This is a genomic window from Pseudomonas sp. B37(2017) (genome assembly GCF_002112885.1).
Lineage (GTDB): Bacteria > Pseudomonadota > Gammaproteobacteria > Pseudomonadales > Pseudomonadaceae > Aquipseudomonas > Aquipseudomonas paraglycinae.
The window spans coordinates 113538-170645 of record NZ_NEIX01000005.1 but is presented as its reverse complement, the minus strand read 5'-3'; the positions used below and the strand labels follow the sequence as shown (position 1 = coordinate 170645).

The 57108-nt window shown below is 59.3% G+C and carries 54 protein-coding genes (2 of these 54 running past the window's edge); 31 read left to right on the top strand and 23 right to left on the bottom strand.

Translation table 11 applies throughout. The features are described 5' to 3' along the window. The 3 genes from CAF90_RS15035 to CAF90_RS15025 form a co-directional block, all read left to right on the top strand. Window positions 1-1249 carry the 3' portion of an ABC transporter ATP-binding protein gene (locus CAF90_RS15035; protein ID WP_085607216.1) on the top strand. Its footprint begins 59 nt before the window's first position, so only the last 1249 of its 1308 coding nucleotides appear in the window; the start codon falls outside the window, past its left edge; the stop codon is at window positions 1247-1249. Then, window positions 1246-5433 carry a methyltransferase gene (locus tag CAF90_RS15030; RefSeq protein ID WP_085607214.1) on the top strand — a complete coding sequence of 1396 codons (4188 nt, stop codon included), beginning with the start codon at window positions 1246-1248 and terminating at the stop codon, window positions 5431-5433. The genes CAF90_RS15035 and CAF90_RS15030 overlap by 4 nt, the downstream gene beginning before the upstream one ends. 107 nt (window positions 5434-5540) lie before the next feature. Beyond that, a complete protein-coding gene (locus tag CAF90_RS15025) occupies window positions 5541-6566 on the top strand; it encodes a glycosyltransferase family 4 protein (protein WP_085607212.1) in 1026 nt (341 codons plus the stop codon). Between the two features lie 82 nt (window positions 6567-6648). Here CAF90_RS15025 and CAF90_RS15020 read toward each other — a convergent pair whose 3' ends face one another. The 6 genes from CAF90_RS15020 to CAF90_RS14995 all read right to left on the bottom strand — a co-directional run bounded on the left by CAF90_RS15020 (window position 6649) and on the right by CAF90_RS14995 (window position 14299). Then, window positions 6649-7044, bottom strand: coding sequence for a GtrA family protein (locus CAF90_RS15020; RefSeq protein WP_256578480.1), 396 nt, complete (start codon window positions 7042-7044; stop codon window positions 6649-6651). 5 nt (window positions 7045-7049) lie between these two features. Then, window positions 7050-7997: a WxcM-like domain-containing protein gene (locus CAF90_RS15015; protein WP_085607208.1), complete on the bottom strand. Its 948-nt coding sequence runs from the start codon at window positions 7995-7997 to the stop codon at window positions 7050-7052. Then, on the bottom strand, window positions 7994-8929 hold the full coding sequence (locus tag CAF90_RS15010; protein ID WP_085607206.1) for a glycosyltransferase family 2 protein: 936 nt from the start codon (window positions 8927-8929) through the stop codon (window positions 7994-7996). The genes CAF90_RS15015 and CAF90_RS15010 overlap by 4 nt, the downstream gene beginning before the upstream one ends. A 1-nt stretch (window position 8930) precedes the next feature. Then, a complete protein-coding gene (locus tag CAF90_RS15005) occupies window positions 8931-10040 on the bottom strand; it encodes a DegT/DnrJ/EryC1/StrS aminotransferase family protein (RefSeq protein ID WP_085607204.1) in 1110 nt (369 codons plus the stop codon). 75 nt (window positions 10041-10115) lie between these two features. Continuing rightward, window positions 10116-12164 carry a hypothetical protein gene (locus CAF90_RS15000; RefSeq protein ID WP_085607202.1) on the bottom strand — a complete coding sequence of 683 codons (2049 nt, stop codon included), beginning with the start codon at window positions 12162-12164 and terminating at the stop codon, window positions 10116-10118. After that, window positions 12161-14299, bottom strand: coding sequence for a glucosyltransferase domain-containing protein (locus CAF90_RS14995; protein ID WP_139834514.1), 2139 nt, complete (start codon window positions 14297-14299; stop codon window positions 12161-12163). Before CAF90_RS14995 ends, CAF90_RS15000 begins: the two co-directional genes overlap by 4 nt. A 441-nt stretch (window positions 14300-14740) precedes the next feature. Between CAF90_RS14995 and CAF90_RS14990 the strand changes: the two genes are divergently transcribed. The 4 genes from CAF90_RS14990 (at window position 14741) to fabF (ending at window position 19500) form a co-directional block, all read left to right on the top strand. Beyond that, a complete protein-coding gene (locus CAF90_RS14990) occupies window positions 14741-16735 on the top strand; it encodes a nucleoside-diphosphate sugar epimerase/dehydratase (RefSeq protein ID WP_085607198.1) in 1995 nt (664 codons plus the stop codon). Window positions 16736-16845: 110 nt separating this feature from the next. Further along, on the top strand, window positions 16846-17181 hold the full coding sequence (locus CAF90_RS14985; RefSeq protein ID WP_085607196.1) for a ComEA family DNA-binding protein: 336 nt from the start codon (window positions 16846-16848) through the stop codon (window positions 17179-17181). A 217-nt stretch (window positions 17182-17398) separates the two neighbouring features. Beyond that, a complete protein-coding gene (locus CAF90_RS14980) occupies window positions 17399-18193 on the top strand; it encodes an SDR family oxidoreductase (protein WP_085607194.1) in 795 nt (264 codons plus the stop codon). A 32-nt stretch (window positions 18194-18225) separates the two neighbouring features. Continuing rightward, a complete protein-coding gene (gene fabF, locus CAF90_RS14975) occupies window positions 18226-19500 on the top strand; it encodes a beta-ketoacyl-ACP synthase II (protein WP_085607192.1) in 1275 nt (424 codons plus the stop codon). Here fabF and CAF90_RS14970 read toward each other — a convergent pair. Then, window positions 19497-20054 (bottom strand): TetR/AcrR family transcriptional regulator, encoded by a 558-nt coding sequence (locus CAF90_RS14970; protein ID WP_007950936.1) that lies wholly within the window; start codon window positions 20052-20054, stop codon window positions 19497-19499. The two genes, fabF and CAF90_RS14970, sit on opposite strands and share 4 nt — an antisense overlap. Before the next feature lie 175 nt (window positions 20055-20229). On the opposite strand from CAF90_RS14970, the gene CAF90_RS14965 reads away from it, so the two are divergent. After that, window positions 20230-21081: a DUF1989 domain-containing protein gene (locus tag CAF90_RS14965; RefSeq protein ID WP_085607190.1), complete on the top strand. Its 852-nt coding sequence runs from the start codon at window positions 20230-20232 to the stop codon at window positions 21079-21081. Between the two features lie 45 nt (window positions 21082-21126). Here CAF90_RS14965 and CAF90_RS14960 read toward each other — a convergent pair whose 3' ends face one another. Beyond that, window positions 21127-21294, bottom strand: a complete 168-nt coding sequence (locus tag CAF90_RS14960; protein ID WP_007950938.1) for a DUF2897 family protein — start codon at window positions 21292-21294, stop codon at window positions 21127-21129. Between the two features lie 119 nt (window positions 21295-21413). After that, complete coding sequence (gene eat, locus CAF90_RS14955; protein ID WP_085607188.1) at window positions 21414-22778, bottom strand: ethanolamine permease; 1365 nt, start codon at window positions 22776-22778, stop codon at window positions 21414-21416. A 302-nt stretch (window positions 22779-23080) separates the two neighbouring features. On the opposite strand from eat, the gene kdpF reads away from it, so the two are divergent. Genes kdpF through CAF90_RS14925 form a run of 6 tightly spaced genes read left to right on the top strand, consistent with a single transcriptional unit; the run spans window position 23081 to window position 30986 of the window. Then, entirely contained in the window at window positions 23081-23170 is a 90-nt protein-coding gene (gene kdpF, locus CAF90_RS14950) for a K(+)-transporting ATPase subunit F (RefSeq protein ID WP_007950940.1), read from the top strand. An 8-nt stretch (window positions 23171-23178) separates the two neighbouring features. Beyond that, the gene (gene kdpA / locus CAF90_RS14945; protein ID WP_039770510.1) at window positions 23179-24873 is read left to right on the top strand and encodes a potassium-transporting ATPase subunit KdpA; all 1695 of its coding nucleotides are present in this window, start codon (window positions 23179-23181) and stop codon (window positions 24871-24873) included. A gap of 10 nt (window positions 24874-24883) precedes the next feature. Next, window positions 24884-26950, top strand: a complete 2067-nt coding sequence (gene kdpB / locus CAF90_RS14940) for a potassium-transporting ATPase subunit KdpB (RefSeq protein ID WP_007950942.1) — start codon at window positions 24884-24886, stop codon at window positions 26948-26950. Window positions 26951-27007: 57 nt separating this feature from the next. Further along, complete coding sequence (gene kdpC, locus CAF90_RS14935; protein ID WP_085607186.1) at window positions 27008-27553, top strand: potassium-transporting ATPase subunit KdpC; 546 nt, start codon at window positions 27008-27010, stop codon at window positions 27551-27553. A gap of 34 nt (window positions 27554-27587) precedes the next feature. After that, complete coding sequence (locus CAF90_RS14930; protein ID WP_085607184.1) at window positions 27588-30239, top strand: sensor histidine kinase KdpD; 2652 nt, start codon at window positions 27588-27590, stop codon at window positions 30237-30239. A gap of 48 nt (window positions 30240-30287) precedes the next feature. Then, on the top strand, window positions 30288-30986 hold the full coding sequence (locus CAF90_RS14925) for a response regulator (protein WP_039770498.1): 699 nt from the start codon (window positions 30288-30290) through the stop codon (window positions 30984-30986). Here CAF90_RS14925 and CAF90_RS14920 read toward each other — a convergent pair. Next, window positions 30983-32020 (bottom strand): patatin-like phospholipase family protein, encoded by a 1038-nt coding sequence (locus CAF90_RS14920; RefSeq protein WP_085607182.1) that lies wholly within the window; start codon window positions 32018-32020, stop codon window positions 30983-30985. The genes CAF90_RS14925 and CAF90_RS14920 overlap by 4 nt on opposite strands. Window positions 32021-32237: 217 nt before the next feature. Here CAF90_RS14920 and CAF90_RS14915 point away from each other — a divergent pair, with 217 nt between their 5' ends. The 3 genes from CAF90_RS14915 (at window position 32238) to CAF90_RS14905 (ending at window position 34366) form a co-directional block, all read left to right on the top strand. Continuing rightward, entirely contained in the window at window positions 32238-32516 is a 279-nt protein-coding gene (locus CAF90_RS14915) for a hypothetical protein (protein WP_007950948.1), read from the top strand. 77 nt (window positions 32517-32593) lie between these two features. Continuing rightward, window positions 32594-33361 (top strand): CHAD domain-containing protein, encoded by a 768-nt coding sequence (locus tag CAF90_RS14910; protein WP_085607180.1) that lies wholly within the window; start codon window positions 32594-32596, stop codon window positions 33359-33361. Between the two features lie 210 nt (window positions 33362-33571). Continuing rightward, entirely contained in the window at window positions 33572-34366 is a 795-nt protein-coding gene (locus CAF90_RS14905) for an acyl-CoA thioesterase II (RefSeq protein ID WP_085607178.1), read from the top strand. 1 nt (window position 34367) lies between these two features. Here CAF90_RS14905 and CAF90_RS14900 read toward each other — a convergent pair whose 3' ends face one another. The 3 genes from CAF90_RS14900 to CAF90_RS14890 all read right to left on the bottom strand — a co-directional run bounded on the left by CAF90_RS14900 (window position 34368) and on the right by CAF90_RS14890 (window position 37251). After that, entirely contained in the window at window positions 34368-34733 is a 366-nt protein-coding gene (locus CAF90_RS14900; protein ID WP_007950951.1) for an Mpo1-like protein, read from the bottom strand. Between the two features lie 120 nt (window positions 34734-34853). Continuing rightward, entirely contained in the window at window positions 34854-36335 is a 1482-nt protein-coding gene (locus CAF90_RS14895; protein WP_085607176.1) for a methyl-accepting chemotaxis protein, read from the bottom strand. A 109-nt stretch (window positions 36336-36444) separates the two neighbouring features. Further along, complete coding sequence (locus tag CAF90_RS14890; protein WP_085607174.1) at window positions 36445-37251, bottom strand: TatD family hydrolase; 807 nt, start codon at window positions 37249-37251, stop codon at window positions 36445-36447. Between the two features lie 236 nt (window positions 37252-37487). Here CAF90_RS14890 and CAF90_RS14885 point away from each other — a divergent pair, with 236 nt between their 5' ends. The 3 genes from CAF90_RS14885 (at window position 37488) to CAF90_RS14875 (ending at window position 40010) form a co-directional block, all read left to right on the top strand. Next, entirely contained in the window at window positions 37488-38909 is a 1422-nt protein-coding gene (locus CAF90_RS14885) for a transglycosylase SLT domain-containing protein (RefSeq protein WP_085607172.1), read from the top strand. 107 nt (window positions 38910-39016) lie between these two features. After that, entirely contained in the window at window positions 39017-39451 is a 435-nt protein-coding gene (locus CAF90_RS14880; protein WP_007950955.1) for a DoxX family protein, read from the top strand. 250 nt (window positions 39452-39701) lie between these two features. Then, entirely contained in the window at window positions 39702-40010 is a 309-nt protein-coding gene (locus CAF90_RS14875) for a hypothetical protein (protein ID WP_085607170.1), read from the top strand. Window positions 40011-40013: 3 nt separating this feature from the next. Here CAF90_RS14875 and greB read toward each other — a convergent pair whose 3' ends face one another. From greB to CAF90_RS14860, 3 genes are read right to left on the bottom strand one after another with little or no spacing between them, the layout of a single operon-like run. Further along, window positions 40014-40511: a transcription elongation factor GreB gene (gene greB / locus CAF90_RS14870; protein WP_085607168.1), complete on the bottom strand. Its 498-nt coding sequence runs from the start codon at window positions 40509-40511 to the stop codon at window positions 40014-40016. A 34-nt stretch (window positions 40512-40545) separates the two neighbouring features. Next, entirely contained in the window at window positions 40546-43050 is a 2505-nt protein-coding gene (locus CAF90_RS14865) for an ABC transporter permease (protein ID WP_085607166.1), read from the bottom strand. Next, the gene (locus tag CAF90_RS14860) at window positions 43050-43733 is read right to left on the bottom strand and encodes an ABC transporter ATP-binding protein (protein WP_007955651.1); all 684 of its coding nucleotides are present in this window, start codon (window positions 43731-43733) and stop codon (window positions 43050-43052) included. Before CAF90_RS14860 ends, CAF90_RS14865 begins: the two co-directional genes overlap by 1 nt. A 10-nt stretch (window positions 43734-43743) precedes the next feature. On the opposite strand from CAF90_RS14860, the gene CAF90_RS14855 reads away from it, so the two are divergent. From CAF90_RS14855 to CAF90_RS14845, 3 genes are all read left to right on the top strand, one after another. Continuing rightward, complete coding sequence (locus CAF90_RS14855; protein WP_007955652.1) at window positions 43744-44349, top strand: arylesterase; 606 nt, start codon at window positions 43744-43746, stop codon at window positions 44347-44349. Between the two features lie 57 nt (window positions 44350-44406). Continuing rightward, complete coding sequence (locus CAF90_RS14850; RefSeq protein ID WP_007955656.1) at window positions 44407-44700, top strand: hypothetical protein; 294 nt, start codon at window positions 44407-44409, stop codon at window positions 44698-44700. A 150-nt stretch (window positions 44701-44850) separates the two neighbouring features. Further along, window positions 44851-45822, top strand: coding sequence for a L,D-transpeptidase family protein (locus tag CAF90_RS14845; protein ID WP_007955657.1), 972 nt, complete (start codon window positions 44851-44853; stop codon window positions 45820-45822). Between the two features lie 123 nt (window positions 45823-45945). Here the strand turns inward: CAF90_RS14845 and oprI are convergent, their stop codons facing one another. Further along, entirely contained in the window at window positions 45946-46197 is a 252-nt protein-coding gene (gene oprI, locus CAF90_RS14840) for an outer membrane lipoprotei OprI (protein WP_003183784.1), read from the bottom strand. Window positions 46198-46834: 637 nt separating this feature from the next. Between oprI and CAF90_RS14835 the strand changes: the two genes are divergently transcribed. Then, a complete protein-coding gene (locus tag CAF90_RS14835) occupies window positions 46835-47116 on the top strand; it encodes a GNAT family N-acetyltransferase (RefSeq protein WP_007955658.1) in 282 nt (93 codons plus the stop codon). Between the two features lie 70 nt (window positions 47117-47186). Here CAF90_RS14835 and CAF90_RS14830 read toward each other — a convergent pair whose 3' ends face one another. Both CAF90_RS14830 and CAF90_RS14825 read right to left on the bottom strand, forming a co-directional pair. After that, complete coding sequence (locus CAF90_RS14830; RefSeq protein ID WP_011335309.1) at window positions 47187-48263, bottom strand: 3-deoxy-7-phosphoheptulonate synthase; 1077 nt, start codon at window positions 48261-48263, stop codon at window positions 47187-47189. Window positions 48264-48408: 145 nt separating this feature from the next. After that, entirely contained in the window at window positions 48409-48837 is a 429-nt protein-coding gene (locus CAF90_RS14825; protein WP_085607164.1) for a PilZ domain-containing protein, read from the bottom strand. Between CAF90_RS14825 and CAF90_RS14820 the strand changes: the two genes are divergently transcribed. The 5 genes from CAF90_RS14820 (at window position 48836) to cysB (ending at window position 52795) form a co-directional block, all read left to right on the top strand. After that, on the top strand, window positions 48836-49222 hold the full coding sequence (locus CAF90_RS14820) for a co-chaperone YbbN (RefSeq protein WP_011335307.1): 387 nt from the start codon (window positions 48836-48838) through the stop codon (window positions 49220-49222). The two genes, CAF90_RS14825 and CAF90_RS14820, sit on opposite strands and share 2 nt — an antisense overlap. Next, window positions 49219-50175 carry a putative 2-dehydropantoate 2-reductase gene (locus tag CAF90_RS14815; RefSeq protein WP_170929390.1) on the top strand — a complete coding sequence of 319 codons (957 nt, stop codon included), beginning with the start codon at window positions 49219-49221 and terminating at the stop codon, window positions 50173-50175. Before CAF90_RS14820 ends, CAF90_RS14815 begins: the two co-directional genes overlap by 4 nt. 24 nt (window positions 50176-50199) lie before the next feature. After that, window positions 50200-51105: a 5'-nucleotidase gene (locus CAF90_RS14810; RefSeq protein ID WP_007955682.1), complete on the top strand. Its 906-nt coding sequence runs from the start codon at window positions 50200-50202 to the stop codon at window positions 51103-51105. Between the two features lie 98 nt (window positions 51106-51203). Continuing rightward, entirely contained in the window at window positions 51204-51707 is a 504-nt protein-coding gene (locus tag CAF90_RS14805; RefSeq protein ID WP_007955683.1) for a universal stress protein, read from the top strand. 113 nt (window positions 51708-51820) lie between these two features. Continuing rightward, complete coding sequence (cysB, locus tag CAF90_RS14800; protein WP_007955684.1) at window positions 51821-52795, top strand: HTH-type transcriptional regulator CysB; 975 nt, start codon at window positions 51821-51823, stop codon at window positions 52793-52795. 22 nt (window positions 52796-52817) lie between these two features. Here cysB and CAF90_RS14795 read toward each other — a convergent pair whose 3' ends face one another. Together CAF90_RS14795 and CAF90_RS14790 are read right to left on the bottom strand one after the other, a co-directional pair. Next, window positions 52818-53300: a GreA/GreB family elongation factor gene (locus CAF90_RS14795; protein ID WP_074687988.1), complete on the bottom strand. Its 483-nt coding sequence runs from the start codon at window positions 53298-53300 to the stop codon at window positions 52818-52820. A 2-nt stretch (window positions 53301-53302) separates the two neighbouring features. Then, window positions 53303-53710, bottom strand: coding sequence for a hypothetical protein (locus CAF90_RS14790; protein ID WP_085607160.1), 408 nt, complete (start codon window positions 53708-53710; stop codon window positions 53303-53305). Between the two features lie 124 nt (window positions 53711-53834). Here CAF90_RS14790 and earP point away from each other — a divergent pair, with 124 nt between their 5' ends. Next, window positions 53835-54977: an elongation factor P maturation arginine rhamnosyltransferase EarP gene (earP, locus tag CAF90_RS14785; RefSeq protein ID WP_085607158.1), complete on the top strand. Its 1143-nt coding sequence runs from the start codon at window positions 53835-53837 to the stop codon at window positions 54975-54977. Window positions 54978-55025: 48 nt separating this feature from the next. Beyond that, window positions 55026-55595 carry an elongation factor P gene (locus CAF90_RS14780; protein ID WP_007955690.1) on the top strand — a complete coding sequence of 190 codons (570 nt, stop codon included), beginning with the start codon at window positions 55026-55028 and terminating at the stop codon, window positions 55593-55595. Between the two features lie 65 nt (window positions 55596-55660). Here the strand turns inward: CAF90_RS14780 and CAF90_RS14775 are convergent, their stop codons facing one another. Both CAF90_RS14775 and CAF90_RS14770 read right to left on the bottom strand, forming a co-directional pair. Further along, on the bottom strand, window positions 55661-56674 hold the full coding sequence (locus CAF90_RS14775; protein WP_085607156.1) for an alpha/beta hydrolase: 1014 nt from the start codon (window positions 56672-56674) through the stop codon (window positions 55661-55663). A gap of 33 nt (window positions 56675-56707) precedes the next feature. Further along, window positions 56708-57108 carry the 3' portion of an organic hydroperoxide resistance protein gene (locus CAF90_RS14770; protein WP_034155242.1) on the bottom strand. It continues 19 nt past the right edge of the window, so only the last 401 of its 420 coding nucleotides appear in the window; the start codon falls outside the window, past its right edge; the stop codon is at window positions 56708-56710.

The following is a 57108-nucleotide window of genomic DNA, read 5'->3' as shown; positions in this document are numbered from 1 at the left end:
CAAACCGCGCGACAGACTGCTTCAGATGCTTAGTCGCGGGAAGAAAAAATATTGCCGTGAGTTCTGGGCGCTACGCGACGTTTCCTTCGAAATTCGCAAAGGCGAAACGGTCGGTATCGTTGGTCGCAACGGCAGTGGCAAGTCCACCTTGCTGCAAATTCTTTGCGGTACGTTGAATCCAACCAGTGGTACGGTTGAAACCCATGGCCGGATCGCTGCATTGCTCGAACTGGGCTCCGGATTCAATCCCGAGTTCACTGGACGCGAGAACGTCTACCTGAACGCCTCGATTCTGGGTTTGAGCAAAGAAGAAATCGACGCAAGATATGACGCGATCATCGAATTCGCGGACATTGGCGATTTCATCAATCAACCGGTCAAGACATATTCGAGCGGTATGTTGGTGCGACTGGCGTTTTCCGTTCAGGCGCAAGTAGAGCCCGATATTCTTATTGTCGATGAAGCGCTGGCAGTGGGGGATGCAAAATTTCAGGCCCGTTGCTTTGATCGGTTGAAAAAGCTCAAGGAAAACGGCACGAGCATTCTGCTGGTAACGCACTCCAGCGAACAAATCGTTACGCACTGTGACCACGCCTTTCTTTTGAACAACGGTGTGCAGCTCGCTGAAGGCGAGCCGCGCATGGTCGTCAACCGTTACCTTGATTTGTTGTTCGGCAAGACTCAGCAATCGGCCTCTGTCGAAAGTGCAGAAGCGTCTGACGAGTTGGCAGCGTATCAAACGCCTGAAGGCGGCCTCGATGTATTTGAAACGCATCCGAACTACAACCCGAACGAATATCGTTGGGGTGACAGATCGGCCACTATCATCGACTTCCACCTGAGCGCAGGAGGGCTTGAGTACCCCATTGCCCTGGACACTGGCGTGCAGATCAAACTATCGGTATTTGTACGTTTTGATACTGATCTGGTGTGTCCGATTCTCGGGATGACGATCAAGACCAAAGAGGGCGTTACCCTCTATGGCGTAAATAGTGAAACGCTGGATTGCCTGGAATTCAGAACGTGCGGGCGCAAGGGCGAGATCGTCGAAGTTGAGGTACTTATATCTTGTGATCTGGCCCCGGGTGACTACTTCATTTCTGTCGGAGTGTCGACCAAAGATGGAGAAGAGGTTACTCCCCGTGACAGGCGTTATGATTCGATCCACTTCCAGGTTCGTCCGACTGACAAATTTTTTGGGCTTGTAAATCTGGACTCCAGCATTCGTGCCAAGAAGGTTTCAAATTGAATATTTTATTGAAACAAGCGGGCTATCAGCTTAATGACGAGCTCAACATCTGGTCGAGGCCGGATTATTCGAGCATCAACTACAGCGATGGTGATAGCACCGAACTGCGCATAAAATTCTTGATCGATCAGGCCAGTGACGTCAGTGTTTTTTCTGATGAGCTGCGAAGATCGTGCACCGATTGGCCATCGCTTTATTACCTCTCAAGTACCCGTTCGAACTTGTTGCGGGTGTTCGATGCCGATCTGCGTGGCGATGTGCTCGAGATCGGTGCCGGTTGTGGTGCAATTACCCGGTATTTAGGTGAGCAGGGCGGCAGAGTGCTGGCGCTGGAAGGTAGCTCGCGTCGCGCCAGCATCGCCCGTGCACGCACCCGAGACTTGCCAAACGTCTCGGTTCTGGCTGAGTCGTTCGAGAATTTCAGCATTGATACCCAATTCGATGTCATCACCCTGATCGGCGTTTTTGAGTATGCCAACCTGTTCGTATCGGGTGATAACCCGGGTGCGAGAATGCTTGAGAAAGTTCGCTCACTGCTTAAACCTGACGGTTTGCTCATCATCGCGATCGAAAATCAGCTCGGCTTGAAATATTTCGCCGGAGCGCCTGAAGATCACGTGACGACGCCGATGTACGGTGTCGAGGGGCGCTATAACAGCGCTACCGTGCAGACCTACGGGAAAAAAGCTCTCGCGTCGTTGTTGGCGACAGCCGGGTTTACCTCGAGTGAGTTCTTTGCGCCATTTCCCGATTACAAGTTGCCCGTTTCGATCATCACCGAACAGGGGTTCAAAGATCCTGATTTCGATGCCAGTGCATTCGCATCGCAAAGTGTACAGAGAGATCCGCAATTGCCGGATCTGTGCACCTTCTCACTGGAATTAGCCTGGTCGCAGATTTTCAGGAACGGCTTGGGCATGGACATGTCCAACTCCTTTCTTGTAGGTGCTTCGCCGGTCTCGCGCAGCGCAGTCGACCCGCAGACCCTGGCGTATCATTACAGTTGCGATCGACGCTCGATGTACTGCAAACGTTCGGAATTTCGTCGCGATTCCGAAGATGCGATCAATGTGCATTACCAAAAACTCGGAAAGACTATCGATGAGGGTGAAGGGCAATCGCTCGTCGCTTTTAATCTTGCTGCGTCCGAGCCTTACATCAATGGTTATGTGCTTGGCACTAAGCTGATCGATATAGTCAATGCCGAGGGCTGGACTTACGCAGGTATCGGCGCCTTCCTCAAAAATTATCTGAGCATGCTAAACGTGCTCTGTGATAACGCCGAGAGCCAGCCGGGTGAGGTGTCGGGAGCGTTGATCGATGCGGTCCCGCAAAATATTGTGATTGATCTGGACGGTCGTCCGCAGTTGATCGACAAAGAGTGGACACTCAACACGAATGTTCGCTACGAGTACCTGCTGTTCAAAGCGCTAACGCAGTTGCTGGGTTCGATTACCCGTATCAGCAAGGGGGCAGAGGCTGGCCCGGTTACACGCAAAGACTTTGTGTTCCGAGCTTGCGAAGCCGCCGGGTACCCACTTTGCGAAGAAGATGTGGAAGAGTTTCTGGCCATCGAGGCGCAGATTCAGAATGCGATTAACGGCCGAAGCCCGAGTGAATTTACGGCGTGGGGCGAAGATCGATTGATTGTCGAAGACAATCTGTTTTCTGCTTTCAGCAGTTCGCAGATTGCATTGGCTCAAACCCGTGAAGCGCTTGCAAGCGCTGTCACTGACGCCAGGCAGAAAATCGAAACGCTGAGTGCAAAACTGGACCAACGTGAAGCTGACTATAATCAAGTCATTAACTCCAACTCTTGGTTCATCACTAAACCTGTACGCTTCCTTGTGCGCTCGTTGCGGCAGGGGAAAGGCGTGTTGCGCAGCAAAGTGGAGACTTCCAAGCAGGCGCTGACGGCCTATCTGCGCGGCCAGGAAGCCAATCTGCCACAGCCGGTTGACGACGTAATTGAAGCGCCTGTCGCGCGCACTCGCTCGGTCAGCGTCATTCTGCCAATCTATAAAGATGTCGAAATGACTCGTCGCTGCATCCTTGCCGCGATGCCAGGGATTATTGCTTTCGACTCCAAACTGGTCGCGATCAATGATGCGAGCCCAGATGCAGGCATGCAGGCCATGTTGATCGAATTGCAAATGCAATGGCCGCAGGTGATGACCGTTCTCGAAAACGAAGTCAATCTTGGCTTTGTCAAAACCGTCAATCGCGGCATGCGCCATGCCAGCCAGGACGATATCGTTTTCCTTAACAGTGATGTCATCGTGCCTGTTGACTGGCTGGAGCGGCTGACCGCTGAGGCTTACATCGCGCCAAACATCGGTACCGTTACACCGTTTTCCAACAACGCGACTATTTGTAGCTTCCCGGCGTTTCTTTACGAAAACCAGCCAGCCTTTGGTTTAAGCGTCGAGCAGATCGATGCTGTGTTTTCCGGCCCGCGTTTGCCGGTCAGCCAGGCACCGACAGGTGTAGGTTTCTGCATGTACATTCGCCGCGATTGTCTGGATGTCGTGGGGCTGCTGAACGAGGAAAAGTTCGGCAAGGGTTATGGTGAAGAGAACGATCTGTGCCAGCGCGGGCTGAAAGCCGGTTGGCTCAACATCGTGACCCCTAACCTGTATGCATTTCATGAGGGCGGGGTCAGTTTCTCCTCTTCCAAGCAGGCGTTGACCGAGCATGCAACCAAGGTCATCACCGAGCTGCATCCGGATTATCACTTGGATATCCAGAGGTTCATCGCAGCTGATCCGCTGAAAGCAGTACGGGTAAAACGTCTTGCGCAATTGATCGCATCGTTGGACCGGCCAAAGGTCTTGCACATTTCGCATGAGGCTGGAGGCGGTGTGCAGCAGCATCTGGACGAGTTGGCAGACGCTCTTGAGTCCGATGTTTGCTGCCTGTTCCTGGCGCCTCGTCGTGGCCAGTCCGCCGTTACTTTGCGGATGGGGAGTTTTCCGGGGGCCGACGAGCTTCTTTTCCAGTTGCCGGAAGAGCACAACCTTTTGGTCGAGTTCTTGAAGGGCTGTGGTGTCGGCTTCGTGCACTTCCATCACACGCTCGGTCTGAATTCGCAACTGGTTCAATTGCCCGCTGAGTTGGGCGCTGAATATGCATTGACGGTTCATGATTATTACTGGCTATGCGGCAACCCTACACTGACCGATGCGCAGGGCGTTTATCCAGGCAGTTATGCCGACGACATCGTCAATCCTGACTTCCCTCTGCCGGATGGTGTATCGCCGGCACAATGGCGTGAGCAATTGCGCGGCTTTATCGACGGGGCGAAAGCGGTAATTTTCCCTTCGGCGTACACCCTCGCCAATTATCGACTCAACTTCGAGTTGCGTAACGCTGTCGTTGCAGGTCACGTAGAGCACAAACGCAATATTGGGCAGGGTGTCGCGGCGGTCGCGCAAAAGATCCGCTACAACGTGGGCGTTATCGGTGCTCTTGGTAAAGAAAAGGGTGCCGATTATCTGGAGCAAGTGGCGGAGGCGGCAGCGACGGTCAATGCACCAATCAACTTCCGGCTGGTCGGTTTCGGCTACAGAGAGTTGGGCGGTGTCCTGACTACAGGTCGTTACGATGCCAGTGAGCTGTCTTCCCTAATGGCCGCAAATGAGTTTGATGTCGTCCTGTTTCCAAGTCAGTGCCCGGAAACCTACAGCTATACCCTCAGCTATGCGCTGGAAGCCGGGTTGCCAATTATTGCGCCAAACATTGGGGCATTCCCGGAACGATTGTCCGGACGTGAAAACACTCTTGTTTATGATTATGGGCTTGAGCCAGCCGAGTTGATGCGGCGAATCAGCGAGTTTGTGAAAAGGCTCGCAGCCGGTGAGCAGTTGACTGCGCCTGTCGTGGATACCCACCTGCAGCAGCCGGCGTTTTATAGCGTTGATTACCCGGCCTTATGCGGCGTCGGCAGTGATAAGCACAGCAAACCAAAAACCGGTTTCGAACTGCCGAAATTCTCGGCCCCGACAACTGTGTATGAGGCGCCGCTGACGACCAAGGAAATCGCGCTATTGGCCATCTGGACGCTTTACCGCCATCCGCGCATGGAGCGCATCAGCCATGCGGTGCCTTACTCACTACGGCAAAAAATCAAACGCGTGCTGAGCAAGCGTCCGCTGCATGAGATCGTGGATGTGAACAAAAACTGATGCAGTGCGCCCGCCTGGCTTATCGAACCTCATGATCGGCCAGGCGGGCGCAATGGTTTTTGTTTGCCAGTGACGAATGCTGGCTTTTATTTGGAGCTACTGCCGCGATGAATTTCAGCTGGTTTGTGCTGATCGCTTTAATTATTTCGTTCCTTCTGACTGCTGTTTTGCGCCGGTATGCCCTTGCCAGAAGTCTGATGGATATTCCCAATGCCCGTAGTTCGCATACGGTCCCCACGCCAAGGGGAGGGGGTGTTGCGATCGTCGTGACGTTCCTTGTCGCCATGTGCTCGCTGTATGCTGCTGACTTGATCGCATTCAGAGATTTCGCTGCAATCGCCGGTGCTGGCAGCCTGGTGGCGATCATCGGATTCATGGATGATCATGGCCATATTGCTGCGCGCTGGCGTTTACTTGGGCACTTTTGCGCGGCGATCTGGGCGTTGGCCTGGTTGGGTGGCCTACCGCCCGTCAGTGTGTTCGGACAGGTCTTCGATCTGGGCTGGGGCGGGTTTGTATTGGCTAGCCTCTACCTCGTCTGGATGCTCAATCTCTACAATTTTATGGACGGTATTGACGGGATTGCCGGGGTCGAGGCGGTAACTGCGTGTGTCGGGGCGTGCGTGCTGTACGCCCTGGACGGGCATGTCGGGCTGATGGGGCCGGCCCTGCTACTGGCTGGTTGTGCGGGAGGATTCCTGTTGTGGAACTTTCCGCCAGCGAAAATTTTCATGGGCGATGCGGGCAGCGGCTTTCTGGGTATCGTCTTGGGCATTTTGTCGATACAGGCCGCCAATGCCTCATTTGAGTACTTCTGGGGTTGGTTGATCCTGCTCGGGGTGTTCATCGTCGACGCAACTTTCACCTTGTTGCGTCGATTGCTGCGCGGCGAGAAAGTGTATGAAGCGCATCGCAGTCATGCTTACCAATTCGCCTCGCGCCGTTATGGCAAGCACCTGCCGGTGACCCTTGTCGTGGGCTTGATCAATGTGTTTTGGCTCCTGCCGATTGCAGTGGCTGTCACGCACTTCAAGCTGAATGGCTTTGTCGGTGCCGTGGTGGCTTACGTGCCACTGTTCATTCTGGCGTTGCGGTTCCGCGCGGGAAAATCCGAAAAGGATGTTGCGGCATGAACATCGAGGCGGGATCAGCCTGATTGCGCTGATAGCGTTCAGCAATTAAAAAAGGCAGACGGATTATTCCGTCTGCCTTTTTTTAGCGAGTAACCGCTCCGGGTTTGACGAATACCAGCTTCGTCAATACGTATGTAAGTGGTAGCGACAGAATGATCGCCGCCAGTGGAGCCAGGTATTCAGGCAGCGACAGCTGTTTGACCCAGAACCAGACGACAAACATCCCCAATACGTATTGCGCGACGTAGACGAGTGGGAACAGCAGGATCGATTTGATCCCCTGGTGTTCTTTGAAGACAAGGAACCGGCTCATCACGAACGCGAAAACAATCCCGCAAACATAGCTGATCGAATAAGCCCATGTGTAGGGAAGTACACTGAGCAATATGAGATACAGCGCATACGTAATTCCGGTGTTCAGCCCGCCTGTCAGGAGGAACCGGAAAAACCTGATTTCCATCAGTTCGGAAATTTTCACGGCTATTAACCAATCTGCGCTTTTTTCTCGATCAGGAATTGATCGTAATCGCGTATGTAGTCGTCAGCAGCGTAATGCTCGGAAGCAAAAACCAGCAGCACCGCGTCCGCCGAGTACTTGTACTGAATACCCCAGGTCATTGCTGGCAGGAACAGGCCCAGTGTGTGGTGGTCCAGAACAAACTCCTGGCGGTGCTTTCCATTGTCGGCAACTACGTGCACGGTGCCTTTGACCGCTACCAGAAACTGGTGGCATTCGCGGTGAGCATGTTCACCACGTGTTTCAGCAGTCGGAACGTTGGTTACCAGGAAGTAACGCTTCACTTCGAACGGAACGTCCTTACCGCATTCGCCAACGCTCAGGCTGCCGCGCATATCGACGGCTTCCATCATGCGGTGCAGCGTAACGCCACAAGGATGGACATCTGATTGGCCGACTTTTACCGGGTTGTCTACGACTGTGCCTTCGGTAGGCTTGGCATCGACGTAGCCGATGATCTTCGCCGGGTTACCGACCACGATAGCATTCGGTGGAACGGATTTGGTGACGACCGCGCCTGCGCCGACCATTGCCGAGGTGCCAATGGTAATTCCGGGCAGAATCGTCGAATTGGCGCCCAGGGATGCACCTTTGCGGATGATGGTGCGAGAAAACGCTTCCGGATAGATTTTGCTGCGTGGAAACTTGTCATTGGTGAACGTGACGTTCGGTCCCACGAAAACATCGTCTTCTATGGTGATGCCGTCCCAAACCTGAACGCCGCATTTGAGTGTTACCCGGTCACCAATGATGACGTCGTTCTCGACAAACACGTTGTCGCACACGTTGCACTCGGCGCCGATACGGGCGTTCGGTAATACGTGTGCAAACGCCCAGATACGCGAGCCTTTACCGATAGTGGACGATTCACAAATCGCACGGTCGTGAACGAAAAAATCGCGCGAATCAATCATTTATTGGCTCCAAACTCAGAAACTTTCATAGGGATCGCCAAAGGGCGCCCTTTGGTATTTTCATAGGTACGCCAGGCGTACGAACCGATCACGCCGAGCCCCAGCAGATTGAGGCTGCCCAGCAGGGTAATGGTAAACAGTGTCATGGCATAACCAGGGACATCGATCAGGCCGCCTATCTTCGCGAGGATTACACTGACGCCGTATAACGCCGAGAGTGCTGAGCCGGCTGCACCTACACGAATAAGCAGGCGAATGGGCAAGTCCGTGAACGAGAAGACACTGTCCATCAGATAGTTCACTTTCTTTCGCAATGTCCACGCCGACTTGCCGTGTTCCCGGGCAACTCGAGTGTAACTGACTACCTGTCGGCGGAAACCCAGCCAGAAAATCTGCGCGATCAAAGAGCTGTGGCGTTCTTCGAGTTTGAGCAGGTTGTCGCGAAACTCCAGGTTGCAGCCGAACATGTCGACGCCGCCGGCAGGCATTTCCGGGATAACGTAACGTTTGTACAGACCCCAGAAGGTTTTCGACGCCAGTTTAGACAGGAATGGATCGTCACGACCCTCGCGGACACCGACTACTACATCCACCGGCTCGGTATTCAACACCCGGTTCATGGTCAGCACCAGGCTTGGCGGCTCTTGCAGGTCGGCGGCCATTACGGCAAACGTGCGACCCTTGCCATGCTGCAAACCTGTACGTATCGCCATGAAAGAACCGAAGTTCTTCGACAGCAGAATCAGCTGGGAGGCAAAACGTTGCTCGGGCAGGCGATCTCGCAGGATCTCGTAACAGCGATCCGGGCTGCCATCGACCACGAAAACCACCTCAAGCGCGCCTTGAAGCTCGACGTTCAAATCATCGACGGCTTTGAGCAATGACGGCAGCGATTCCTCGTTACGGTAAACCGGAATAACCAGCGAAAGCACCCTAAATCTCCTGCTTGAAGTAGGCGCAAACCACTTCAATGACACGATCGACTTGCTGATCGGTCAGCCCAGGGAAGCAAGGTAACGAGACCAGTCGGGTGCATGCTGACTCGGTCACCGGAAGATTGAATGTTTCGCGCGGTGTGTACGCTGTTTGCCAGTGGTCTGGAACTGGATAGTGAATATCGGTACTGACGCCATGCTCTTTTAGGTAGGCAGTGAACGCTTCACGATGTTCGACACGCATTACGAACAGGTGGGCAACAAAGTCGTCGCCCAGACTTGCAGTCAATTTGACTGGCAGTTGGCTGAAGGCTGCACAGTAGCGGCTGGCAATCGAGCGGCGCTGCTCGTTCCATTGGTCGAGAAGAGGCAGTTTGACCCGCAGGATGGCAGCCTGCATCTCATCGAGTCTGCTGTTACGGCCGTGCGGAACGGTAACGTGATATTTGGTCGACCAGCCGTATTGGCGAAGCGTGAGCAGGCGGGCGGCAATCTCGGAGGATGAAGTTACGATCGCGCCACCGTCGCCCAGTGCGCCGAGGTTTTTGGTGGGGTAAAAGCTGAAGCAGGCCAGGTCGCCGAACGATCCACAAAGCCGATTATCAGAGCGCGCACCGTGGGACTGGGCGCAATCTTCGAGCACGACCGCCCCGGCCGAGCGAGAAATGGCTGCCAGAGTTTCGATGTCTGCCAACTGTCCGTAAAGGTGCGTGACAATCACGACCTTCGCCGGTTGGGCCAGCGCCTTCTCCAGTGATTTCGGGCACATGGTCAAAGTGTTCTCATCGACATCGACATATACCGGCTCGGCGCCGACAGCGTGGATGGCGGTGCTGCTATAAAACCCGGCGTTGGCAACGGTGATAACCCGATCACCCGGGCCCACACCCATGCCCAGCAAGGCGATTTCCAGTGCTTCCGAGCCGTTCGCGACCGAGATGCAATGTTCTGCGCCGACATAGTTGGCGAACTCTCGTTCGAAGTTCTTTACTTCTTCACCCAAAATGTACCAGTGCCGATTAACGACGCGCATAAGCGGTTCGGAAAAATCAATACCGGAATTCGCCGCTACTGCAGAAAACAAAGGAATTTGATGATTTGCGTCCATGATCCATCCAGAATTTTTGACTGCGCACATGATAATGGCCGCAATTTTACTACACATTCAGACAGTGATGTCGGCTCAATCTGGCAGGTCTGAGCCGACGTAATCCGCCGATTTAGGGGTGGTTGGCCGTGTCAGCCACCATGCAGCCGTGAAGATCAGGCACGCAATCGCAGTGATCAGGTACGTCGAATGCGACATCCATGGTCCCTGACGCCCAAAGTACAGCTGCCACAATGGATCACTCATGGGTAAGCCCGCTGCAAAGGCACTGGCTATGGACTTGGCCAGCCAGAATAATGGGGTCGCCATCAGCAGGGAAAAATAAAGAATCAGCTTCGTGGTTTTATCCGAAACTCCGGATTGCGCAACGTACGCTACCAGAAATGGAAGAATGGCGATCCATTGGCGACTTTCGGAACCGACGACCAACAGTGGCAAGAATCCCAATATGGCAATTTGAACGGCGCGCACCGGGCGCGCGCTTCGATTGCTGGTCCACACTAGCTGCAAGGCAATAAGCAAGCATGGGCCAAAATAACTAAAGTGCGAGAGGATGGGTTTGAATGGCGTATTCAAACCTTGATAAAACATGTTCTGCACCAAGTCCGGGCCTCGGAATCCCTGGCTCCAGTCCAGTCCGAAGTAGAGAGTTGCATGGCCGCACGCCGTCGCAATGGCGGCCAGGAAAAACCACTTGATGGACAATACTGGCAACGCACCATCACGCCCCAGAAGTCGACTCCAAAGCCAGGCAACGCCAATCAGGGCCAGAATCAAGTAAGTGGAGCTAAGCCATCTGAGTCCAGGAATGCCCGAGGCAAGTGTAGAACCGACATGTAATAGTTCGCTGTCTTCGATACGTGTGAACCACAGGCACGCATAACCCACCATGGCGGCAGCCAGACCTAGAAAAACCAGCATCCTGACTTTCATGCCGAAAGTCAGACGGTTGATGAAGGAAACTTGCGTTTCTGGCTGTGAGAAGGTGAGAAGCGTCAGCGGCAGGAGAAACAAGCCTGGCATGATCAATGGTGCTATCAGGCAGGTTGCCAGTAGCCATTTGAAGTGTTTGTGCGAAAAGCACCACAAGCTCCAGCACGACAGTACTATTGCCAAATGGTCGCTTAAAAGGGGGTAGTAAGTCGACATGACCAGGATTGGCCACGTCAAAAGTAAGGCAGTTGTGTACTGCACTGCCCGCCTGGTCGGGATGCCGGACTTCATCAAGTAGTCAGTAAATAGCCCGGCGGCTACGCTGATACCGAGCACATTGAAAGACATCTGTACATATAAAAGCTGTTGTCTGGTCAGATCTAGCAGGAACTCTGCTACTACCGTTGGAAAAAAGCCCGTGAGGCGACTGATACGGTAGGGATCCGTGACAGGAATATGCCCGGAATTTTTCCAGTCGAACAGAAGATTCAAATAGGCGTTGCCGTCCCAGCCCGCACCATCGCCCACCGCAATAAGTCCGGTTAATTGATATACGGCTATCAAAAGAAGCGCCGCCAATACCGACATGCGATAGGCGATGCTTTCGTCGAAAATTATTTTCCCGAGGATGAACAGCGTGCAGCTCAGGATCAACCAATAAGCGAAAGTCAGCAGCGCTGCGCTATAAGCTATTTCCTTGAACCTGACCGAGTCGCTGATTTCGAACTTGATTTGCGGGTCGTCATTATCAAACGTCAATGTGACCGAAGACGCTTCGGTCGACAATGACGTTGGTGCATTGCCAGGAGCCAGAACGCTTAGCGGCAGTGCTTGCCGCAGACCCCAAAAGTTTATTTCGCCTTGACTGACACGCATCTCGGACGCAACGTTGTTGGGATCCCAGCGCAGGAAGCGCTGACCTGTCGCGACCGAGAAGCAAACACGCTGAGTACCGGCGTCGATCCTTTGCGAATCCGATTGTGATTCACTGAAAGCGCCAGATTCGCTGGACCAGAACAGTTGCGTCACGCCTTTGGATGACGAATCAATGCTCAAGCAAATGTTGTGTCTGGTGGCGTCGAACGTACCGGTTGCCTTGGCGAGATAAAGGGACGCAAGTGCTGCTAGCAAAGACAGCCCGGCAAGCGCAAGGTAGGCGAAAAAGGGTCGCATGCCTGCCTTGTTAATCATTGCGACTCGACTCGCTTGTACTGTGCGTGCGTCGGGTCGGCAACTTCGCTCAACTTGACAAGATAAACGCCGTTTTCATATCGCACGGAGCCTTCTGCCGGCCATACCGGCATGTTGTCAAAGTGCGGTGTCAACGGAATACGCAGCGCGTTGCCCAAGGCATAAACATTCGAGAAACCGATCAGGCGCATGTACTCCAGCATGCGATAGACGTTGCCTTGGTCCCAATCGAAAAACGAAGAACTCATGGTCGAGGTTTCCGGGCCTGGATAGCGGCTCGCGAATGGCATTCGTCCATAAACATCGACCATGATGCGTTCATTCTTGTCAAATTCGGGGTTGGCCTTGCTGATTCGATCGTAAAGCGCCTCGGCGGTGAATCGGTCGTGGGTCGTGGCCATCATCGTGCTTGCCGAGTATTGACCATTTACCGAAATCATCTGGAATAGCAGTGTGACTGCGAGCACAGCGCCGAAGATCCGCAACAGCCCCTGTTTTTCCAGAACGATGATCGTGGTGAACCACGCAACAAAGGAAATGGCCAGCATGGCGCGCAGAGGCAAATAAATACCTCCGGCGACGAAGTTCAGCAGGAATGGGGAGATCAACAATGCTCCGATGAGGAGAGTCATCCACAAAGCAGCTTTCCAAGTATTCTGTGTGACCAGGAAGAGGGCTGCAAATCCCAATGCGATGGCCGCACTGAAGAATGAAACGCCGTAGCTCAGAGGGGAGCCTGAGTAGAGTTTCCACGCTTCTAACAAAACCAGCTTGGTAATTAGAACAGGGTCCGCGATCAGTTCGTTGATACGCAGAAAGTTATCGATGTAACCACGGTCGGAAGGGTAAGCCAGTTGGGCAAGCTTGTTTATGATGACATAGAAAGCAACGCCGCCAACGAGGGTGCCGAGCAACAAGGCTGCACGCTGGATTGTCGGATAAATTGATAGTACGGCTGTCGGGTTGTCTTTTCGGAAGTTGAAAAGAACGACACCGAGACCGGCAACAATGTAGAACATGACCAGTGATTGGTAGGCGCCGATTGCCACGGACAGCAATACGCTGGAAAGCAACGCCAAGCGGGCAGTTTTGCCTTTCAAGTCGTCGCCGATACGGCATTTTGAAAATACAAAGATGCCGATCGACAGTGCCAGTACGCCTACACCGATCGAAGGAATGTTGGAGTAGAACTCGCCAATGAACCACCAGATCGGGTGCGCAATGAAAATGCAGTAGGCCAGGGCGGCAATCCAGCCGAAGGTGAGGCGGTGTGCCCTGATCAGGAACATGTACGCCAGTGCAACGCAGGCGTAAAAGAAAAGATTAGGAACGAAAGGCATTACTGGCTGAGGGAAGATAAATTTCTCTACCAGATAGGCTGTCCATCGGCCATCGGCGATCCAGATGGATGGGTCGGTACGGAAGGCGCCCCGCTCATCATCAACAGACAAAAAGAAATTGACGACCGGGATAATATTAAGAAAAACCCCGATGCCGAGTAACTTTGTGAATTCGTTAAGGCTGAAGTTTTCTTGTCTGAAGATTGATTTCAATTGTGCGGTATAACCGCGGTCACCCTGCAGGAAGTCTAGGATCCGTGAATGCCATTTGATCCAGGCAAGAATGGCAAATGCGCTGGCCAGTCCGAGCAAGAGCGCGAAAACGTAGCGCACTTTGTCGAGTAACTTGTAGTTAAGGTGAATGTTTATCTGTGGGTCAGTCGCACCCGACGGCGCTGTGAATTTGACAATGTTCGTTTCGCGGGCGGACGCCTCAATCTGTGCCATCGGCGTCAGGTTGTCGAGTTCAATAGAGCGGGTATAAGCCAGCACGCTGATCGTCACAGCCTTGACATAGAAAGAACCGGATTTTTCCAATGGGTCCCAGCGCAGATTCTCATCGTACCTTGGCAACGCAAAGCTAAATGTATGGTTCTCCATATCCAGTTTGCTGATTTTGGAATTTCTTTCCTTATAGTCATCCATGCGTTTGTAAAACAACTGGGACTGCGTCGCAGGGAATTGGCTGGTGCTGATACTGACGACAGGATCCAGCGCAGGGCTTTTCAACAGAATAAAAGCGATGACCAACGTCATGAAAATGCAGGGAAGGACCCATTTGACAATGTTTTTCAAGTTAATGCCGCGCCCTGTTGTTGTCACTTGCTTTCACTTCCTTTTCGTCATTCTGATTGTAATGTCTTCACTTTCGCTGTTGCTGGCCGTACACCAGTGAGCAGTCGCTTCAACAACCAAGCCTGTTCGTGCCCGGGGCATTGGAAAAAACATCCCAGGAGGGGGTTTCTTTTTTGATCCCGAATTCGCGGTGGCGAGGTGCAGGAAATTTGTTGCGCAGTATACTCACTCGACCATGATGTCGCAGCACAGACATCGCATGGTGCAGGTGACGGGTGATAAACAAATGGGGGCGGTGAGATCACCGTAAGACTCAGTGATGGCGGCTCTTGAGGGGGAACGTCCTCATCACATTCTTTTTTCTGTAACGAAGTTCACTACCTCCGTACAATGTACCCGCCGATTAACCAAAGGGAGCAGGCCAGATTGGTACAGGGGAATATGGACAGAATGCGCGAGTTCTTGCTGGGTTTACCGCGCCGCCAGAAGCGATTGATTCAGGTGCTTACAGATGTTTTGCTCGTCTGGGTAGCCTTGTGGTTGGCGTTTATCGTCCGTCTGGGTATCGACGAGATGGTCAATCCGTTGAAAGTGCACTTGTGGTTGTTTGTCTGTGCTCCGCTCGTCGCCATTCCTCTGTTCATCCGGTTCGGCATGTACCGGGCAGTGATGCGTTACTTCGGTAATGACGCGCTGGTGGTGATCATTAAAGCAGTCAGTCTGTCCTCGCTGATCCTGGCTTTGGTGGTCTATTGGTACAGTAATCACGAAGCCATCGTGCCGCGCTCGATCATCTTCAATTACTGGTGGCTCAGCCTGGTGATCATCGGCGGGCTTCGTCTCTGCATGCGCCAGTACTTCATGGGGGACTGGTTCACCGCCGCTCAGCACGTTCCTTTTGCCAATCGCGATGATGGGTTGACCAAAGTCGCTATCTACGGGGCGGGCGTAGCTGGCAATCAGCTTGTCGCTGCATTGCGCATGGGAAGGGCGATGCGTCCCGTAGCCTTTATCGATGATGACTCAGGAATTTCGGACCGCTCAATCTCCGGTCTCCAGGTCTATAAACCCAAACATATTCAACAAATGATTGACGTCACCGGTGCGCAAGAAATTTTGCTGGCACTGCCGTCTTCGACCCGTGCTCGACGCAGGGAAATCCTCAATATGCTGGAGGGTTTTCCTTTGCACGTGCGCAGTGTTCCTAATTTTACCGACCTGGCCAGCGGTCGCGTGAAGGTCGACGACATTCAGGAAGTCGATATCGCGGACTTGCTCGGGCGGGACGCGGTCCCGGCGCAGCATGATTTGCTTGAGCGTTGCATTAAGGGCAAAACGGTGATGGTGACGGGGGCGGGCGGGTCAATAGGCTCCGAGTTATGCCGGCAGATCTTTTCACTGGGGCCAAAATCGCTTTTGCTGTTCGAGCACAGCGAATTTAACCTTTACAGCATTCTTTCCGAATTGGAGCAACGCGCGGATCGCGAGTCGGTATCGACAAAGTTGCTGCCCATTCTCGGTTCGATTCGCCACCCGGAAAAAATACTGGATGTCATGAAGACCTGGAGCGTGGACACGGTCTACCACGCTGCCGCTTACAAGCATGTGCCGATGGTGGAGCACAACATTGCCGAAGGCGTGCTGAACAATGTGATGGGAACACTTAATACGGCTCAAGCCGCATTGCAGGCAGGGGTTTCGAACTTTGTGCTGATTTCGACCGACAAGGCTGTCCGGCCCACCAACGTGATGGGCAGCACCAAGCGTTTGGCCGAATTGATTCTTCAAGCCTTGAGTCGCGAAATCGCCCCCGTCCTGTTTGGCGACAAGGCCAATGTCTCCCGGGTCAACAAAACCCGCTTCACCATGGTCCGTTTCGGCAACGTACTGGGCTCGTCCGGCTCGGTGATCCCGCTGTTTCACAGTCAGATCAAGTCCGGCGGTCCGTTGACGGTTACCCACCCGAAAATCACTCGCTACTTCATGACGATTCCGGAAGCTGCGCAACTGGTGATTCAGGCAGGGTCCATGGGGCAGGGCGGTGATGTGTTCGTTCTCGACATGGGGGAGCCGGTAAGGATCGTCGAACTGGCAGAGAAGATGATCCATCTGTCCGGTTTGAGCATTCGCTCGGAGAGAAATCCGCAAGGGGATATTTCCATCGAATTCACTGGCCTGCGTCCCGGCGAGAAGCTCTACGAGGAATTGTTGATTGGCGACAATGTCGCTGCCACGCCCCATCCAATGATCATGACGGCCAATGAAGATCATCTGGCCTGGGATGTGCTGAAGGGCAGGTTGAGCGAGTTGCTCGGTGCCGTGAACAATGATGATTATTCGCGGGTTCGCCAGATTCTGCGCGAAACGGTCAGCGGTTATACGCCGGACGGGGAAATCGTTGACTGGATCTATCAGCAGCGTCGCCTCGAACCCTGATTGTTTCACATCCTGTAACGGACACGTTTTTGACAGGCTCCCATCATCGCCTAAGTTTGGAGAGCAGCTTCGGAAAAGCTGCTTTCTCAATTGATGATGGAGCGTCACTTATGCGTACCGGATATTTCTACTCCCTGATTTTTGCCTTGCTGACCAGCGCCTCTATTGCCGCCATTGCTGCGCCTCTGGCTACTTCCGAAGCGAACAAGGTGCCCGTGGTGATGGGCGCGTCAGCCACTTCTGAAAATCAGAAGGTCGATCTGAACGGTGCCGACGCGGCCACTCTGCAAAAGGAACTGGCAGGAGTGGGCGAGGCCAAGGCGAAAGCGATTGTTGCTTATCGTGAAACAAACGGGCCTTTTGCGTCCGTGGATGAGCTGCTGGAAGTGAAGGGGATTGGCAAGGCGATCCTGGATCGCAATCGCGACAAGCTGGAAGTGAACTAAGCTGATTGTTTAACGCCAAGGGGCCGGTCATTGACCGGCCCTTTTTGCTTCCCGCTTCCTTCAAGCGTTGCAGAAGGGCTACAGCCTTTCCGTCGGAAAATAGAAAATTACGGCTATCATATTGGTTTCAGATTATGCCTATAATAATTTCAGTCGCCACTGAAGCCCTCTGCTTTTCAGCGGTCGCTCATTTCTCATGCATTCCAGGAGTACCGTCATGAATTCCCCGAAATCCCAAGGCACGGCGCTGGTCACTGGCGCTTCTTCCGGCATCGGTGCGGTGTATGCCGAGCGGTTGGCGGCACGTGGTTTTGATCTGTTGCTGGTAGCTCGCGATCAGGAGCGTCTGGAGTCCGCGGCCAGCAAGCTACGGGACGCACATGGCGTTCAGGTCGAAGTGCTGAAGGCCGATCTGACCCAGAAGGATGAAGTGCTCAAGCTTGAGCAGCGCCTGCGCAGCGACTCCAGTATCAGCCTGCTGGTCAACAATGCGGGCGTAGCGGTAAACGGCTTGCTGGCCAACGCCGATCCCGAGGTGCTGGAGCAACTGATCCAGTTGAACGTCACAACCCTGACCCGGCTGGCAGCCGCAGCCGCCTCGGCGTTCACCCGCGCCGGGCGCGGCACGATCATCAACATTGCGTCGGTGGTGGCGTTGTTCCCCGAGCGTTTCAACGCCACCTACAGCGCCAGCAAGGCTTACGTGCTGAGCCTGACTCAATCGCTCAATACCGAACTCGAAGGCACCGGGGTCAAGGTGCAAGCGGTATTGCCCGGTGTGACTCGCACCGAAATCTGGGAGCGCTCCGGTTTCGATGCCAGCGGCATTCCGGCGGAAATGGTCATGGAGGCGGGCGAGATGGTCGATGCCGCGCTGTCCGGTCTGGATCAGGGCGAGCTCGTCACGATTCCTTCGCTGCCCGATGCGGGCGAGTGGCAAGCGTTCGTCGCCGCCCGTCACGTGATGGCGCCCAACCTGTCCCACAGTTCGGCGGCCAGCCGTTACAAGTAAAAGTCTTTTGAGTCACGAGAGGTCAACCCGATATGGATCAGCGTCGAGTAGTTGTCACGGGTATGGGCCTGGTATCGCCCTTGGGAAGCGGCGTCGAAGTCGTCTGGCAGCGCTTGTTGGCCGGGCGTTCGGGATTGCGAAATCTGCCGGAAGCGGTAATTGCCGATCTGCCGACCCGGGTCGGCGGCGTGGTGCCGACGATGGAGGAGGACGCCGAAGCGGGTTTCGATCCGGATCGCGCCACGCCGCCCAAAGAACAGAAGAAAATGGATCGGTTCATTCTGTTCGCGATGGAGGCAGCCCGTCAGGCGCTTGAACAGGCCGGCTGGCACCCGACCGAGCCCCACGCTCAGGAGCGCACCGCGACCATCATCGGCTCCGGTGTCGGCGGCTTCGGTGCGATTGCCGATGCGGTGCGCACCACCGACAGCCGAGGCCCGCGACGCTTGTCGCCGTTCACCATTCCCTCCTTTCTGGTCAACCTGGCGGCGGGGCATGTCTCGATCCAGCATGGTCTCAAGGGCCCGCTCGGCGCACCGGTCACCGCGTGTGCCGCCGGTGTGCAGGCGATTGGTGACGCGGCTCGATTGATTCGCGCCGGTGAGGCCGACATTGCGGTGTGCGGCGGTGCCGAGGCGTCTATCGATCGAGTCAGTCTCGCCGGTTTTGCGGCGGCGCGGGCCTTGTCCAGCGGCTACAACGACACGCCTGAGCGCGCTTCGCGTCCGTTCGACAGCGGCAGGGACGGTTTCGTGATGGGCGAGGGGGCCGGGCTGCTGGTGATCGAGTCGCTGGAGCACGCACTGGCGCGCGGCGCACAGCCGTTGGTCGAACTGGTCGGTTATGGCACCAGCGCCGACGCCTATCATCTGACCGCCGGGCCGGAAGACGGCAGCGGTGCCCGACGGGCGATGACTCTGGCGCTAGCTCAGGCCGGTATCACGCCGGATCAGGTGCAGCATCTGAATGCGCATGCGACTTCGACGCCGGTGGGCGACCTCGGTGAACTGGCTGCAATCAAGTCGGTGTTTGGCGCACAAAACGCAATCGCCGTGACCTCGACCAAATCTGCGACGGGGCATCTGCTCGGCGCGGCGGGAGGTCTGGAAGCGATCTTCACGCTGTTGGCGATCCGCGATCAGATCGTTCCGCCTACCCTCAACCTGGAGAATCCCGATCCGGCGAGCGAAGGCGTGGACATCGTCCACGGTCAGGCGCGTTCGATGCCGATCGAGTATGCGCTGTCCAACGGGTTCGGCTTCGGCGGGGTCAATGCCAGCGTGCTGTTCAAGCGCTGGCAGGCTTAGTCTTCCGAGCGTTTGAGATGTTCGCGGGTGACGTCGAGGATCTGCTGCGCAAATTCAGGATCCGCGACACTGCGTGACAGCAGGAGCGCCCCGGCCAGTGTCGCCATGATGACGATGCTGCGTTCGGCGGCGTTCTCACCTTCAAGGGTGCCTTCGATCTGGTCCAGGCGCGCCTTGAGTACTTCATCGCTGGTCGGGCTCGGCTGGCCGCGCAACCCCAGCTCCGATGAAATGGTCAGCAGCGGGCAGCCTTCATGAGGTGAGGTCTGGTGCCATTCGGAGAGGTACGTATCGATGAAGGCTTCCAGTGGTTTTTCCTGGGCGAACAGCTCCTCGCACAAGCCCGCAACCTGATCGCCAGCCGCTTGCAGGGCTTTTTCAACCAACTCGTCTTTCGATTTGAAATGCGAATAAAAGCCGCCATGGGTCAGGCCCAGCGCCTTCATCAATGGTTGCAGACCGGTCGCACCAATGCCGTCCTTGCGAAACCGCTCGGACGCTTCCTTGATGATGCGCTGATGGGTCTGGGCTTTATGATCCTGCGAGTAACGCATTTAAACTCTCCGCAACAAGATCGCCATCTTAACCAATGCAAATTGAATGGTGACTATACTTCTACTTCTAAAAAAACGGCCGGTGACTCCGACATGTTCGTAACAGCCATCAGCGGTTGGCACGGATAGTGGTTGCAGCTTGCAAAGTTGCCATCACTTGAGGAGCAGGAGAATCATGTACAAAGACTACCCGGCCGCCTATCAGGTCAGCAAAGGCTCGGCGTTACAGGTCAATACACCTTTCTACGAACGGATTCGCGACCGCAAGGACGGGCGCACGCTGATCGAACAATTCGAAGTGCCGATCCGCACCGGGCGCGCCTGGCATGTTCCGGCAGGGCATGTGTTTCGTGTCACCACACCGGTCGGGCCCCAGGTGGGCGATTTCAATGTGTGGAACGCACACGATCCGCGTGAACGGATGTGGGCGGCGCGCACCCGGCAACTGCAGGGCGCTCATGTCAGCACCCATGACCGGTTGTGGTCGAACCTGCCTTTTCTGCGTCCGCTGGTGACGATCACCGATGACAGCCTGGCCGACTATGGCATCGACGAGCACGGCGGGCGTCTGCACGATTTGCTCGGCACGCGCTGCGATCCCTATGTGAACAAAATGCTCACCGGCGAGGATTTCCATCATCACTGCCATTCCAACCTGACACGCGCCGTATTGCCCCATGGCCTGACCGAGTTCGATGTGCATGACGTGCTGAACATCTTCCAGTGCACCGGCCTGAATCACGATGACCTGTATTTCATGAAGGCCTGCCCGGCGCAGAAGGGCGATTATCTGGAGTTCTTCGCCGAAATCGACTTGCTGTGCGCGTTGTCGACCTGTCCGGGTGGTGACTTGTCTTTGGCGATGTGGGGGCCGGACGCACAGGACCCGCTGACCGTGTGCCGCCCGCTCGGGGTGGAAATCTATCGTCTGGACGATGCGTTGCTCGAAGGCTGGAGCCAGCCGGAACGTGCGGCGTACAAAGGCCTGCATGGCTTGCACATTGCCAAGGCCGAGTGGGAAAAGTAATCGCCACAAAAAACAAACCCCGCCGATTCAGGCGGGGTTTTTCGTTCAGCGGTCCTGCGCGTCCTTGATGTCCGCTTCGGCATTGCGTTCAGCGACACGCTTGCGTTGTTCATCGGTCAGTTCGACCTTGTTGGCGGTGTCACGCAACATCATCAGACCGCCGACGATCGAGCCGATTGCAACGACCAGAATCAACCAGGCATACCAGGGCATAACGGCTCTCCTTAAAGGCAGGTCGACGGGCGAGGGTTTCGCCGTGCAACGCTGCATACCACTTTGAGCGAAGTGCATTCGCAGTGGTTCCATTCTAGGTCGGTTATGCCCGTCGCGGTTTACAGGCCGGTGAGCATCGCGTCTGCCGGGGCGTTGGCGCGCAATTGGCCGGTCAACAGGAAGTAGCCGAAACCGACCGCCATGAAGCCGAGAAAGATCAGCCCGATCAGCGCATTGAACCAGGCCATCGCCACCAGGCACACCACGGCCAGCACCAGTGCGATCAATGGAATCAGCGGATAGCACGGCGCGCGGAAGGTGCGCTCCAGATTGGGTTCGGATTTACGCAGTTTGAACAGGCTGAGCATGCTCATGATGTACATCACGATCGCCCCGAAAACGGCCATGGTGATCATCGCGGCAGTGAGGGTCATGCCGCCGAGGTTGATCAGGCCGTCGCTATAGATCGCCGCGATACCGATCACGCCGCCGGCAATAATGGCGCGGTGCGGGGTCTGGAAGCGCGACAGCTTCGCCAGCGAGGCGGGCAGGTAACCGGCGCGGGCGAGGGCGAAGAACTGCCGCGAGTAGCCAAGAATGATCCCGTGGAAACTCGCCACCAGCCCGAACAGACCGATCCAGACCAGCATGTGCAGCCAGCCAGAGTTATCGCCGACCACAGTTTTCATCGCTTGTGGCAGCGGGTCGTTGATGTTCGACAGGGTGCGCCAGTCACCGACACCGCCGGCGAAGAACATCACGCCCATCGCCAGCAACACCAAGGTCAGAATGCCGCTGATGTAGGCCTTGGGAATCGTGCGTTTCGGGTCCTTGGCTTCTTCGGCGGCCATGGCCGCGCCTTCGATGGCGAGGAAGAACCAGATCGCGAACGGAATCGCCGCGAACATCCCGGCAATCGCCGGAGCACCGAAGATGTCCGAGCCGGCCCAGCCGTTGAGGGCAAAGTTGCTGAAACTGAAAGCCGGGGCGACCACGCCCATGAACACCAACAGCTCGGCGACGGCCAGGACGCAGACGATCAACTCGAAAGTCGCGGCCAGTTTCACACCGAGAATGTTCAGCCCCATGAACACGATGTACGCGCCGACCGCCGCGTGTTTCGGATCGAGGGCCGGAAACTGCACGTTCAGATACGCACCAATCGCCAGGGCAATCGCCGGCGGGGCGAAGACGAATTCGATCAGTGTCGCCAGTCCGGCGATCAATCCACCTTTTTCACCGAAAGCCCGGCGACTGTAGGCGAACGGCCCGCCCGCGTGGGGGATCGCCGTGGTCAGTTCGGTGAAGCTGAAAATGAAGCAGGTGTACATGGTCGCGACCATGAACGAGGTCACCAGAAAACCCAGTGTTCCCGCGACGCCCCAGCCATAACTCCAGCCGAAATATTCCCCGGAAATCACCAGCCCCACCGCGATGCCCCACAGGTGCAACGTGCCCAGCGTGGGTTTGAGTTGTGTGTTCATGCGTTTGCTCCCTGAACGGTTTGGAAAGCTCGGGGAAGGGCGTGTGCAGTGGGCGTGCCATTTTGTATTGGCGGGTCGTAATGGGCTGAAAGCTGTCGTATCGGGGATGTTCGCGGCTCGATGGCCACATTTGCGTGCGCCAGTCAGGTGCGCCGCCAGCCGGATACAGTCGTAAAGAAGGCATAAACCCACTCTTTACGCTTTCTTTATGCCCCGCGCGCACCCTCGCTCTCGTTCCTTTACAGCCTCCTTTCCGACAATGCCTCCACACGCGGCAATACGCCGTAACACGGAGATCTTCCATGAGCGTTCTGGACGGGGTGTCACTGCTGCTGGCAGTGGGGCTGTTCATTTATCTGTTGGTTGCGCTGTTGCGCGCGGATCGGACTTAGGAGCGGCTATGCACAGTTATGACTATTGGCTGATCCTCGCATTCTTCGCGGTGGTCTTGCTGCCGGCGCCGTTCCTCGGGCGCTTCTACTACAAGGTGATGGAAGGTCAGCGCACCTGGCTGACGCCGATTCTCGGCCCGGTCGAGCGCGGCTGTTACCGCATCGCCGGGGTCAATCCGCAGGACGAACAGAGCTGGCAGAAATACACGCTGGCGCTGCTGGCGTTCAACCTCGCCGGTTTTCTGCTGCTGTTCGCGATCTTGCTGTTCCAGGATCACCTGCCACTGAACCCGCAAAACCTGCCGGGCCAGGAGTGGACCCTCGCGTTCAACACCGCCGTCAGCTTCATGACCAACACCAACTGGCAGGCCTACAGCGGCGAAGCGTCGCTCAGCTACCTGAGCCAGATGGTCGGCCTCACCGTGCAGAACTTCGTCAGCGCCGCTACCGGCCTCGCCGTGCTGGTTGCGCTGTGCCGTGGCATCGGGCGCAAATCCACCAAGACCCTCGGCAACTTCTGGGTCGACATGACCCGCGCCACCCTCTACGGCCTGCTGCCGTTGTGCCTGCTGCTGGCGCTGTACCTGGTGTGGCAGGGCGTGCCGCAAACCTTCGCGCAATACGTGAATGCTGTGACGATGCAGGGAGTTGACCAAGTCATCCCGCTCGGCCCGGCCGCCAGCCAGATTGCGATCAAGCAACTGGGCACCAACGGCGGTGGTTTCTTCGGCGTCAACTCGGCGCATCCGTTCGAGAACCCGACCGCGTGGAGCAACCTGTTCGAAGTCGCCTCGATCATCCTGATCCCGGTGGCGCTGGTTTTCACCTTCGGCCACTACGTGAAGGATCTGCGTCAGAGCCGCGCCATCATCGGCTGCATGCTCGCGCTGTTCATCATCGGCGGCGCCACTTCGCTGTGGGCCGAGTATCAACCTAACCCTGCCTTGAACAATGTCGCAGTCGAGCAGACCGCGCCGCTGGAAGGCAAGGAAGCGCGCTTCGGCACCACCGCCACCGTGCTCTGGTCGGTGACCACCACCGCGGCGTCGAACGGTTCGGTCAACGGCATGCATGACAGCCTCAACCCGCTCAGCGGCATGGTCGCGCTGGTCAACATGATGGTCGGCGAAGTGATCTTCGGCGGCGTCGGCGCGGGGCTCTACGGCATGTTGCTGAACGTGCTGATCGCGGTGTTCCTCGCCGGCCTGATGATCGGCCGCACTCCGGAATACCTCGGCAAGAAACTCCAGGCCCGTGAAGTGCAACTACTGGTCGTCACCCTGCTGGTGATGCCGGTCGGCGTGCTGGTGCTGGGCGCGATTGCCGCGAGCCTGCCGGGCCCGGTGGCGGCGGTGAGCAACCCCGGCCCGCACGGTTTCAGTCAGTTGCTCTACGCCTACACCTCGGCCAGTGCCAACAACGGTTCGGCGTTCGGCGGCTTCGGCGCCAACACCGCGTTCCACAACCTGATGCTCGGCCTGGGCATGTTGATCGGCCGCTTCGGTTACATCCTCCCGGTACTGGCCCTGGCCGGCAGCCTGGCGATGAAGAAAACCGCACCGATCGGCCAGAACAGCTTCCCGACCCACGGTCCGCTGTTCGTGACCCTGTTGACCGTGACCATTTTGCTGGTGGGCGGCCTGACCTTCTTGCCGACCCTGGCGCTCGGCCCGATTGCCGAACACCTGAGCATGGGCTTCTAAGGAATCCATCATGAATATGCATGTTCCAGCTTCAAAACCAGCGGCAGCTGCCAAGTCGGCTGAAGCTCCGAAAACCGCGATCAGCGCCCTGTGGCGTCCGGCGCTGGTGCAAGCGTTCGTCAAGCTCGATCCGCGCCAGTTGCAGCGCTCGCCGGTGATGCTGGTGGTCGAACTGACGGCGATCCTGACCACCGTGCTGTGCTTCATTCCCGACAGCAGCGTGCCGACTTTCGTTGCCGCGCAAATCGCCCTGTGGCTGTGGTTCACCGTGCTGTTCGCCAACTTCGCCGAAGCGCTCGCTGAAGGTCGCGGCAAGGCCCGCGCCGACAGCCTCAAGGCTGGCAGCGAAGGCCTCAGCGCCCGCCGCAAACTGGCCAACGGCAGCTTCCAGGTCGTACCGGCCACCAGCTTGCGCAAGGGCGATGTGGTGCGCGTCGAAGCCGGGGAAATGATCCCCGGTGACGGCGAAGTCATCGAAGGCATCGCGGCGGTCAACGAAGCGGCGATCACCGGTGAATCGGCGCCGGTGATCCGCGAGTCCGGCGGCGACCGCTCCGCTGTCACCGGCAACACCCGGCTGGTGTCCGACTGGTTGCTGGTGAAGATCACCGCCAACCCCGGTGAATCGACCCTCGACCGCATGATCGCGCTGGTCGAGGGCGCCAAACGCCAGAAGACCCCGAACGAAGTGGCGCTGGATATCCTGCTGATCGGCCTGACCCTGATCTTTCTGCTGGTGGTTGTGACCCTGCAACCGTTCGCCCACTTCGCCAACGGCAGCCTGCCGCTGGTGTTCCTGGTGGCGTTATTGGTCACGCTGATTCCGACCACCATCGGCGGTCTGCTGTCGGCGATCGGGATTGCCGGGATGGATCGTCTGGTGCGCCTGAACGTGATCGCCAAGTCCGGTCGTGCTGTGGAAGCGGCGGGTGACGTGCACGTGTTGCTGCTGGACAAGACCGGCACCATCACTTTCGGTAACCGTCGTTGCAGCGCGGTATATGCCGCGCCGGGTGTGAACGCCCGTGAACTGGCCGAAGGCGCGCTGTTCGCTTCGCTGGCTGACGAAACTGCCGAAGGCAAATCCATCGTCGAGTACCTGCGCGGCACCAATCCGCAGCCGGAACCTTCGCCGGAAACCCTGACCGCCGTACCGTTCAGCGCGGAAACCCGCTTGTCCGGTGTCGACTATCAGGGCCGTGTATTCCGCAAGGGCGCGGTGGATTCGCTGCTGGCCTTCCTCGGTCAACAACGCAAGGATCTGGCGCCTGCGCTGTCCCGGGAAATCGACAAGATCGCCCAGAGCGGCGGCACCCCGTTGCTGGTCTGCGCCGACGGCAAACTGCTCGGTGCGATCCACCTGAAAGACGTGGTCAAACCGGGCATCCGCGAGCGTTTCGCCGAGCTGCGCAAGCTGGGGATTCGCACGGTGATGGTCACCGGCGACAACCCGCTGACCGCTGCCGCCATCGCTGCTGAAGCAGGTGTCGACGATGTGCTGGCCGAAGCGACACCGGAGAAAAAACTGGCGCGCATCCGTCACGAGCAGAACGACGGTCGTCTGGTCGCCATGTGCGGCGACGGCGCCAACGATGCCCCGGCGCTGGCCCAGGCTGACGTCGGCATGGCGATGAACGACGGCACGCAAGCCGCGCGCGAAGCGGCCAACATGGTCGACCTCGACAGCGACCCAACCAAGCTGCTGGACGTGGTGCAGATCGGCAAGGAGTTGCTGGTGACCCGTGGCGCGCTGACGACCTTTTCCATCGCCAACGACGTGGCCAAGTACTTCGCGATCCTGCCGGCTCTTTTCGCGGCGATTTACCCGCAACTGGGCGTGCTGAACATCATGCATTTGAGCAGCCCGCAGAGCGCGATCCTGTCGGCCATCGTCTTCAACGCTTTGATTATCGTGGTGCTGATCCCGCTGGCCCTGCGCGGCGTGCGGGTGCAGGCGGCGAGTGCGGCGGCGCTGCTGCGTCGCAATCTGCTGATCTATGGCCTGGGCGGGATTCTGGTGCCGTTCGTGGGGATCAAGGCGATCGACATGCTGTTGACGGCGTTGCATCTGGTTTGAACCTGAACAGCGGTGTGCCGGGCACACCGCTTCAAGCACGAATTCGAGGATTTTGAAATGTCCACAATGTTACGTCCGGCCCTGAGCCTGCTGGTGCTGATGACCCTGGTCACCGGCGTTGCCTATCCGCTGGTAGTTACGGGCGTCGCGCAAGTCGCCTTCCCCGAGCAGGCCAACGGCAGCCTGGTGCGGGATGCCGAAGGCAAGGTGCGCGGCTCGTCGCTGATCGCTCAGGATTTTGTCGGCGATGCCTGGTTCCATCCACGTCCATCAGCCGGTGCCTTTGCAACCGTGTCGAGCAGTGCGAGCAACCTGTCGCCAAGCAATCCGGCGCTGGCCACTCGGATAATCGATGACGCCAACAAGTTGCAGGTTCCCGGTCAGGGCCCGGTGCCGTTGGCGCTGCTGACCACCTCCGGCAGCGGTCTCGATCCGCACTTGCCACCGGCCGCGATTGCCTATCAACTGGCGCGTGTCGCGGCAGCGCGCAATCTGCCGGTGGCGACCCTGCAGCAACTGCTCGACACGCACATCGAACAGCCGCTGGTAGGCCCGCCAGTGGTGAATGTGCTGGCGCTGAACATGGCGCTGGAAAAGTTGTGAATCGCGATCACATCAGGAAGAGAGAGCTTCAAGCATGAGTGACTCCGGCCGCGCCGACGCGCTGTTAGCAGACTTGCCCCGCGACGGACGCGGCCGGCTCAAGGTTTTTCTCGGCGCAGCGCCAGGCGTGGGCAAGACCTACGCGATGTTGCAGGCCGCCCACAGCCAGTTGCGTCAGGGCGTGAAAGTCATCGCCGGGGTCGTTGAAACCCACGGCCGCGCCGAAACCGAAGCGCTGCTCGGCGGCCTGCCGCAACTGCCGCTGGTGCGCTCGGAATACCGTGGCGTGACGCTGGAGGAAATGGACCTCGACGGCCTGCTCGCCGCCAAGCCGAAACTGGTGCTGGTCGACGAGCTGGCTCACAGCAACGCCCCCGGCAGTCGCCACGCCAAACGCTGGCAGGACATTCAGGAACTGCTCGCCGCCGGCATCGACGTGTACACCACGGTCAACGTCCAGCACCTGGAAAGTCTCAACGATCAGGTGCGTGGCATCACCGGTGTGCAGGTGCGCGAAACCCTGCCGGACTGGGTGTTGCAGGAAGCCTACGAACTGCTGCTGATCGACCTGCCGCCCCGCGAACTGCTCGAGCGCCTGCGCGAAGGCAAGGTCTACGTACCGGAGCAGGCGCGCGCCGCGATTGATGCATTTTTCACCCAGACCAACCTCACAGCGCTGCGCGAACTGGCGATGCAGACCGCTGCCGCGCAGGTCGATAACGATCTCGCTCAAGGCTATCGCCAGCTCGGCCAGGCCGCGCCGGCGGTGCGCGGGCGCTTGCTGGTTGGCGTCGATGGCGATGCCCAGGCCGAACGGCTGGTGCGCCACGCCAGTCGGGTCGCCCAGCGTAGGCATTTGCCGTGGAGTCTGGTGCACGTCGACAACGGCAGTGTGCGCGACGAGCAATCGCGGCTGCGCCTGCAAAGCGCCCAGCAACTGGCCGAACGCCTCGGCGGCGAAGTGGTGTTGCTACGGGCCGGCGAAGTGGCGAAAACCCTGATCCAGCATGCAGCTGAACGTCGGGCGAGTCTGGTGCTGGTCGGTCAATCGCGGCCGCGCCTGCGCAGGCGTCTGTTCGGTGGTGGGCTGGCGGCGCGTTTGCTGCGTCAGGCCCATGGTCTGGAAATCAACGTGCTGGACAGTGATCAGGAACAGCATCAAGCGCGCCCGCGTGTAGCGCCGACGCTGGTGTGGTTCGACTATGCGCTGGCGCTGGTGGCCACGCTGTTGGCCAGTGCGCTGGCCTGGGCGGTGTCCAGCGTGCTGCCGCTGCCGAACATCTCGCTGGTGTTTCTTGCGGCGGTGCTGCTGGTGGCAGTGCGTAGCAGTCTCGGCCCGGCGCTGGCCTGTGCGGCGTTGTCGTTTTTGACCTACGACTTTCTGTTCATTCCGCCGAATTTCTCCTTCAGCATCCAGCGCGAAGAAGACGTGCTGACGTTGCTGTTCTTTCTGCTGATGGCGGCGCTCACCGGCAACCTCGCGGCGCGTCAGCGGCGGCAATTGCAGGCGCTGCGCGATACCCAGGAAGAGACTACCGAGCTGCTCGACCTGTCGCGCAAACTCACCGCCGCAACAGATCGCCAGGCCGTGGTCAGCGCCGCAGCCCAACACCTCAATGGCTGGAGCGATCTGCAACTGTGCCTGCTCAATCGCGACGGGCAGGGCGGCTGGAAAGTCGAAACCGGCGGGCCGCTGCAATTCACTGAATCCGAGCGCGCCGCCGCTGACTGGGCCTGGCAGCACGATCAACCGGCGGGCATGGGCACCGGCACGTTGCCGTTCGGGCGCTGGTGGTGGTGGCCGCTGTCGGTGGAGGACGGACCGCTGGCGCTGCTCGGTGTGTGCGCCAAAGAGGGCCAGACCCTGAGCGGCCAACGTCGTCGTTTGCTGACCGCGTTGAGTCAGCCTTTGGCTCAAGCACTGGCCCGAGCACAACTGGCCGATGACCTGGAAGCCGCACGTCTGCACGGCGAAACCGAACAGTTGCGCAGTGCCTTGCTGGCCTCGGTGTCCCACGATCTGCGCACGCCGCTGACCTCGATGCGCGGCAGCATCGACAGCCTGCTGGCCCTCGGCGAAGCGATCCCGCTGGAGGATCGCCGCGAATTGCTCGAAGGCACTCGCGATGAGGCCGAGCGTCTCGATCGCTACATCCAGAACCTGCTGGACATGACCCGTCTCGGCCACGGCGCCCTGAAGCTGGCGCGGGACTGGGTGTCGCCCGCAGACATCGTCGGCAGTGCGCTCAATCGCCTGCGGGCGGTGTTGTCGTCGCTGCAAGTGAGCACCGATGTACCGGCCGAGTTGCCGCTGCTGTACGTGCATGCCGCGCTGATCGAGCAGGCGCTGGTGAACGTGCTGGAAAACGCCGCCCGCTTCTCGCCATCCCACGGCCGTCTGCAATTGCGCGCCGGGGCGGATGACAGCGAGGTGTTTTTCTCGGTCAGCGATGAAGGGCCGGGGATTCCGGTCGATGAGCGTGCGAAGATTTTCGACATGTTCTACACCGCCGCCCGAGGGGATCGGGGCGGGCAGGGCACCGGCCTGGGGTTGGCGATCTGTCAGGGCATGGTCGGCGCCCATGGCGGGCGGATCAGTGTCGGCGACGGCATCGACGGGCGCGGCACCTGCATCACCTTGCACCTGCCGTTGCAGACGCAACCGGGGATGGACGGTGAAGCCTGATCCACGCTGCGCTACTCTCTTGCCACTCTTTTGTGTTGATGTGAATTCATGAGCCAGACCGCGACCATTTTGGTCATCGATGACGAACCGCAGATCCGCAAGTTCCTGCGCATCAGCCTCGCTTCCCAGGGCTACAAAGTGCTGGAGGCCGGCACCGGCGCCGAGGGCCTGGCCCAGGCGGCGCTGAACAAACCGGACCTGCTGGTGCTCGACCTCGGCCTGCCGGACATGGACGGCCAGCAGGTACTGCGCGAGTTTCGCGAATGGGCCACGGCGCCGGTGCTGGTGCTGTCCGTGCGCGCGAGCGAAGGGCAGAAAGTCCAGGCGCTGGATGGCGGCGCCAATGACTACGTGACCAAGCCGTTCGGCATTCAGGAGTTTCTCGCCCGGGTGCGCGCGTTGCTGCGCCAGGCACCTGCGGGGGAAGCGCAGCAGGCCGCGTTGAATTTCGGCCCGCTGACCGTGGATCTGGCGTATCGGCGGGTGCTGCTCGACGGCGTCGAAGTCGCCCTGACTCGCAAGGAGTACGCGGTGCTGGCGCAACTGGCGCGGCATCCGGGGCGGGTGATCACCCAGCAGCAATTGCTCAAGGACATCTGGGGCCCGACCCACACCGAGGACAGCCACTACCTGCGGATCGTGGTCGGGCATCTGCGGCAGAAGCTCGCGGACGACCCGACCCGGCCACGATTCATCGTGACCGAGGCGGGCGTCGGTTATCGCTTGTTGAGCGAGAGCAGCCTTTAGTTCTGCTCGCTCTCGTAGCGATCCAGCGTATCCCTGGCAATCTCGCGACCCAGCGCGATCAGCTCCGGCGCTTTGTAGAACTCGAAGAACCTGCACACCCGTTTCGGCACGTTGATCAGGATGTCCGGCGGATACCCGGCGATCTTGTACTGCGCCAGCGAGGTCTGCATCACCTCGAAACTCTGGTTGATCAGGTCGAGCAATGACGCCGGCCCGACGTTATCGATGATGAATGATCCGGTGGCGGATTTCGGCGCGCCATCGCGTTCCGGTGCGGCGGCCGGTTGCTGGGTTTCCGGTTCGGCGCCTTCGACCCACGGATTGATGTCCGCCGCTTCGGCGCGCAGCGCTTCCTGTTCCAGCATCAGCAGTTGCTCGGCCTGTTTGCGGCGGAACGGCATCTTCGAGCCCAACGAATTGATCAGGCTGTCGAAGCGCGTGCGGAACGCGGCGGGGCGCTGGATCACCGGCAGTTTGTAATGGCGCTGGTTGGTCGAGTTGAGATTGACCGCGATGATCAGATCGCAATGGCTCGACACCACCGGCACGATCGGCAACGGGTTGAGAATGCCGCCGTCCACCAGCATCCGGTTGCCCTGCATCACCGGGGTGAACAGGCTGGGAATCGCCGCCGAGGCCCGCATCGCCTGATGCAGGCAGCCTTCCTGGAACCAGATTTCCTGTTGATTGGTGAGGTCGGCGGCTACGGCGGTGTAGGGGATGCGCAGGTCTTCGATGTTGATCTCGCCGACGATCTTACGGATCTGGCCGAAGACTTTTTCGCCACGGATCGCGCCGAGACGGAAGCTCACGTCCACCAGGCGCAGTACGTCGAGGTAATCCAGGCTTTCGATCCAGTTGCGGTACTCGTCAAGCTTGCCGGCGGCGTAGATCCCGCCGACCACGGCCCCCATTGAACAGCCGGCAATACAACTGATGTCATAGCCCCGTCGTTCGATCTCTTCAATGACCCCGATATGGGCATAGCCCCGGGCGCCACCGGAGCCCAGCACCAGTGCGACACGCTTTTTCATCAAACTTCCTCCCGGCAAGGTTCCACAATGCACCCATCGAGGGCCGGGCGACAATCGCCGGGGTCGCTCGGGGCGGCGATGGCGTCGTTTTTTCGATACTTCATGACCCGTCGGCGTTATCTTTTGCAGTGCGGTGGAATCACGGGACGCAAGGCACTTTTTCGCTGCCGCACCGTCTTACCTGCACGACTGTTGACCTATCTTTGAGGTGTGAGTGATGAAAGCCTGGATCTGTGTGCCGTTGATGGCTCTGGCATTGGCCGGTTGCGCCGGCAAGACCGCTTACCGCGACAGCTGCGGCAGCCAGCTCGACGCAGCGTGGCATGAACTGGATCTGGCGAAAGCCGAAGGGTTTGCCGGCACCGTCAGCTATTCCAAGGCGCTGTCGCTGTTGACGGCGGCCAAGACCCAGCAGCAATTCGAAGGGTTCGAAGGCTGCACCAAGAAAGCCGAAAAAGCGCGTTTCTACATTCGCGAATCCCGCGCCGGGCGCTAAGCTGCTGACGTGGCGCAAGGGCAGGTGCCTTGCGCCGGCGCACACTCGTGCAAAGCCATTGAATTCAGGAGCAAGCGATGTCTGCGTTGGTCGATCGGTTGGTGGCTCATGTCTTGAGCCTGGAAGTCAGGCTGCTGGCCTGTCAGGCACGTTTGACCGCCCGGACTGATCCTGAGGCGCTGCACGATCTGCGCACCACCGTGCGACGCTTGCGCAGCCTGCTGCGACCGTTGCGCGGTTTGCCCGGTGTCGAACAACTGGAAGATGCGGCCGCTGCGGTGGGGCAACTGACCACGCCATGGCGCGACCGCGAGGTGCTGGCGGCCTGGCTGATTAAGCATGATCAGCCGGAAGCCGCGCAGCGCCGCATGGCGCAGATGGCCGAGGCGTACCCGACGCTGGCGGCCAGCGCCGAGGTGGCTTCGCTGCTGATGATCCTCGATGCCTTTCCGCGTTTTCTGCGCGCGTCCCAGCGCCAGGGACTACTCAAGAGCCTGGACAAGCGCATCGAAAAACGTCTGGGCAAACAATGGAAGAATCTCGACGTGGCGCTGCACGATCCGGCCCACGACCGCCATCGCCTGCGCCTGCTGATCAAGCGCGTGCGTTACGGCATCGAGGCTTACCCGGAACTCGATCGACTGCCCGAAGCCGCATTGCCCCGTTTGAAATCCGCGCAAGGCGCCCTCGGTGACTGGCACGATTGCTGGCAATGGCTGGCCCGCGCCGAACTGGAGCCGGATCTGCAACCCTGTGTCGCCACCTGGCAGGCGACAATGGCCAAGGCCGAAATCAAGGCCGATCGGGTGCTGGAAAAACTCAGCGCGGCCTGCTTCAAGTCCTGAATTTTCCACAAGACCACATGTGGGAGCGAGCCTGCTCGCGATTACGGCTGCACGGTCACCAATGAAGTGACTGACACACCGCTATCGCGAGCAGGCTCGCTCCCACACTAAACGGCTTATCTGTCAGTCTCTTTGACCGGAATGGACGCTGCGCCGCTCTGCCGCGCTGGTTAAGATCCGGTCATTCCCTTTTTCCTGTCCGAGGTTTCCATGCGCTTTTGCGATCTGATCGATGCTGTCCGTCGTCAACCGGAGGTCACGATTCCGGCGGAGTGGGGCCAGGGCCGGGCCAGTTTTGGCGGGTTGGTGGCCGCGCTGCAATTTGAAGTGATGCGCACCAAGGTTCCGACCAATCGGCCGGTGCGTTCGCTGGCGATCACCTTTGTCGGCCCGGTCGAGCCCGAAGTGCCGGTGAGCTTTGAAGTCGAAGTGCTGCGCGAAGGCAAGGCAGTCAGCCAGGTGCTGGGGCGCGCCGTGCAGAACGGTCAGGTGGTGACGATGGTGCAAGGCAGCTTCGGGGCTTCGCGGCCGTCGGAAGTGGCGGTTGAAGCCTATCCCGCGCCGGAGATGAAACACTGGGACGACTGCCAGGAACTGCCGTACATCAAAGGCGTAACCCCGGAGTTCATGCGTCATCTGGCGATGCGCTGGAGTGTCGGCGGCATGCCGTTCACCGGCAATCAATCGCGGCTGATGGGCGGCTGGGTGCGCCTGCGTGGGGATGTCAAGGAAGAGCCGGTCAACGAAGCGCACCTGCTGGCGCTGGTCGATGCCTGGCCGCCCGCGCTGTTGCCGTACCTGAAGAAACCGGCACCGGGCAGTACGCTGACCTGGACCATCGAATTCGTTCAGCCGTTACGGGATTTGAGTACGCTGGATTTTTGCCAATACCTGGCGGACATCGAGTATGCGGCCGACGGTTACGGCCATGTCGCCGCCAAGCTGTGGAGCGCGAAAGGTGAACTGATTGCCATGAGTCGGCAGACGGTGACGATCTTCGCCTGACTCAATGGCGGCGATGGCGTTCACGCCAGGCGCGGAACCAGCCGCCACTGAGGAAGAACCGCGGAAACGTCAGGAACTGCTCGACCAGCAGACGCGAAACGGCGTCCTTGCGATCACTGAACGGCTCGGAGGCTTGCGCCTCCAGGCTGTGACCGTGACGCTGCAGACCCAGCGCCGCGATAATGCCGATCACACCAATCGCCACGCTGGCCAGACTCAGGCTGAACACACCCGAGACGATCAACAGAAACGCGACAATGAACAGCGGCACGGCAATCAGGTGCAGCACCAGATTGGTCGGGTGCTGATGGTTGTTCGGGTACGCGCGCCATTGCCACGCGGGAAGGTTGGGGTGACGTTTGCCCATGTTGCTGCTCCTCGATCCATGTTTGGTACATGGTTGAAGAATAGGCCCGGGCAGCGAGGGCGGCGAATCAAGGTTGGCTATTGAAGTGATAGGGACAATGGCCATTCTTGATGTTGCCCCCTAGAGCTTCAACTGACCTATCGCCTTGTTCAGTTCACCGGCCAGCGTCGCCAACTCGTTACTGGTGGTCGCCGAATCCACGGTCTGTTGCACGGTGTTCTCGGTGACATCGCGAATGCTCACCACCGCGCGGTTCATTTCTTCGGCAACCTGACTCTGTTGCTCCGCCGCCACCGCAATCTGCGTGTTGCTCTCACGCATCTGCGCCACCGCTCCGGTGATTTCCGCCAGCGCTTCGCCGGCCTCTTGCGCCTGCTGCACGCAGTCATCGGCCTTGTACGAACTCTCCTGCATGAAGTCCACCGCATCGCGGGTGCCGGCCTGCAACGCCGAGACCATGGTGGTGATTTCATCGGTGGAGGTCTGCACGCGCTTGGCGAGGTTGCGCACTTCATCGGCGACCACCGCAAACCCGCGACCCATTTCCCCGGCGCGAGCCGCTTCGATGGCAGCGTTGAGCGCGAGCAGATTGGTCTGTTCGGCGATGCTGTGGATCACGCTGACCACGCCGTTGATCTTCTGGCTGTCCTCGGCCAGCCGCTGGATCATCTCGGCGGTCTGCTGCACGCCGCTGGACAGGCCGGCAATCGAAGTCTGCACCCGGCTTACCACTTGCTGGCCGCTGCCAGCCAGGCCATCGGCGGTCTGCGACAGGTCGCGCGTGGCGCCGGCGTGCTGGGCGATGTGGTAGACAGTTGCGGTCATTTCGTTGATCGCCGTGGCGGCCTGATCGGTTTCGCTCTGCTGGCCGAGCATGCCGTGACGCACCTCGTTCATGCTTGATGCCAGCCGCGCGGCGCCGACGTCGAGTTGCCGCGCGGTGTTGGCCACGGTGGTCACCACTCGCTGGTAACCGGCCTGCATCGCATTGAACGCGTTGGCCATCTGCCCGACTTCATCCTTGCAGGCCAGCGGCACCCGGGCGGCGAGGTCGCCGGTTTTCTCCACGTGCAGCATCACGTCCTTGAGGGTGTTCAGCTGACTGAGCAGAAAGCGGATCAGCAACTGTGAAGCGCCGAGCATCGCCAGCATCAGGATGAACACCGCCACCGCGTAGTTGGCGAAGCGTTCGCCGAACACCTGGCTGAGGCTGGGGGCGTAGGCGATCACGGCGACCTGCTGACCATCGGCACGGCTGAAGACCTCGGCGCCGAGCAGCGGGTTTTCACCGAACAACGGCAAGTGACTGATCTCGATCCAGCCGTTGCTCTCGGTGATCTCCAGCAGCGGTTGATCGTTGAGGCGCGGCGCTTCGCCGCGTTTGAAAGTCAGCACTTGATCGGATTTGGGCAGCGCTTGCCCGGCCGGCCAGGCCTTGAGCAATTGCGCCTGGGCCTGGGCCGAGGTTTGCGCGGCGTGGCTGCGGGCCTGTTGTTCGAGCTGCACGGCGTACAGCACCAGCAACAACGTGGTGACAAAGGCGACCGCGTTGACCGCCCAGAATTTGTATTTCAGCGAGATATTGCTAAGCCAGGCACCCATGGAGGTCTTCTCTGATAGCGGAAACAGTTTTGGCAAGGTGCCATTATTGTGCCGCTACGCAGGTGGCCGGATCTTGATGTGCATCAACAAGTGATGCATTCGCATGGGCTTAGGAAAGGGCTGGCAAACCGTAAAACGCTCGGGCGCAGGCGGTGGTGTGGGCCGCCAGATCCACTTCGGTTTCGCCTCGATGCAGCGCCACTTCACGCAGCACTTCGGTCAGATAAGCCGGCTCGTTGCGCCCGTTCTTCGGCTTCGGTCGCAATGTGCGTGGCAGCAGATATGGCGCATCGCTTTCCAGCATCAGGCGACCGCGCTTGATCTCCTTCACCAGCGGATGCAAATGGGTGCCGCGACGCTCGTCGCAGATCCAGCCGGTGATGCCGATGTGCAGGTCCATATCGAGGTAGCTGAACAGCGCTTTCTGCTCGCCGGTGAAGCAATGCACCACGGCGGCGGGCAATCGGTCGCGGAAGTCACGGAGGATTTCCAGCAGGCGCTGGCTCGCATCACGCTCGTGCAGGAACACCGGCAATTGCAGTTCGGCGGCCAGCGCCAGATGTTCTTCGAGGACTTTTTCCTGCTGCGGGCGCGGCGAGAAATCGCGGTTGAAGTCCAGCCCGCATTCGCCCACTGCTACCACGTTCGATTCCTGCAACAGACTGCGCAGACGCCGCACGCTGTCGGCGTTCCAGTCGCTGGCCGAATGCGGGTGAATGCCGGCGGTGGCGAACAGTCGCTGGCCGTCCGGATCCAGTTGCTGGCATAGCTCCAGCGCCTGTTCGCTGCCTTCGACGCTGGTGCCGGTCAGCACCAGTTGGCAGACCCCGGCAGCGTAGGCGCGGTCGAGCACGGCCTGGTGTTTGTCGGCGAAACTGGGGTTGGTCAGGTTGACGCCGATATCGATGAGTTGCATGGTGCTACCTCGGGCCGAAGGCCGGAAAGCATATCAGAGCTGTAGATTTATAAGAAAAGCCAAGAACTACAACGGCTTATGGCTGTCTGTTGAGGCCGCGAGGCAGGCTGGGGTGGCAGAGTTGCCATCACTGTGCCAGTCTCTCGCACTTTATCAGCGCTCCAGGCGCTCTGTTTTCGTCGGTGTTTTGCGACCGCTCAGCGGTGAAAACGCCCCGTATTCTTTCCGGAGAGTGGATGGTTCGTCCCTCGGTTTTGCTCCTGCTGTGTGGTTCGCTGCTGCTGCCGATGACGGCGGTCGCGCGGCTGCCCGGGCCGCTGCAAGCCGTGCCGGCCGCCAAGGTTCGCGACCTGACCGAAATCCGCAGCAGCCGCGTCTTGCGGGTGCTGGTCAACCAGAGCCGCAACAGCTCCGGCGAAGTCCAGGGCCAGGCGATCGGCATCGAATACCACCGCCTGCGCGCCTTCGAGCAATACCTCAATGGCCACGCTCGCGACGGCCAGGAAATCACCCTCAAGATCATCCCCAAAGCCAAGGATCAACTGCTCGGCGCGCTGCAGCGTGGCGAAGGCGATCTTGTTGCGCCAGGCGAACTGCTCGAGTTGCAACCGGGCCACGCGGTCGCCAGTAGCGAGCCGATTGCCAGCAACGTGCCGCTGGTGCTGGTCGGCATCAAGGGTGAAAAACGCTACACCAAGGTCGAGCAACTCGCCGGCAAAACCCTGGCGCTGCCCACTGGCAGTGCGGCGGGGGAGGCGGTCAGTCAGCTCAACCAGAAACTGGCGCTGCATAAACTGGCGCCGATCAAGATCGAATGGGTCGATCCAACGCTGGCGGTCGAGGATGTGCTGGAAATGGTTCAGGGCGGGATCTTCCACCTGACCATCGTCGAGCAACCGATCGCCGAGCGGTGGGGCAAGATCCTGCCCAAGCTGCGTTTCGACCGTCAGGTGATGATCAGCGAACCGGGCGAGGAATACTGGTTCGTGCGCCGTGATGCGTCGATGTTGCGGGCCAGCATCGACCGCTTCCTGACCGGCTACAAAAAACCGTCGAACGAAGATGCAGCGTTCCTGCGGATCTACCGCCGCCTGTATCAAGTGCACTATCCGTTGGCCAAGGCTGACCGTCAGCGCCTGGAGAAACTGCGCCCGACCCTGCAGAAGCACGCCGAAGCGCAAAACATGGACTGGCTCAACCTGGCGGCGCTGGCCTTCAAGGAGTCGGCGCTACAGCCCAACGCGCGCAGCGGCAGCGGCCCGACCGGGCTGATGCAGATCACGCCGTCCGCCGCGCAGCGAGTCGGCGTCAACAATATCCAGAATCTCGATGCAAATGTGCAGGCCGGGGCCAAGTACCTGGCGATGATCCGCCGCAAGTTCTTCAACAGCCCGAAACTCAATGAGCGCGAGCGCATGGCGTTCACCCTGGCCGCCTACAACATCGGTCCGGAGCGGGTGCAAGGCATGCGCGCCGAGGCGCGGCGTCGCGGCCTGAATCCCAATCAATGGTTCTTCCAGGTCGAGCGTATCGCCATGGAGCAGGTGGGAATGGGGGCCGTCAGCTATGTTAATAGCGTGAACAAGTATTACTTGGCGTTCGACCGGGAGCGGGAGTCGTTGGAGCCCCGGGGGCAGAAAGTGGTCTCACGCAAATGATCTAATAAGTTGATTGTTATGGCGGAATTTTTGCGCTTTTAACATGAAATTAACTGATTAATATAGCGGCCAACCAACAAGCACTTCTGACAACAAGGAAACGCAACATGAGCTCTCTGATCAACAAGGTTCTGTTCACTCGCGCCGGCTACGGTCTGACCATTCTGCGCATTGCCGTCGGCGTGATCTTCGCCGCCCACGGCTCGCAGAAGCTCTTCGGCCTGTTCGGTGGCTATGGCTTGGCGGGCACTGCGCAATACATGGAAAGCATCGGCCTGACCCCGGGTTACCTGATGGCCACTCTGGCCGGCGGTACCGAGTTCTTCGCCGGTCTGGCGCTGATCATCGGCCTGCTGGTTCGCCCGGCGGCATTGGGTCTGACCTTCCTGTCGCTGGTGGCGATCTTCACCGTGCACATCAGCAACGGTCTGTTCATGGCCAACAACGGTTACGAGTTCGCCCTGGCCCTGCTCGGTGGCAGCCTCGCGGTGCTGATCGAAGGCGCCGGCAAGCTTTCGGTGGATCGCGCCATCGCCGGTTGAAGGCTCTGGCTCAAGCAAAAGGCCCGCATTGTGCGGGCCTTTTTTGTTGCGGCTGATTCTTGACACTGGCCGGTCACGTTCTCTACGATGCCGCTCATGCGCCGATTTAAACAGCTACTTGCGGGGCGCCAGGTGACTATTCTTCAGTTGCCGTCAGAAGCCGGAACAGGGCTTCGAAATACCGCTAAAGCGCTGGTTCGGTGTTGCCTCTCACCTGCCATGCAGACTTTTGAGGCAGAGACACGACACGATGAATGCACTACGCCCTCCAGCACGTCCCGCGCCGATCACGGCACACATCACCCAGCGCAATCCGAAAATCCTGCTTGGCGGCAAACATCAGCCGACGCTGTTGCGTTATCTCGATGGCTGGCCACGTCGCAGCGGCGGTCCTGCCGCCTTCCTGATCCAGTTTGTCGAAGACGGTGAGTCGCTGGCGCGTTTTGCCGATGACAGTTTCGATCTGGCCGTCATTCAGGCCCCGAGCCTTGAAGAGGCGCCGGAAATGATTCGCCAACTGACCCGAGTCGCACGCCAAGGCCTGATCACCCGGCGCTGAGCGTCAGGGATATTCGATCGCCACGATGTAGATGAACTGTTCGCCGGTCGGCGTCTGTACCCGCACTTCAGCATCCAGCGCCTTGCCGATCAGGGCGCGGGCCAGCGGCGAGTCGATGCTGATCAGGCCGAGTTTCAGGTCCAGTTCGTCCGGGCCGACGATCCGATAGCGCGACTGTTTGCCGTCCTCGTCTTCGATGGTCACCCACGCGCCGAAGTAGACCTTGTTCGGATCGCTCGGTTTTTCGCTGACCACTTTCAACGCTTCGAGGCGTTTAGTGAGAAAACGCACGCGACTGTCGATCTCGCGCAGCATTTTCTTACCGTAGGTGTACTCGGCATTTTCCGAACGATCACCCTGAGCCGCCGCTTCGCTGACCGACTGCGTCACTTGCGGGCGGCGCACGTGCCACAGCTCATGGAATTCGGCGCGCATCCGCGCTTCACCTTCGGGGGTGATCAGCGCGGTGCCGGCAGTGCGGGGAGGGCGATAACGGCTCATGGCAACTTCTTTTGACTAAGACGGCTGGAGTCTATCAACCCTCGCGCAACACTGTCAGCGGGCTGGCGTTGAGCGCACGCCGCGTGCCGAACACTCCGGCACCACCAATCAGCGCCGCGCCGATCAACGGCAATAGCAACAACCACGGATGGGGATGCCACGGCAGGTCGAAGGCGAAGCGATACAGCACCAGACTCACCACTTCCGAACCGATCGCCGCGAGCAATCCGCTGACCGCGCCGAGCAAACCGAACTCGATCCGTCGCGCCTTGATCAGCAACTGCCGCTCGGCCCCCAGCGCACGCAACAGCGCACCCTGGCGAATGCGTTCATCCAGGGTTGCCTGCAACCCGGAAAACAGCACCGCCATTCCCGCCGCCAACACAAACAACAACACATACTCCACCGCCAAGGTGACCTGGGCGAGGATGCTGCGCAGCTGTTCGAGGAGGGCTTCGACCTGAAGGATGGTCACTGCCGGGAATGTTCGCGACAACTCGACAATCTGCTGATCGTGACCGGGCGCCAGATAGAAGCTGGTCAGGTAAGTTGCCGGCAGATCCTTCAGGGTGCCGGGCTGGAAGATCATGAAGAAGTTCGGCTGGAAGTTGTCCCAGTTGATCTCCCGCAGGCTGGTGACCTTCGCTTCGCGATTGACCCCGCCGACGCTGAACACCATGTGATCGCCCAGCTTGAGCTTGAGGCTTTCGGCCACCTTGCCTTCCACCGAGACGCCCGGAACGTCATCCGAAGGTTGCCCGGTCCACCACGAACCGGCGGTGATCTTGTTGCCCGCCGGCAGATCCGCCGCCCAGGTCAGGCTCAGGTCGCGCTGGATGGCGCGGTCGCCGGCCGAATCCTTGCTGACAATCTGCTGCACCGCTTCGCCATTGATGCTGATCAGCCGCCCCGGCACCACCGGGTACAACGGCGCGGCCTGGGCCGAGACATTGATCAGGTGATCGGTGAAGGCCTGTTTGTCGGCCGGCAGGATGTTCAGGGCGAAATAGTTGGGGGCGTTTTTCGGCAACTGGTTCTGCCAGGTGTCGAGCAGTTCACCGCGCAGCAGTGCAATCAACGCCATGGACAGCAGGATCAGCCCGAAAGCCAATGACTGGCCGGCGGCCGCCAATGGGTGGCGCAATAACTGACCCAACCCGAGACGCCACGGCAGGGATGCACGCGCGAGCAGGCGACGCAGGCTTTGCAGCAGCAACAGCAGCAAGCCGCCGAGTACCAGCGCGGCGACCACGCCGCCGCCGAGCAGGGCGAACGTCAGCAGCAGGTCCAGACTCAGGCGCCACATGATCAACCCGAGCGCGCCGAGTGCCGCGCCATAGACCATCCAGGTGCTCGATGGAATCGGCAGCATGTCCCGACGCAATACCCGCAACGGCGGCACGCGGCCCAGTGCGGCGAGCGGTGGCAGGGCGAAACCGGCCAGTGCCACCAGCCCGGTGCCGATGCCGGCCAGCGCCGGCAGCAAGCCACCCGGCGGTACGTCGGTCGGCAGTAGATCATGCAGCAGCGCAAACAATCCCAATTGCGCGAGCCAGCCGAGCAGGGCGCCGCTGAGGCTGGCGAGCAGGCCGAGCACCGTCAGTTGGAGACTGAACAGCACCAGGGTTTCCCGGCGCGACAGACCCAGGCAACGGAGCAGGGCGCTGGCATCGAAACGCCGGCTGGCGAAGCGGTTGGCCGATAGCGCCACCGCGACACCGGCCAGAAGCACGGCCACCAGACTGGCCATGTTCAAATAGCGTTCGGCCTTGCCCAGCGCGCCGCCGATCTGCCGGTTGCCGTCGCGGGCATCCTGAATCCGCTGGTTGGCGGCGAGCCCCGGTTTGATCAGTTGGCGATAGGTTTCCAGCGCCTGCGGTTCACCGCGCCAGAGTTCGCGGTAACTCACCCGGCTGCCGGGTTGCACCACGCCGGTCGCGGCGAGATCGTCAAGGTTGATCAGTACTCGTGGCGTCAGGCTGTAGAAGTTGCCGGCGCGATCCGGTTCGTAAGTCAGCACTCGCGTCAGTTTCAGCGTCTTCATGCCGACGTCGATGCTGTCGCCGATCTTCAAGTCCAGCGCCGTCAGCAGGCGCGCTTCGACCCAGGCTTCACCGGGCTGCGGCTCGCCACCGGCCTCTTCTGTCGCGTAAGGGGCGGGGGCGCTTTTCAGTTCGCCGCGCAGCGGATAGGCGCGGTCGACGGCTTTGATACTGGAGAGCTGAATGCCGTTGTCCGTGGCGATGACGCTGGAAAACTCCACCACCTGCGCATGATCCAGACGCAGCTCGGTGCCGCTCCTGATCTGTTCCGGTCGGGCCGGCGAACTGCCTTCGAGCGACAGGTCGGCGCCGAGAAACTCGGTGGCGCGCAGCATCATTGCGCCGTTGAGGCGGGCGCCGAAATAGCCGATCGCGGTACTCGCCGCGACCGCCACGACCAAGGCGAAAAACAGCACCCGCAGTTCACCGGCGCGGGCATCGCGCATCAGTTGGCGCAGGGCGAGACTGAACAGACGCAACAGCGGCAGACGTGCCATCAAGGCTCCAGAGGGGCGACCAACAGGCCGGCTTCAAGACGGATCAGGCGCCGGCAACGATGGGCCAGGCGTTCGTCGTGGGTCACCAGCACCAGGGTGGTGCCGCGTTCCTTGTTCAATTCGAACAGCAAGTCGCTGATGCGCTCGCCGGTGTGGCTGTCGAGGTTGCCGGTGGGTTCGTCGGCGAACAGCACGTCCGGTTCGGCGGCGAAGGCCCGGGCAATCGCCACGCGCTGCTGCTCACCACCGGAGAGCTGGCGCGGCGAGTGAGTCAGGCGTTGGCCGAGGCCGACCCGTTGCAGCAATTCGGTGGCGCGGCTGCGGGCGTCTTTGCGGCCGTCGAGCTCCAGCGGCAGCATGACGTTTTCCAAGGCGTTGAGGCTGTCGAGCAGTTGGAAAGATTGAAAGACGAAACCCACGTGTTCGGCGCGAATGCGCGCGCGCTGGTCTTCGTCGAGATTGCTCAGGCCTTGCCCGGCGAGCGTCACTTCGCCGCTGCTCGGCAGGTCAAGGCCGGCGAGCAGACCCAGCAGGGTGGATTTGCCGGAACCGGACGCGCCGACGATGGCCAGGCTGTCGCCCTTGTTCAGTTCCAGGCTGAGTTCGTGCAGGATGGTCAGTTCACCTTCCGCGCTGGGAACCACTTTGCTAAGGTTCTTCGCGGTGAGAATGCTTGCGCCCATGGAGAATCCGATGCGTGTGTGGTTTTTGAGTGCTGGCCTGGCCTTGATGTGCATGGCCCAGAACGCAGCGGCGGGTACAGTCCTGATCGTTGGCGATAGTATCAGCGCCGGTTTCGGACTGGATACCCGGCTGGGGTGGGTGTCGTTGCTCGAACAGCGGCTCAAGACCGAAGGTTTTGACGACAAAGTGGTCAATGCGTCCATCAGTGGCGACACCAGTGCCGGAGGCCAGGCACGGCTGCCTGCGCTGCTTGCAGAGCACAAACCGGAACTGGTGATCCTTGAATTGGGCGGCAACGATGGCCTGCGCGGAATGCCGCCGACGCAATTGCAACAAAATCTTGCTTCGATGATCGACAGCTCCCGTCAAAGCGGGGCCAAGGTGCTGTTGCTCGGCATGCAATTGCCGCCCAACTACGGCAAGCGCTACACCGACGCCTTTGCCGAGGTCTACGGCAAACTCGCCGAGGAGAAAAAAATCCCGCTGGTGCCGTTTTTCCTCGACGGTGTGGGCGGGCATCCGGACTTGATGCAGGCAGACGGTCTGCACCCGGCGGCCGGGGCTCAGGGCAAGTTGCTGGAAAATGTCTGGCCGACGCTAAAACCGCTGTTATGAGGCTTTTCTAGCGGCAGGCTTTCGGCTAATGTGGCGCCCCCTAATTTGGAGCCCCCGATGCCGCGTTCTGCCTGGTCCCTGTTTGCCTACCAACTGATCGAGCCTGACGAACAGCTGGATCTGTTCGCCTGCCAGGAAGTGCGAGTGCATCTGGTGACCCGTCAACTGGAGCTCGGTGGCTCGGCTGACCGAACCCTGTGCGGCAGTCTGCTGCCGGCGCAACCGCGCTGGTCGAGCGTGGATCGCCGGGTGTTTCAGGATCAGCGCCTGTGCTCGCTGTGCCGGGCGATCCTCGAATCGCAGAAGCGCGGCACGTCGCCGATCTGGCCTGAGCTGCGTTTCGAGCTTTAAGCGCAACCATTCTTTTGAATGCAGTTTGGGCGAGCGGCAGCCAATCATGAAGAGTGATGCCAGCCCATCGGCGCATCTCCCCGAATTCTCTGGGCGCGGTGTACAATCGCGTTCTTATTACCCTTGTCGATCTTGCGAAGGATTCTCCGGATGTTGCCGCGTTTTCCTGCCGTCACCCGCTGCCTGTCTCTTGCCGCCCTGTGTGTGGCCGGTCCCGTTGCCGCACTGGAGTTTCCCCTGCCACCGCCTGGTGAAGACATCATCGGCCAGGTGCAGGTGATCAAGGCCAAGTACGAAGACACCTTTGCCGATCTGGGCACTACCTACGATCTGGGTTATTCGGAAATGGTCGCGGCCAACCCGGGCGTCGATGCCTGGTTGCCGGGTGCCGGCACCGAAATCGTTCTGCCGACCCGCTTCATCCTGCCGCCGGGCCCGCGTGAAGGCATCGTGATCAACCTGGCCGAATACCGCCTCTACTATTTCCCGAAAGGCCGGAACGTGGTGTACACCTTTCCGCTGGGTATCGGTCGTGAAGGCTGGGGCTCGCCGATCGCGCACACCACAATCACCGCCAAGACACCGAATCCGACCTGGACGCCGCCAGCCTCGATCAAGGCCGAGCACGCGGCCGACGGTGATCCGCTGCCGAACGTGGTGCCGGCCGGTCCGGACAACCCGCTGGGTCCGTTCAAGTTCACCCTGGGCACGCCGGGCTACCTGATCCACGGCTCGAACAAGAAGTTCGGCATCGGCATGCGCACCAGCCACGGCTGCTTCCGCATGTTCAACAACAACGTGCTGGAAATGGCCGGCATGGTGCCGGTGGGGACTTCGGTACGAATCCTCAACGACGCCTACAAGTTCGGTCGCAGTGGTGGCAAGATCTACCTGGAAGCGCACACGCCGATCGACGACAAGGGCAACCCGTCGGTGGTCGACAAGCACACCGCCGTGATCAACGCGATGCTCAAGCGTGAAGACATCACCAACAACCTGCGCATGGACTGGGATGTGGTGCGTGATGTGGTGGCGGCCGAAGATGGCCTGCCAACCGAAATCGGCACGCCGAACACCTCGGCGCCGATGGTCTCCAGCGCACCGATCGACCTGCAGCAATAAGCTGAAAGACAAAACCCGCCGAGGCTTGCGCAGCGGCGGGTTTTTTATTGCCCGCAGAAAACCGCAGGCACAAAAAAGCCGACCCAAAAAATGGGTCGGCTTGATAACAATCCCGAAGGACTATTACTTGCGGCTAGCTTTTTCCAGCATGCGCAGAGCACGCTCGTTAGCTTCGTCAGCAGTCTGTTGTGCTTTTTGAGCAGCAGCCAGAGCTTCATCAGCTTTACGGTAAGCTTCGTCTGCACGAGCCTGGGAGCGAGCAGCTGCGTCTTCAGTAGCGGTCAGACGTGCTTCGGTTTCTTTCGATGCGCTGCTGCAACCGGTAGCCAGAACTGCGGCCAGAGCCAGAGCAGAGAATTTCAGAACGTTGTTCATCGTGTTCCCCTTCAAGGACTTTCAATTAAGTGGCTGTCTCCTCCGATTGAGGAAATAGCCGGCGTACATACTACCCATTACTTGTAGTAAGTAAACTGACGTGAGGCAAGAAGCAAAAAAAATTGTAGGCGTTGATTCTTTTTCGAGCAACTTTTAACTGCGTTGTATAAAAAATATCCAGCTGTAAGCCGCGAGATGAGCGAGTTAATGAGAAAAAGTTCCCGTTGCCGCGGGTTGTTTTGCAGGTAGTGGCTAAAGTCTGTCTATATGGATTCGTCCACACTTTTGTTGCGAATTTGCGCAGCGCCTCGCATATCTTTGTCCATGTTGAGGTGACTTTAAAACAGGGGGCTCGTCTTAAGTCTCAACATCCGGCGATGTTCAGCCTTTCGGCTCGGGAAGATTGTCTCCCGAACCGGCCCTGAGTCCACCGGAACTGCCCCGTCAATCTGCATGATGACGAGCGTACCTTGAGCATTTTCGCCAATGGTGCCTACTATTTGATACGTGCTCGGGTTGCGCGAGATCGGTGCAGTTCTTCTCGGTGTCCATCAGGCACGGGGTGGCGTAGATGTTCCTTCGCCGGGAAAACATCGGTAAGGTAGGGGTCAGAATTCGAGACCCGCGAGGAGTAGTGATGAGCGAGGCGTTGTCCATCCACCATGACCAGGCTGGTCATCAGTTCGAGACCAATGTGGACGGTCATCGTGCCTACCTGACCTATATGGATCTGGGGAAACAGACCCTGGATATCTACCGCACCTTCGTGCCCAACGCCTTGCGTGGCCGAGGCATCGCGGCAGCCCTGACCGAGCGGGCGTTGCAGTACGCTGATGAAATGGGCTACACGGTCATTCCATCGTGCTCCTACGTGGAGCGTTACATGGAGCGTCATCAGCGGCGCACCGCCAAGATCTGACTGACCTCACACTGCACACACAAAAACGCCGGGCAATGCCCGGCGTTTTTTTATGCCTGCGAAACGGCTGTCAGCCGCGCTGACGTTTCGGCAGGACATCCTTGAGCTTGGCGTGCATGCTGCGCAAGGTGTTTTCGGTAGCGGACCAGTCGATGCAGGCATCGGTGATCGACACGCCGTATTGCAGGTCGGCGAGGTCTTTCGGGATCGCCTGGCAGCCCCAGTTCAGGTGACTTTCGACCATCAGGCCGATGATCGACTGGTTGCCTTCGAGGATCTGGTTGGCGACGTTCTCCATCACCAGCGGTTGCAGGGCCGGATCCTTGTTGGAGTTGGCGTGGCTGCAATCGACCATGATGTTCGGCTTGATCTTGGCCTTGTTCAGCGCCTGCTCGCACAGGGCGACGCTGACCGAATCGTAGTTCGGCTTGCCGTTGCCACCGCGCAGTACCACGTGACCGTAGGCGTTGCCTTTGGTGGTGACGATCGACACGCCACCTTCCTGGTTGATGCCCAGGAAACGGTGCGGGCTGGAAACCGACTGCAAGGCGTTGATCGCCACGGTCAGGCCGCCGTCGGTGCCGTTCTTGAAGCCGACCGCCGAGGACAGGCCGGAAGCCATTTCGCGGTGGGTCTGGGATTCGGTGGTGCGGGCGCCGATCGCCGACCAGCTGATCAGGTCCTGCAAGTACTGCGGGGAGATCGGGTCGAGGGCTTCGGTCGCGGTCGGCAGGCCTTTCTCGGCCAGGTCCAGCAGCAACTGGCGACCGATGTGCAGACCGTCCTGGATCTTGAACGAGTCATCCAGGTACGGGTCGTTGATCAGGCCTTTCCAGCCGACGGTGGTCCGTGGCTTTTCGAAATACACGCGCATGACCAGATACAGGGTGTCCGAGACTTCTGCCGCCAGCACTTTCAGGCGATCGGCATATTCGTGGGCAGCCTTGATGTCGTGGATCGAGCAGGGGCCGATCACCACGAACAGACGATGGTCGGTGCCATCGAGAATGTTGCGGATGACCTCGCGACCCTTGGTGACGGTGCGCAGGGCAGCGTCGCTCAGAGGAATATCACGCTTGAGCTGATCGGGAGTGATCAGGGTCTCGTTGGAAGCGACGTTCAGGTCGTTGATCGGTAAATCAGCCATCGTTTACTCGTCAGGTCACGGGTGCCGGCCGCCAGCGATCCCCGCGCGGCGGAGCACAGCGGATTTAAGCGCGTCGGGGAGCCGAACCTTATCGCGTTAGACGCCTGCTAGACAATGGGCAAGTAACTGTTCAGTCCAGCTCTGGTTACGCAAAAGCCTTGCGAACGCTGTCGTGGGAGAACTCTTCGGCGTGCTGCTCGACCCATTGCAGGGCTCGCGCCTGGATATCCTGCAGGTCATCGTGGGCATCGTTGATTCGGCAATAGCGCTCGATCTGACACACCTGCTCACCCATTCGCGCGCTGAACAGCGTCTGCTCATCCGTGAACGCAATGCCCACCAGATAACCTTTTTTACGACGCAGGCACCAGGCCACATAGCCCGGATAGGTGAAATCGGCATTGATGGTCGGCATGCGCACTTGCAGCGCGGTGCCATGGCGCCAGGCACGGTGGTAATTGCAAGCGATGCCGCCGAGGCTGATAGTGTGCAGCCGTTGACGCGAAATACACTCCGGTGTGAGCAGGGTCAATTCAACGGGCACATCATCCGGATGAGGAATAAACCGTCCCATGAGCACAGACTCCCTGTGTCGGCCATTTGACATTGTTTCCCCCAGTATAGTGGTCGAATCGCAGCTGACCGATTTTGACGCCGACCAACGGCTGCTGGCGATGAACGGCGTTTCACTGGTGATCTTCACCAGCGTCGGCTGCGCCAGTTGCCGCTATGCCCGCGAAGTGTTGCCGGGGCTCGATCTGGCCGTCGATCGCGTGTGCTGGATCGATGCTGGTGACAACGGCGGACTGGTCGAGCGTTATCAGGTCTTTCATTTGCCGGCGCTGTTTGTGGTGCGCGACGGCGAGTTCTTTGGGGCAGTGCACACGCGCTTGAACGTCGATGAGCTGAACGCAGCCGTGACGCAGGCGCTGGGTCGAATTGCAGAGGAGTTGCCGTGATGGGAGCAGTGAACAAACCGGTGGTGGGGATTATCGGCACCGGCGCCATCGGAGGGTTCTACGGGGTGATGCTGGCCCGGGCCGGGTTCGATGTGCACTTTCTGTTGCGCAGTGAATTTTCCGCGGTCGCCGAGCGCGGCTTGCAGGTGGACAGTGCCGTGCATGGCGCATTGACGCTGAACCAGGTGCAGGCCTATTCGTCAGCTGAAGACATGCCGCCCTGCGACTGGCTGCTGGTCGGCGCCAAGACCACCAGCAATGCCGGGCTGGCGCCGTCGATCATTCAGGCGGCCAAACCCGATGCGAAAGTACTGGTGCTGCAAAACGGCCTCGACGTCGAAGACAGCTTGCGGGCGTTGCTGCCCGACTCCCTGCACTTGCTGGGCGGTTTGTGCCTGATCTGCGTCCACCGCGAAGGGCCGGGGCAGATCACCCACCAGGCGTTGGGGGCGGTGAACGTCGGGTATCACAGCGGTCCGGCACCGGATGATGTGGCGCGCATGGCAATCGTCGAGGAGGGCGCCGGCCTGTTCCGCGCCGCCGGTCTCGACTCCCAGGCGATGCCGAACCTGCATCAGGCGCGCTGGCAGAAGCTGGTGTGGAACATTCCCTACAACGGCCTTTCGGTGTTGCTCGGTGCCAGCACCACGCCGTTGATGGCCGACACTGACAGCCGCGCATTGATTCAGGCACTGATGGCCGAAGTGGTGCAGGGCGCCAAGGCCTGCGGTCACGACATGCCGCCCGGTTACGCCGAATACCTGTTCATGATGACCGAGAAAATGCCCGACTATTGGCCGAGCATGTACCACGACTTTTTGCACAAACGACCGCTGGAGCTGGAGGCGATCTACGCTCGTCCTTTGGCGGCGGCAAAAGCGGCAGGCTGCGAGTTGCCGCGAATCGAATCGTTGTATCGCACTTTGAGCTTTATCGACCGGCGTAACGTTTAAACCGGTCGCACTTGGGGGAAAGGCATGGCCAAGAACATCGATGACAAACTGGTGCTGGCGATCTCGTCCCGTGCCCTGTTCGACCTGAGCGAAAGCCACAAGGTATATGAGTCGAGTGGCGTCGAAGCGTACCGGCAATATCAGATCGATCACGAAGACGAAATTCTTGCGCCGGGCGATGCCTTTCCGCTGGTGGAAAAACTGCTCAACCTCAACAGTCGCCTCGGCCGCGCCCGGGTCGAGGTGATTCTGGTGTCGCGCAACAGTGCCGACACCGGCCTGCGCGTTTTCAACTCCATTGGTCATTACGGCCTGGCGATCTCCCGTGCGGCGTTCGTCGGCGGGCGCAGTCCTTATCCGTATCTAAAGGCTTTTGGTTGCGACCTGTTTCTCTCCACTCATGCCGAAGACGTGCGCGCCGCACTGGATGCCGGCTTCGCGGCGGCGACCATTCTGTCCGGCGGCGCCAGCCGTGCGGCCAGCGATGAATTGCGCATCGCCTTCGACGGTGATGCGGTGCTGTTCTCCGACGAATCGGAGCGTGTCTATCAATCCGGTGGCCTCGAAGCCTTCCAGGCCAAGGAGCGTGAATCCGCGCGCGAACCGTTGCGCGGCGGGCCGTTCAAGGGCTTTCTCGCGGCGCTCAATCTGTTGCAGCGCGAGTTCTCCGACGAGGAGTGCCCGATCCGCACTGCCCTGGTCACCGCGCGTTCGGCGCCGGCCCACGAGCGGGTGATCCGCACCTTGCGCGAGTGGGACATTCGTCTGGACGAATCGCTGTTTCTCGGTGGCCTGACCAAATCGGCGTTCCTCGAAGCCTTCGCCGCCGACGTGTTTTTCGACGATCAGGCCGGCCACTGCGAGCTGGCCCGGGAAGTCGTGGCAACCGGTCACGTGCCCCACGGCATCAGCAACGAACCGGCGGTCTAAAGCCCACGTGGTTCAAGACGTTGCGTCGCACGTCGTACTCGCCAAGGCACTGCTAAGCTGAATCAAATCTCCGCCATGTTGGCACGCGAGGAGGTCATATGATTCGTTCGATGCTGTATGCCACTGACCTCGGTCTGTACGCACCGTTAGTGATGCAGCATGCCTTGGCAATGGCGCGAACGTTCAATGCCGATCTGTACGTGGTGCACGCGGTGGAACCCATGGGGCTGTTTGCCGAATCGGTGTTGCAGAGCTATCTCGACGAACAGGCGTTGAACGAATTTCACAGTCAGGGTCTGAAAACCGTCATCGCCAATATCGAGCAGCGGGTGCTCGACAGTTTTCGTGAAGAACTGGGGGACGAGGGCGAGCAGGACCTGCAGCGGATACGCGCGGTGCGGGTACTGCAGGGAGATCCGTCACAGGTGATTCTCGATCAGGTGCAGAAACTCTCTGTCGATTTGCTGATCGTAGGAAGTCACAGCCACGGGGTCGGGGCGGAAACACCTTTGGGGCGAACGGCAGCCCGGCTGCTGCAATTGTCCAAGGTGCCGGTTTATCTGGTGCCGTTGGTGGAGCGTCGGCGTCGGGAGGATCGCTGAAGCAGGAATAATGGCACTTTGATAAAAAAGTTCTAGATTTATTCTTCAAACCATTAATATAGTTATATACCGTCGCTGATGCCCGTGGCGTCTACCTGCTTTGAGGGATTCATATGAAGCTTCAACAATTGCGCTACATCTGGGAAGTGGCGCACCACGACCTCAACGTTTCCGCTACAGCCCAAAGCCTCTACACCTCGCAACCGGGCATCAGTAAACAGATCCGCCTGCTGGAAGACGAACTGGGCGTCGAAGTGTTCGCCCGCAGCGGCAAGCACCTGACCCGCGTCACTCCGGCCGGCGAGCGCATCATCACCACCGCCGGTGAGATTCTGCGCAAGGTCGAAAGCATCAAGCAGATCGCCCAGGAATTCTCCAACGAGAAGAAAGGCACCCTGTCGATCGCCACCACCCACACCCAGGCACGTTATGCACTGCCGCCGGTGATCAGCAACTTCATCAAGCAATACCCGGACGTGGCGCTGCACATGCACCAGGGTTCGCCGATGCAGATCGCCGAAATGGCTGCTGACGGCACCGTCGATTTCGCCATCGCCACCGAAGCGCTGGAGCTGTTCGGCGATCTGGTGATGATGCCGTGCTACCGCTGGAACCGTTGCGTGGTCGTGCCTCAGGGCCACCCGCTGACCAAGCTGCCGAAGCTGACCCTCGAAGCGCTGGCCGAATACCCGATCGTGACTTACGTGTTCGGTTTCACCGGTCGTTCGAAACTCGACGAAGCCTTCAGCCATCGCGGCCTGACGCCGAAAGTGGTGTTCACCGCGGCCGACGCCGACGTGATCAAAACCTACGTGCGTCTGGGCCTGGGTGTCGGCATCGTGGCGAAAATGGCGGTCGACACCAAACTGGATAACGACCTGGTGGTGCTCGATGCCAGCGAACTGTTCGAGTCCAGCGTGACCAAGATCGGTTTCCGTCGCGGCACCTTCCTGCGAGGCTTCATGTGCGACTTCATCGAGAAGTTCGCGCCGCACCTGACCCGCGAAGTCATGGCCAAGGCCATTCAGTGCCACAACAAGCAGGAACTGGAAGAGCTGTTCGAAGGCGTCGAACTGCCGGTCCACTAAGTTCCGGTCACTAAGCCCCTGTCTACAGCACCTCGGTGACAGCAAACTGTTGCCGGGTGCCCGCCACCAGAATCTCCACCTCGTCACCCTCGAACTTGCCCAGCAGGCTTTTGCCCAGCGGCGAGCGCGGGGTGATGACGGTAATCGGCTGACCCACCACGTCGACTTTCAGACCCGCCGCATCCGGCGCCAGAAACAGCCATTGTTCACGACCCTTTTCGTCTTCCAGACCGAGCAGGGCGCCGATTTCAATGCCCCGCTGATCGTCATACGCACGCAGCGTCAGGTTCTGGCACAGCGCCAGTGACTGACGAATTTCCTCGACCCGTTTCGCCTGGCCCGCCGCCAGATACGACGCCTCAAGACCCAGCGTGTCGTACTTGTTTTCGGCGATATTTTCTTCGTGGGTCGCGGTTTCGTAAGCGGTTTGCGCCGCGCGTTCGGCGATGTCGAGGTCGACGCGCAGCTTGTCGAGAATCAGTTGGTGAACCGTCTGTTTATTCATGATCAATCGCAAAATTGCAGGACGTTGGCGCGGCTTTTTTCGCTCGGGGCCGTCTGATCCTGTTGCAGCCAGAACTGGCATTTGGGGTTCGACAGATTACGTGTGCTGCCACGCGCCTGATCCAGGCGTGCCTGTTGCTCGTTCTTGCGCAGGTTTTCTTCGTACTGCTCGAACAACGGGCTCTGCGGCGGAATGTCCGGCACCGCTCGGACGGCGGGTGGATTGGCCAGTTGCTGCACGGCCTGGGCAACCGGCGCCAGTTGTTCATTGAAGAAAAAGCGTGAAGCGAGCCAGCAGGTCAGCGCAATGGCCAGGAAACCCAGCCACAGACCCAGGGCAATGCTGCCGGTCAATTGCAGCGCGCTAAGCTGAACAGGCAAGGGGCGACGCGGGTTGGGACGATAGGGCATGGCTGCCTCCTGGCGGATGAATGCGGGCGAGTGGCGATTGTCGCACGAAGATTAATTGCCGTCGGCTCTTCTGCATGGAGACATTTATGCGGACAATCGGCGCTTTTGCCAACGGGAGCCTTGAATGCCGCCACTGAACACCCGCTGGGACATTTTTTGTACGGTCGTCGATAACTACGGCGACATCGGCGTGACCTGGCGTCTGGCCCGGCAACTGGTCAGCGAGCAGGCAATGACGGTGCGATTGTGGGTCGATGACCTGCGCGCTTTCGAACGCATTTGCCCGGAAATCGACATCGGACTCGATCAGCAATGGCAGCAGGGCGTCGAAGTCCGGCACTGGTCAGCCGAGTGGCAGGACGCGGAGGCGGCCGACGTGGTGATCGCTGCGTTTGCCTGCCAGTTGCCGGGCGTCTACATGGACGCCATGGCCGCACGGGGAAAGCCGCCGTTGTGGATGAACCTCGACTACCTCAGCGCGGAAGACTGGGTAGTCGGTTGCCACGGATTGCCGTCGGTGAAGTACAAGTCGGTGCAGAAGTACTTTTTCTTTCCGGGGTTCCAGCCGGGCACCGGTGGCCTGTTGCGTGAAAACGGTTTGCTGGAGCGGCGTCAGCAGTTTCAGCAGGATCCCGAGGCTCAGCGACAATTCCTGCACGGTCTGGGGATCGTTCCTGCAGCCGATGCGCAACTGATCTCGCTATTTGCCTACGAGAATGCCGGACTCGCCAGTTGGCTGGATGTGCTCGCGGCGGACTCGACGCCCACTCATCTGCTGGTGCCGGAAGGGCGGATTCTCGGTGATGTCGCCCGTTGGCTCGGGGTAGAGTCGCTGGCGGTCGGGGCGACGCATGTTCGTCAGTCGCTGACCGTGCAAGTGCTGCCGTTCGTCCGGCAGGATCAATACGATCAATTGCTCTGGTGCTGCGATTTCAACGCGGTGCGCGGCGAGGACTCGTTTGTCCGGGCGCAATGGGCGGGGCGGCCGATGCTGTGGCACATCTATCAGCAGGACGAAGACATCCATCTCGACAAGCTCGACGCCTTCCTTGCGCTCTACACAAAACGTCTTTCGCCGGCTGCCGCCGAGGCGATGAACGGTCTATGGCGCGCCTGGAGTGCCGGGCAGCCTATCGGCGACCACTGGCTTGAGGCCCGCAAACACTGGCCCGAACTGCAGGAAAATGCCCGCGCGTGGTGTCTGGAACAGGCCTTGCAGGCGGATCTTGCGACGGCGCTGGTACAGTTTTACCGAAATTGGATATGATACGCGGCCTAGATTTTTGTAAATCCCATCCAAATTCGGATATTCGCAATGAAAACTGGTAAAGAACTCAAACCCGGTACCGTGATCCGTATCGACAACGATCCTTGGCTGGTTCAGAAAGCTGAATTCACCAAATCGGGCCGTAACAGCGCGATCATGAAGACCAAGCTGAAGAACCTGCTGACCGGTTACAAGACCGAAACCGTTTACGGTGCGGACGACAAGCTGGACGACGTGATCCTGGATCGCAAAGAAGCGACCCTGTCCTTCATCAGCGGTGACTCCTACACGTTCATGGACACCACCGACTACACCATGTACGAGCTGAACGCCGAAGACATCGAAAGCGTTCTGCCATTCGTGGAAGAAGGCATGACCGACGTTTGCGAAGCCGTATTCTTCGAAGGCCGTCTGGTTTCCGTAGAGCTGCCGACCACCATCGTGCGTCAGGTTGACTACACCGAAGGTTCCGCTCGCGGTGACACTTCCGGCAAGGTGATGAAGCCTGCCAAACTGAAGAACGGTACCGAGCTGTCGGTTGCTGACTTCATCGAAATCGGCGACATGATCGAGATCGATACCCGCGAAGGCGGTTCCTACAAAGGCCGTGCCAAATAAGCACTGCTTTTTGCGGAAAGAAAAAGCCCGACCATTGAGTCGGGCTTTTTTGTGCCTGATGAAAATTACTTCTTCAGGTGCTGCTTCAGTTCTTCCGAGGCCTGCAGCATCGCCGAACGCACTGCCGGCACCTGGCTGACCACGTTGAGCAAACCGTAGTCGTGGATCATGCCGTTGTAGCGCACCGAGGTCACCGGCACGCCGGCTTCGTCGAGTTTGCGGGCGTAGGCTTCACCTTCGTCACGCAGCACGTCGGCCCCGGCGGTCTGCACCAGCGCTGGCGGCAGACCTTTCAATTGCGCGGTCGTGGCCCGCAGCGGCGAGGCGTAGATCTCGTTCCGCTGGTTGGCGTCGGTGGTGTAGTTGTCCCAGAACCACTTCATCATGTTGCGGGTGAGGAAGTGCCCCTCGGCGTACTGGTTATACGAACCGGTGTCGAAATTGGCATCGGTCACCGGCCACAGCAGTACCTGGAATTTGATCGCCGGGGTGCCTTTGTCTTTGGCCATCAAGGCGACGACTGCCGCCATGTTGCCGCCGACGCTGTTGCCCGCCACCGCCAGACGCTTGCCGTCGACGTTGATTTCTTTACCGTGTTCGGCCACCCATTTGGTCGCGGCGTAAGCCTGGTTGATCGCCACCGGGTAATGCGCTTCCGGCGAAGGGGTGTAGTTGACGAACACCGCCGCCGCACCCGAGCCGACCACCAGATCCCGCACCAGACGTTCGTGAGTCGGGAAATCCCCCAGCACCCAGCCACCGCCGTGGAAGAACATGAACACCGGCAGCTCGCCCTTGACCCCGGCCGGCCGGACGATGGTCAGGCTCAACGGTTGGCCATCGACCTGGATAGTCTTCTCGCTGACGTCTGCTTTGGGCAGCGTCAGTTTGACCCCGGACTGCGCGCCGGTCAGAACGGCGCGGGCGTCCTTGGGTGTCAGCTGTTCCATCGGCTTGCCGGTGCCAGCATTCAGCACATCGAGAAACGCCTGGGTGTTGTGTTCAACCTCCCCGGCAAATGCACTGTGGATGGACAGGGCGAGAAGGGTACCGGTCAATACTTTGCTGAAAGTGTTCATGTTCATTTCCTGTACGGGCCGAAGTGTCAGTGATTACACGGTGACGTGCAGACGCACATCGACGTTGCCGCGAGTGGCGTTGGAGTACGGGCAGACCTGGTGGGCAGCGTCGACCAGGCTTTGTGCGTCAGCCTGTTCCAGGCCCGGCAGGCTGATGTGCAGGTCGATGTCCAGACCGAAGCCGCCAGGAATCTGGCCGATGCCGACGTGAGCGGTGATCGAGGCGTCGTCCGGGATTTTGCGTTTGGTCTGGCTGGCGACGAATTTCAGGGCGCCGATGAAGCAGGCCGAGTATCCGGCGGCGAACAGTTGCTCAGGGTTGGTGGCTGCGCCGCCGGCACCGCCGAGTTCTTTCGGAGTGGCGAGTTTGACGTCGAGGATGTTGTCGCTGGAGATCGCACGACCGTCACGGCCGCCAGTGGAGGTTGCGATTG

Coding starts and splice junctions, on each gene's coding strand:
- CAF90_RS15025 (WP_085607212.1), top strand. CDS start 5,541: ATGAATTTCAGCTGGTTTGTGCTGATCGCTTTAATTATTTCGTTCCTT.
- CAF90_RS15015 (WP_085607208.1), bottom strand. CDS start 7,997: ATGATTGATTCGCGCGATTTTTTCGTTCACGACCGTGCGATTTGTGAA.
- CAF90_RS15005 (WP_085607204.1), bottom strand. CDS start 10,040: ATGGACGCAAATCATCAAATTCCTTTGTTTTCTGCAGTAGCGGCGAAT.
- CAF90_RS15000 (WP_085607202.1), bottom strand. CDS start 12,164: ATGATTAACAAGGCAGGCATGCGACCCTTTTTCGCCTACCTTGCGCTT.
- CAF90_RS14990 (WP_085607198.1), top strand. CDS start 14,741: ATGGACAGAATGCGCGAGTTCTTGCTGGGTTTACCGCGCCGCCAGAAG.
- CAF90_RS14985 (WP_085607196.1), top strand. CDS start 16,846: ATGCGTACCGGATATTTCTACTCCCTGATTTTTGCCTTGCTGACCAGC.
- CAF90_RS14980 (WP_085607194.1), top strand. CDS start 17,399: ATGAATTCCCCGAAATCCCAAGGCACGGCGCTGGTCACTGGCGCTTCT.
- fabF (WP_085607192.1), top strand. CDS start 18,226: ATGGATCAGCGTCGAGTAGTTGTCACGGGTATGGGCCTGGTATCGCCC.
- CAF90_RS14970 (WP_007950936.1), bottom strand. CDS start 20,054: ATGCGTTACTCGCAGGATCATAAAGCCCAGACCCATCAGCGCATCATC.
- CAF90_RS14965 (WP_085607190.1), top strand. CDS start 20,230: ATGTACAAAGACTACCCGGCCGCCTATCAGGTCAGCAAAGGCTCGGCG.
- CAF90_RS14960 (WP_007950938.1), bottom strand. CDS start 21,294: ATGCCCTGGTATGCCTGGTTGATTCTGGTCGTTGCAATCGGCTCGATC.
- eat (WP_085607188.1), bottom strand. CDS start 22,778: ATGAACACACAACTCAAACCCACGCTGGGCACGTTGCACCTGTGGGGC.
- kdpF (WP_007950940.1), top strand. CDS start 23,081: ATGAGCGTTCTGGACGGGGTGTCACTGCTGCTGGCAGTGGGGCTGTTC.
- kdpA (WP_039770510.1), top strand. CDS start 23,179: ATGCACAGTTATGACTATTGGCTGATCCTCGCATTCTTCGCGGTGGTC.
- kdpB (WP_007950942.1), top strand. CDS start 24,884: ATGAATATGCATGTTCCAGCTTCAAAACCAGCGGCAGCTGCCAAGTCG.
- kdpC (WP_085607186.1), top strand. CDS start 27,008: ATGTCCACAATGTTACGTCCGGCCCTGAGCCTGCTGGTGCTGATGACC.
- CAF90_RS14930 (WP_085607184.1), top strand. CDS start 27,588: ATGAGTGACTCCGGCCGCGCCGACGCGCTGTTAGCAGACTTGCCCCGC.
- CAF90_RS14925 (WP_039770498.1), top strand. CDS start 30,288: ATGAGCCAGACCGCGACCATTTTGGTCATCGATGACGAACCGCAGATC.
- CAF90_RS14920 (WP_085607182.1), bottom strand. CDS start 32,020: ATGAAAAAGCGTGTCGCACTGGTGCTGGGCTCCGGTGGCGCCCGGGGC.
- CAF90_RS14915 (WP_007950948.1), top strand. CDS start 32,238: ATGAAAGCCTGGATCTGTGTGCCGTTGATGGCTCTGGCATTGGCCGGT.
- CAF90_RS14910 (WP_085607180.1), top strand. CDS start 32,594: ATGTCTGCGTTGGTCGATCGGTTGGTGGCTCATGTCTTGAGCCTGGAA.
- CAF90_RS14905 (WP_085607178.1), top strand. CDS start 33,572: ATGCGCTTTTGCGATCTGATCGATGCTGTCCGTCGTCAACCGGAGGTC.
- CAF90_RS14900 (WP_007950951.1), bottom strand. CDS start 34,733: ATGGGCAAACGTCACCCCAACCTTCCCGCGTGGCAATGGCGCGCGTAC.
- CAF90_RS14895 (WP_085607176.1), bottom strand. CDS start 36,335: ATGGGTGCCTGGCTTAGCAATATCTCGCTGAAATACAAATTCTGGGCG.
- CAF90_RS14890 (WP_085607174.1), bottom strand. CDS start 37,251: ATGCAACTCATCGATATCGGCGTCAACCTGACCAACCCCAGTTTCGCC.
- CAF90_RS14885 (WP_085607172.1), top strand. CDS start 37,488: ATGGTTCGTCCCTCGGTTTTGCTCCTGCTGTGTGGTTCGCTGCTGCTG.
- CAF90_RS14880 (WP_007950955.1), top strand. CDS start 39,017: ATGAGCTCTCTGATCAACAAGGTTCTGTTCACTCGCGCCGGCTACGGT.
- CAF90_RS14875 (WP_085607170.1), top strand. CDS start 39,702: ATGAATGCACTACGCCCTCCAGCACGTCCCGCGCCGATCACGGCACAC.
- greB (WP_085607168.1), bottom strand. CDS start 40,511: ATGAGCCGTTATCGCCCTCCCCGCACTGCCGGCACCGCGCTGATCACC.
- CAF90_RS14865 (WP_085607166.1), bottom strand. CDS start 43,050: ATGGCACGTCTGCCGCTGTTGCGTCTGTTCAGTCTCGCCCTGCGCCAA.
- CAF90_RS14860 (WP_007955651.1), bottom strand. CDS start 43,733: ATGGGCGCAAGCATTCTCACCGCGAAGAACCTTAGCAAAGTGGTTCCC.
- CAF90_RS14855 (WP_007955652.1), top strand. CDS start 43,744: ATGCGTGTGTGGTTTTTGAGTGCTGGCCTGGCCTTGATGTGCATGGCC.
- CAF90_RS14850 (WP_007955656.1), top strand. CDS start 44,407: ATGCCGCGTTCTGCCTGGTCCCTGTTTGCCTACCAACTGATCGAGCCT.
- CAF90_RS14845 (WP_007955657.1), top strand. CDS start 44,851: ATGTTGCCGCGTTTTCCTGCCGTCACCCGCTGCCTGTCTCTTGCCGCC.
- oprI (WP_003183784.1), bottom strand. CDS start 46,197: ATGAACAACGTTCTGAAATTCTCTGCTCTGGCTCTGGCCGCAGTTCTG.
- CAF90_RS14835 (WP_007955658.1), top strand. CDS start 46,835: ATGAGCGAGGCGTTGTCCATCCACCATGACCAGGCTGGTCATCAGTTC.
- CAF90_RS14830 (WP_011335309.1), bottom strand. CDS start 48,263: ATGGCTGATTTACCGATCAACGACCTGAACGTCGCTTCCAACGAGACC.
- CAF90_RS14820 (WP_011335307.1), top strand. CDS start 48,836: ATGAGCACAGACTCCCTGTGTCGGCCATTTGACATTGTTTCCCCCAGT.
- CAF90_RS14825 (WP_085607164.1), bottom strand. CDS start 48,837: ATGGGACGGTTTATTCCTCATCCGGATGATGTGCCCGTTGAATTGACC.
- CAF90_RS14810 (WP_007955682.1), top strand. CDS start 50,200: ATGGCCAAGAACATCGATGACAAACTGGTGCTGGCGATCTCGTCCCGT.
- CAF90_RS14805 (WP_007955683.1), top strand. CDS start 51,204: ATGATTCGTTCGATGCTGTATGCCACTGACCTCGGTCTGTACGCACCG.
- cysB (WP_007955684.1), top strand. CDS start 51,821: ATGAAGCTTCAACAATTGCGCTACATCTGGGAAGTGGCGCACCACGAC.
- CAF90_RS14795 (WP_074687988.1), bottom strand. CDS start 53,300: ATGAATAAACAGACGGTTCACCAACTGATTCTCGACAAGCTGCGCGTC.
- CAF90_RS14790 (WP_085607160.1), bottom strand. CDS start 53,710: ATGCCCTATCGTCCCAACCCGCGTCGCCCCTTGCCTGTTCAGCTTAGC.
- earP (WP_085607158.1), top strand. CDS start 53,835: ATGCCGCCACTGAACACCCGCTGGGACATTTTTTGTACGGTCGTCGAT.
- CAF90_RS14780 (WP_007955690.1), top strand. CDS start 55,026: ATGAAAACTGGTAAAGAACTCAAACCCGGTACCGTGATCCGTATCGAC.
- CAF90_RS14775 (WP_085607156.1), bottom strand. CDS start 56,674: ATGAACACTTTCAGCAAAGTATTGACCGGTACCCTTCTCGCCCTGTCC.